The sequence below is a fragment of the Streptomyces sp. NPDC037242 genome (genome assembly GCF_055604165.1).
This window is the reverse complement of record NZ_JBVJUY010000001.1, coordinates 572314-626616: the sequence shown is the minus strand read 5'-3', so window position 1 is coordinate 626616 and position 54303 is coordinate 572314. Positions and strand designations below refer to the sequence as shown.

The 54303-nt window shown below is 72.0% G+C and carries 58 protein-coding genes, 1 tRNA gene and 1 pseudogene (2 of these 60 cut by a window edge); 33 read left to right on the top strand and 27 right to left on the bottom strand.

Annotated elements, in window-relative coordinates; translation table 11 throughout:
* A protein-coding gene (locus ACZ7GJ_RS02765; RefSeq protein ID WP_470748689.1) for a TetR/AcrR family transcriptional regulator crosses the window boundary here: on the top strand, nt 1-104 show its 3' end. It extends 697 nt beyond the left edge of the window; 104 of the gene's 801 nt are visible here — the last part of the coding sequence; the start codon falls outside the window, past its left edge; it ends in the stop codon at nt 102-104.
* A 172-nt stretch (nt 105-276) separates the two neighbouring features.
* Here the strand turns inward: ACZ7GJ_RS02765 and ACZ7GJ_RS02760 are convergent, their stop codons facing one another.
* Entirely contained in the window at nt 277-1602 is a 1326-nt protein-coding gene (locus ACZ7GJ_RS02760; protein ID WP_470748687.1) for a cytochrome P450, read from the bottom strand.
* Between the two features lie 229 nt (nt 1603-1831).
* Here ACZ7GJ_RS02760 and ACZ7GJ_RS02755 point away from each other — a divergent pair, with 229 nt between their 5' ends.
* The 3 genes from ACZ7GJ_RS02755 to ACZ7GJ_RS02745 all read left to right on the top strand — a co-directional run bounded on the left by ACZ7GJ_RS02755 (nt 1832) and on the right by ACZ7GJ_RS02745 (nt 5660).
* The gene (locus ACZ7GJ_RS02755) at nt 1832-3898 is read left to right on the top strand and encodes a phosphocholine-specific phospholipase C (RefSeq protein WP_470748686.1); all 2067 of its coding nucleotides are present in this window, start codon (nt 1832-1834) and stop codon (nt 3896-3898) included.
* A gap of 120 nt (nt 3899-4018) precedes the next feature.
* Nucleotides 4019-4621 carry a hypothetical protein gene (locus ACZ7GJ_RS02750; protein WP_470748684.1) on the top strand — a complete coding sequence of 201 codons (603 nt, stop codon included), beginning with the start codon at nt 4019-4021 and terminating at the stop codon, nt 4619-4621.
* A complete protein-coding gene (locus tag ACZ7GJ_RS02745) occupies nt 4608-5660 on the top strand; it encodes a tyrosinase family protein (protein ID WP_470748682.1) in 1053 nt (350 codons plus the stop codon). The genes ACZ7GJ_RS02750 and ACZ7GJ_RS02745 overlap by 14 nt, the downstream gene beginning before the upstream one ends.
* A gap of 48 nt (nt 5661-5708) precedes the next feature.
* Here ACZ7GJ_RS02745 and ACZ7GJ_RS02740 read toward each other — a convergent pair whose 3' ends face one another.
* Entirely contained in the window at nt 5709-6416 is a 708-nt protein-coding gene (locus ACZ7GJ_RS02740; protein ID WP_470748680.1) for a substrate-binding domain-containing protein, read from the bottom strand.
* A 75-nt stretch (nt 6417-6491) separates the two neighbouring features.
* On the opposite strand from ACZ7GJ_RS02740, the gene ACZ7GJ_RS02735 reads away from it, so the two are divergent.
* The 7 genes from ACZ7GJ_RS02735 to ACZ7GJ_RS02705 all read left to right on the top strand — a co-directional run bounded on the left by ACZ7GJ_RS02735 (nt 6492) and on the right by ACZ7GJ_RS02705 (nt 13584).
* Entirely contained in the window at nt 6492-7259 is a 768-nt protein-coding gene (locus ACZ7GJ_RS02735) for an IclR family transcriptional regulator (protein WP_470748678.1), read from the top strand.
* Between the two features lie 104 nt (nt 7260-7363).
* Nucleotides 7364-8575, top strand: coding sequence for a 4-hydroxybenzoate 3-monooxygenase (locus ACZ7GJ_RS02730; RefSeq protein ID WP_470748677.1), 1212 nt, complete (start codon nt 7364-7366; stop codon nt 8573-8575).
* Between the two features lie 25 nt (nt 8576-8600).
* On the top strand, nt 8601-9638 hold the full coding sequence (locus tag ACZ7GJ_RS02725; protein ID WP_470748675.1) for an amidohydrolase family protein: 1038 nt from the start codon (nt 8601-8603) through the stop codon (nt 9636-9638).
* A gap of 16 nt (nt 9639-9654) precedes the next feature.
* On the top strand, nt 9655-10344 hold the full coding sequence (gene ligK / locus ACZ7GJ_RS02720; RefSeq protein WP_470748673.1) for a 4-carboxy-4-hydroxy-2-oxoadipate aldolase/oxaloacetate decarboxylase: 690 nt from the start codon (nt 9655-9657) through the stop codon (nt 10342-10344).
* 2 nt (nt 10345-10346) lie between these two features.
* Nucleotides 10347-11267, top strand: a complete 921-nt coding sequence (locus ACZ7GJ_RS02715; protein ID WP_470748751.1) for an amidohydrolase family protein — start codon at nt 10347-10349, stop codon at nt 11265-11267.
* A 42-nt stretch (nt 11268-11309) separates the two neighbouring features.
* Nucleotides 11310-12620 carry a protocatechuate 4,5-dioxygenase subunit alpha gene (ligA, locus tag ACZ7GJ_RS02710; protein WP_470748671.1) on the top strand — a complete coding sequence of 437 codons (1311 nt, stop codon included), beginning with the start codon at nt 11310-11312 and terminating at the stop codon, nt 12618-12620.
* 1 nt (nt 12621) lies between these two features.
* Nucleotides 12622-13584 carry a Gfo/Idh/MocA family oxidoreductase gene (locus ACZ7GJ_RS02705; RefSeq protein ID WP_470748669.1) on the top strand — a complete coding sequence of 321 codons (963 nt, stop codon included), beginning with the start codon at nt 12622-12624 and terminating at the stop codon, nt 13582-13584.
* A 69-nt stretch (nt 13585-13653) separates the two neighbouring features.
* Here ACZ7GJ_RS02705 and ACZ7GJ_RS02700 read toward each other — a convergent pair whose 3' ends face one another.
* From ACZ7GJ_RS02700 to ACZ7GJ_RS02685, 4 genes are all read right to left on the bottom strand, one after another.
* Entirely contained in the window at nt 13654-14115 is a 462-nt protein-coding gene (locus tag ACZ7GJ_RS02700) for a MaoC family dehydratase (RefSeq protein ID WP_470748667.1), read from the bottom strand.
* A 93-nt stretch (nt 14116-14208) separates the two neighbouring features.
* The gene (locus ACZ7GJ_RS02695) at nt 14209-15768 is read right to left on the bottom strand and encodes an acyl-CoA synthetase (protein WP_470748665.1); all 1560 of its coding nucleotides are present in this window, start codon (nt 15766-15768) and stop codon (nt 14209-14211) included.
* Between the two features lie 11 nt (nt 15769-15779).
* A complete protein-coding gene (locus ACZ7GJ_RS02690; protein WP_470748663.1) occupies nt 15780-16679 on the bottom strand; it encodes an amidohydrolase family protein in 900 nt (299 codons plus the stop codon).
* Between the two features lies 1 nt (nt 16680).
* The gene (locus ACZ7GJ_RS02685) at nt 16681-17592 is read right to left on the bottom strand and encodes an SDR family NAD(P)-dependent oxidoreductase (RefSeq protein WP_470748661.1); all 912 of its coding nucleotides are present in this window, start codon (nt 17590-17592) and stop codon (nt 16681-16683) included.
* Between the two features lie 181 nt (nt 17593-17773).
* Here ACZ7GJ_RS02685 and ACZ7GJ_RS02680 point away from each other — a divergent pair, with 181 nt between their 5' ends.
* Nucleotides 17774-18187, top strand: coding sequence for a MarR family winged helix-turn-helix transcriptional regulator (locus ACZ7GJ_RS02680; protein WP_470748659.1), 414 nt, complete (start codon nt 17774-17776; stop codon nt 18185-18187).
* Between the two features lie 54 nt (nt 18188-18241).
* Here ACZ7GJ_RS02680 and ACZ7GJ_RS02675 read toward each other — a convergent pair whose 3' ends face one another.
* Nucleotides 18242-18955 carry a TetR/AcrR family transcriptional regulator gene (locus ACZ7GJ_RS02675; protein ID WP_470748657.1) on the bottom strand — a complete coding sequence of 238 codons (714 nt, stop codon included), beginning with the start codon at nt 18953-18955 and terminating at the stop codon, nt 18242-18244.
* A 94-nt stretch (nt 18956-19049) separates the two neighbouring features.
* On the opposite strand from ACZ7GJ_RS02675, the gene ACZ7GJ_RS02670 reads away from it, so the two are divergent.
* Nucleotides 19050-20684 (top strand): amidohydrolase, encoded by a 1635-nt coding sequence (locus ACZ7GJ_RS02670; RefSeq protein ID WP_470748655.1) that lies wholly within the window; start codon nt 19050-19052, stop codon nt 20682-20684.
* Here the strand turns inward: ACZ7GJ_RS02670 and ACZ7GJ_RS02665 are convergent.
* Nucleotides 20651-21778, bottom strand: coding sequence for a LacI family DNA-binding transcriptional regulator (locus ACZ7GJ_RS02665; RefSeq protein WP_470748653.1), 1128 nt, complete (start codon nt 21776-21778; stop codon nt 20651-20653). The genes ACZ7GJ_RS02670 and ACZ7GJ_RS02665 overlap by 34 nt on opposite strands.
* 131 nt (nt 21779-21909) lie before the next feature.
* Here ACZ7GJ_RS02665 and ACZ7GJ_RS02660 point away from each other — a divergent pair, with 131 nt between their 5' ends.
* Genes ACZ7GJ_RS02660 through ACZ7GJ_RS02640 form a run of 5 tightly spaced genes read left to right on the top strand, consistent with a single transcriptional unit; the run spans nt 21910 to nt 27218 of the window.
* Nucleotides 21910-23544: an ABC transporter substrate-binding protein gene (locus ACZ7GJ_RS02660; RefSeq protein WP_470748652.1), complete on the top strand. Its 1635-nt coding sequence runs from the start codon at nt 21910-21912 to the stop codon at nt 23542-23544.
* Entirely contained in the window at nt 23541-24494 is a 954-nt protein-coding gene (locus ACZ7GJ_RS02655) for an ABC transporter permease (protein WP_470748650.1), read from the top strand. The genes ACZ7GJ_RS02660 and ACZ7GJ_RS02655 overlap by 4 nt, the downstream gene beginning before the upstream one ends.
* Nucleotides 24491-25369 (top strand): ABC transporter permease, encoded by an 879-nt coding sequence (locus ACZ7GJ_RS02650; protein WP_470748649.1) that lies wholly within the window; start codon nt 24491-24493, stop codon nt 25367-25369. The genes ACZ7GJ_RS02655 and ACZ7GJ_RS02650 overlap by 4 nt, the downstream gene beginning before the upstream one ends.
* A 5-nt stretch (nt 25370-25374) precedes the next feature.
* On the top strand, nt 25375-26400 hold the full coding sequence (locus tag ACZ7GJ_RS02645) for an ABC transporter ATP-binding protein (protein WP_470748749.1): 1026 nt from the start codon (nt 25375-25377) through the stop codon (nt 26398-26400).
* A complete protein-coding gene (locus ACZ7GJ_RS02640) occupies nt 26397-27218 on the top strand; it encodes an ABC transporter ATP-binding protein (RefSeq protein ID WP_470748647.1) in 822 nt (273 codons plus the stop codon). The genes ACZ7GJ_RS02645 and ACZ7GJ_RS02640 overlap by 4 nt, the downstream gene beginning before the upstream one ends.
* A 38-nt stretch (nt 27219-27256) precedes the next feature.
* Here ACZ7GJ_RS02640 and ACZ7GJ_RS02635 read toward each other — a convergent pair whose 3' ends face one another.
* Nucleotides 27257-29785, bottom strand: coding sequence for a discoidin domain-containing protein (locus ACZ7GJ_RS02635; protein ID WP_470748645.1), 2529 nt, complete (start codon nt 29783-29785; stop codon nt 27257-27259).
* Nucleotides 29786-30130: 345 nt separating this feature from the next.
* Between ACZ7GJ_RS02635 and ACZ7GJ_RS02630 the strand changes: the two genes are divergently transcribed.
* Complete coding sequence (locus tag ACZ7GJ_RS02630) at nt 30131-30409, top strand: hypothetical protein (RefSeq protein WP_470748643.1); 279 nt, start codon at nt 30131-30133, stop codon at nt 30407-30409.
* 102 nt (nt 30410-30511) lie between these two features.
* Here ACZ7GJ_RS02630 and ACZ7GJ_RS02625 read toward each other — a convergent pair whose 3' ends face one another.
* Together ACZ7GJ_RS02625 and ACZ7GJ_RS02620 are read right to left on the bottom strand one after the other, a co-directional pair.
* Nucleotides 30512-30838, bottom strand: coding sequence for a nuclear transport factor 2 family protein (locus ACZ7GJ_RS02625; RefSeq protein ID WP_470748641.1), 327 nt, complete (start codon nt 30836-30838; stop codon nt 30512-30514).
* A gap of 219 nt (nt 30839-31057) precedes the next feature.
* A tRNA-Pro gene (locus ACZ7GJ_RS02620) sits at nt 31058-31134 on the bottom strand.
* A 108-nt stretch (nt 31135-31242) separates the two neighbouring features.
* On the opposite strand from ACZ7GJ_RS02620, the gene ACZ7GJ_RS02615 reads away from it, so the two are divergent.
* Nucleotides 31243-31713, top strand: coding sequence for a DUF309 domain-containing protein (locus ACZ7GJ_RS02615; protein WP_470748639.1), 471 nt, complete (start codon nt 31243-31245; stop codon nt 31711-31713).
* A gap of 164 nt (nt 31714-31877) precedes the next feature.
* Here ACZ7GJ_RS02615 and ACZ7GJ_RS02610 read toward each other — a convergent pair whose 3' ends face one another.
* Genes ACZ7GJ_RS02610 through ACZ7GJ_RS02595 form a run of 4 tightly spaced genes read right to left on the bottom strand, consistent with a single transcriptional unit; the run spans nt 31878 to nt 35182 of the window.
* Complete coding sequence (locus tag ACZ7GJ_RS02610) at nt 31878-32276, bottom strand: VOC family protein (RefSeq protein ID WP_470748637.1); 399 nt, start codon at nt 32274-32276, stop codon at nt 31878-31880.
* 4 nt (nt 32277-32280) lie between these two features.
* Complete coding sequence (locus ACZ7GJ_RS02605) at nt 32281-32961, bottom strand: LutC/YkgG family protein (protein WP_470748635.1); 681 nt, start codon at nt 32959-32961, stop codon at nt 32281-32283.
* Nucleotides 32958-34430, bottom strand: a complete 1473-nt coding sequence (locus ACZ7GJ_RS02600; RefSeq protein WP_470748633.1) for a lactate utilization protein B — start codon at nt 34428-34430, stop codon at nt 32958-32960. The genes ACZ7GJ_RS02605 and ACZ7GJ_RS02600 overlap by 4 nt, the downstream gene beginning before the upstream one ends.
* Entirely contained in the window at nt 34427-35182 is a 756-nt protein-coding gene (locus ACZ7GJ_RS02595; protein ID WP_470748631.1) for a (Fe-S)-binding protein, read from the bottom strand. Before ACZ7GJ_RS02595 ends, ACZ7GJ_RS02600 begins: the two co-directional genes overlap by 4 nt.
* An 18-nt stretch (nt 35183-35200) precedes the next feature.
* Between ACZ7GJ_RS02595 and cobF the strand changes: the two genes are divergently transcribed.
* Nucleotides 35201-35953: a precorrin-6A synthase (deacetylating) gene (gene cobF / locus ACZ7GJ_RS02590; RefSeq protein ID WP_470748629.1), complete on the top strand. Its 753-nt coding sequence runs from the start codon at nt 35201-35203 to the stop codon at nt 35951-35953.
* On the opposite strand, the gene ACZ7GJ_RS02585 is transcribed toward cobF, so the two are convergent.
* Complete coding sequence (locus tag ACZ7GJ_RS02585; RefSeq protein WP_470748627.1) at nt 35940-37112, bottom strand: aminotransferase class V-fold PLP-dependent enzyme; 1173 nt, start codon at nt 37110-37112, stop codon at nt 35940-35942. The two genes, cobF and ACZ7GJ_RS02585, sit on opposite strands and share 14 nt — an antisense overlap.
* Before the next feature lie 184 nt (nt 37113-37296).
* Nucleotides 37297-38967, bottom strand: coding sequence for a glycoside hydrolase family 71 protein (locus tag ACZ7GJ_RS02580; RefSeq protein ID WP_470748625.1), 1671 nt, complete (start codon nt 38965-38967; stop codon nt 37297-37299).
* 161 nt (nt 38968-39128) lie between these two features.
* On the opposite strand from ACZ7GJ_RS02580, the gene ACZ7GJ_RS02575 reads away from it, so the two are divergent.
* Both ACZ7GJ_RS02575 and ACZ7GJ_RS02570 read left to right on the top strand, forming a co-directional pair.
* Nucleotides 39129-39959: a DUF2254 family protein gene (locus ACZ7GJ_RS02575; RefSeq protein WP_470748623.1), complete on the top strand. Its 831-nt coding sequence runs from the start codon at nt 39129-39131 to the stop codon at nt 39957-39959.
* Nucleotides 39960-40035: 76 nt separating this feature from the next.
* Nucleotides 40036-40701, top strand: coding sequence for an HAD family hydrolase (locus ACZ7GJ_RS02570; protein WP_470748621.1), 666 nt, complete (start codon nt 40036-40038; stop codon nt 40699-40701).
* Here ACZ7GJ_RS02570 and ACZ7GJ_RS02565 read toward each other — a convergent pair.
* Nucleotides 40682-41905 carry a transcriptional regulator gene (locus ACZ7GJ_RS02565; protein WP_470748619.1) on the bottom strand — a complete coding sequence of 408 codons (1224 nt, stop codon included), beginning with the start codon at nt 41903-41905 and terminating at the stop codon, nt 40682-40684. The genes ACZ7GJ_RS02570 and ACZ7GJ_RS02565 overlap by 20 nt on opposite strands.
* 193 nt (nt 41906-42098) lie before the next feature.
* Between ACZ7GJ_RS02565 and ACZ7GJ_RS02560 the strand changes: the two genes are divergently transcribed.
* From ACZ7GJ_RS02560 to ACZ7GJ_RS02540, 5 genes are all read left to right on the top strand, one after another.
* Entirely contained in the window at nt 42099-42263 is a 165-nt protein-coding gene (locus ACZ7GJ_RS02560) for a hypothetical protein (protein ID WP_470748617.1), read from the top strand.
* On the top strand, nt 42256-42468 hold the full coding sequence (locus ACZ7GJ_RS02555; protein ID WP_470748616.1) for a hypothetical protein: 213 nt from the start codon (nt 42256-42258) through the stop codon (nt 42466-42468). The genes ACZ7GJ_RS02560 and ACZ7GJ_RS02555 overlap by 8 nt, the downstream gene beginning before the upstream one ends.
* Nucleotides 42465-42785, top strand: coding sequence for a hypothetical protein (locus ACZ7GJ_RS02550; protein ID WP_470748614.1), 321 nt, complete (start codon nt 42465-42467; stop codon nt 42783-42785). The genes ACZ7GJ_RS02555 and ACZ7GJ_RS02550 overlap by 4 nt, the downstream gene beginning before the upstream one ends.
* 168 nt (nt 42786-42953) lie before the next feature.
* Nucleotides 42954-43472 (top strand): glycine-rich domain-containing protein, encoded by a 519-nt coding sequence (locus tag ACZ7GJ_RS02545; protein ID WP_470748612.1) that lies wholly within the window; start codon nt 42954-42956, stop codon nt 43470-43472.
* 89 nt (nt 43473-43561) lie between these two features.
* The gene (locus ACZ7GJ_RS02540; RefSeq protein WP_470748757.1) at nt 43562-43720 is read left to right on the top strand and encodes a hypothetical protein; all 159 of its coding nucleotides are present in this window, start codon (nt 43562-43564) and stop codon (nt 43718-43720) included.
* A 92-nt stretch (nt 43721-43812) separates the two neighbouring features.
* On the opposite strand, the pseudogene ACZ7GJ_RS02535 reads toward ACZ7GJ_RS02540, so the two are convergent.
* A pseudogene (locus tag ACZ7GJ_RS02535) lies at nt 43813-43941 on the bottom strand (helix-turn-helix transcriptional regulator); the annotation flags it as partial.
* Nucleotides 43942-44062: 121 nt separating this feature from the next.
* Between ACZ7GJ_RS02535 and ACZ7GJ_RS02530 the strand changes: the two are divergent.
* From ACZ7GJ_RS02530 to ACZ7GJ_RS02515, 4 genes are all read left to right on the top strand, one after another.
* Nucleotides 44063-44191 carry a hypothetical protein gene (locus tag ACZ7GJ_RS02530; RefSeq protein ID WP_470748610.1) on the top strand — a complete coding sequence of 43 codons (129 nt, stop codon included), beginning with the start codon at nt 44063-44065 and terminating at the stop codon, nt 44189-44191.
* A gap of 65 nt (nt 44192-44256) precedes the next feature.
* A complete protein-coding gene (locus tag ACZ7GJ_RS02525) occupies nt 44257-45012 on the top strand; it encodes a DUF2254 family protein (protein WP_470748608.1) in 756 nt (251 codons plus the stop codon).
* Between the two features lie 12 nt (nt 45013-45024).
* Complete coding sequence (locus tag ACZ7GJ_RS02520) at nt 45025-45204, top strand: hypothetical protein (RefSeq protein WP_470748606.1); 180 nt, start codon at nt 45025-45027, stop codon at nt 45202-45204.
* 197 nt (nt 45205-45401) lie between these two features.
* Nucleotides 45402-45878 (top strand): hypothetical protein, encoded by a 477-nt coding sequence (locus ACZ7GJ_RS02515; RefSeq protein WP_470748605.1) that lies wholly within the window; start codon nt 45402-45404, stop codon nt 45876-45878.
* Between the two features lie 7 nt (nt 45879-45885).
* Here the strand turns inward: ACZ7GJ_RS02515 and ACZ7GJ_RS02510 are convergent, their stop codons facing one another.
* From ACZ7GJ_RS02510 to corA, 6 genes are all read right to left on the bottom strand, one after another.
* The gene (locus tag ACZ7GJ_RS02510) at nt 45886-46419 is read right to left on the bottom strand and encodes a GNAT family N-acetyltransferase (protein ID WP_470748604.1); all 534 of its coding nucleotides are present in this window, start codon (nt 46417-46419) and stop codon (nt 45886-45888) included.
* A gap of 128 nt (nt 46420-46547) precedes the next feature.
* Nucleotides 46548-48767 carry an NADP-dependent isocitrate dehydrogenase gene (locus ACZ7GJ_RS02505; protein ID WP_470748603.1) on the bottom strand — a complete coding sequence of 740 codons (2220 nt, stop codon included), beginning with the start codon at nt 48765-48767 and terminating at the stop codon, nt 46548-46550.
* A gap of 213 nt (nt 48768-48980) precedes the next feature.
* The gene (locus tag ACZ7GJ_RS02500) at nt 48981-49334 is read right to left on the bottom strand and encodes a DUF805 domain-containing protein (RefSeq protein WP_365927534.1); all 354 of its coding nucleotides are present in this window, start codon (nt 49332-49334) and stop codon (nt 48981-48983) included.
* Between the two features lie 426 nt (nt 49335-49760).
* Nucleotides 49761-50585 carry a chitosanase gene (locus ACZ7GJ_RS02495; RefSeq protein WP_470748747.1) on the bottom strand — a complete coding sequence of 275 codons (825 nt, stop codon included), beginning with the start codon at nt 50583-50585 and terminating at the stop codon, nt 49761-49763.
* Nucleotides 50586-50768: 183 nt separating this feature from the next.
* Nucleotides 50769-51371 carry a GNAT family N-acetyltransferase gene (locus ACZ7GJ_RS02490; RefSeq protein ID WP_470748602.1) on the bottom strand — a complete coding sequence of 201 codons (603 nt, stop codon included), beginning with the start codon at nt 51369-51371 and terminating at the stop codon, nt 50769-50771.
* A 56-nt stretch (nt 51372-51427) separates the two neighbouring features.
* Complete coding sequence (gene corA / locus ACZ7GJ_RS02485) at nt 51428-52510, bottom strand: magnesium/cobalt transporter CorA (protein WP_470748600.1); 1083 nt, start codon at nt 52508-52510, stop codon at nt 51428-51430.
* A 150-nt stretch (nt 52511-52660) separates the two neighbouring features.
* Between corA and ACZ7GJ_RS02480 the strand changes: the two genes are divergently transcribed.
* Nucleotides 52661-53263 (top strand): hypothetical protein, encoded by a 603-nt coding sequence (locus ACZ7GJ_RS02480; RefSeq protein ID WP_470748598.1) that lies wholly within the window; start codon nt 52661-52663, stop codon nt 53261-53263.
* 12 nt (nt 53264-53275) lie between these two features.
* Here the strand turns inward: ACZ7GJ_RS02480 and ACZ7GJ_RS02475 are convergent, their stop codons facing one another.
* Both ACZ7GJ_RS02475 and ACZ7GJ_RS02470 read right to left on the bottom strand, forming a co-directional pair.
* Nucleotides 53276-53668 (bottom strand): TOBE domain-containing protein, encoded by a 393-nt coding sequence (locus ACZ7GJ_RS02475; protein ID WP_470748596.1) that lies wholly within the window; start codon nt 53666-53668, stop codon nt 53276-53278.
* Between the two features lie 186 nt (nt 53669-53854).
* A protein-coding gene (locus ACZ7GJ_RS02470) for a LysR family transcriptional regulator ArgP (RefSeq protein ID WP_470748594.1) crosses the window boundary here: on the bottom strand, nt 53855-54303 show its 3' portion. It continues 448 nt past the right edge of the window; 449 of the gene's 897 nt are visible here — the last part of the coding sequence; its start codon lies off the right edge, out of view; it ends in the stop codon at nt 53855-53857.

Here is a 54303-nt window from a genome sequence, read left to right as displayed (position 1 = left end):
CCGGCTCGGGCGAGCCGGACTTCCAGTTCCGCTTCGGGCTCGACCGGATCCTGGACGGGCTCGCACCGCTGGTCGCCGAGCGGAGCGCGCCGCCGGCCAGCTGAACGCGCGGCTAGGGGATGTCTGACGGATCTCCGCGGCGTCGCGACGCCCGGCACGCACTCTCGCCGCACCGACCGAAAGCCCAAGTACATCCAGTGCACGGACTTCCGGTCGGCACGCCGAGAGCACGCACCGGACGCCGCTCCTTCCCCACGGACATCCATCAGACACCCCCTAGCCGGCGGCCAGCACCGCGGGTGTGGGGCCGTCCGGGCGGACCGTGATGCTGTACGCGGCCTTCGCCGGGACGGAGCGGAAGCGCGGGGTGTGGGCGGGCAGCAGGTGCTCCAGGAGCACGCTCGTCTCACGCAGGGCGAACTGCAGGCCGAGGCAGGCCCGGGGCCCGATGCCGAACGGCAGGTAGCTCCCCGGGTGGCCGGGGCGTCCCCCCGGGGTGGTGAAGCGCCCCGGATCGAACCGCCCCGGGTCCTCCCAGAGTTCCGGGTCCCGGTGCGTGAGGTAGGGGCAGACCAGTACGTCGGTGCCGGCCTCGACGTCGTATCCGGCGAGGTTGTCGTCCTGCGCCGCGCAGCGCGGCAGTATCCAGGCGGACGGGTAGAAGCGCAGCGTTTCGTGGACGAGCGCCTGGACGGCTTGGCGCCGCTCGGGTGAGCCCTCGGCGCCCGCGGCGAGGGCCCGCTCCCGCGCCTGCGGATTTCGGTCCAGCAGCAGGTAGAGCCAGGTCAGGGTGGTGGCGGTGGTCTCGTGGCCGGCGACCATCAGGGTGACCAGCTCGTCGCGGATCAGCCGGTCGGTGTACTCGGGACGGGTCCCGGCCGCCTCGATCAGGACGTGCAGCAGCCCCGGGCCGTCGGGCCCGGCCCCGCCGCCGCGGGCGGCGGCGATGGCGAGGCCCGCCACGGCGTCGATCCGGGCCAGTTCGGCGGCGACGGCGCCCCGGGCGGCGGTGCCGTCGGCGGGGAGGCTGGGCAGCGCGGCCACCACCGTCGGCAGGGCCGCCAGTTCGTGCTCCGTCGCGGGATCGAGGGGGTGCCCGGTCAGGGACCGCCAGATGGCGTCCAGGGCGAAGCGGCGCATCTCCTCGCCGACGTCGAGGACCTGCCCGGTGCGGGCGTACCCGGCCCAGCGCGCCGCGGTGGTCCGGGCGGCGCCTGTGATCCGCTGCTCGTATCGGCGCATGCCACGGCCGGTGAACTGGGTCTGGAGCAGGCGGCGTTGCCGCTGCCAGGCCTCGCCCGTCGCGGCGAGGACCCCGTCGCCGATCAGGAGCCTGGCGCGGTGCGAGCGCTTCACGTACCGGTCGGGGTGGAGCGCGAGCACGTGCTGCACGGCCTGCGGAGCGGTGATCAGGACGGTCGGGCGCGGACCGAGCCGCAACGCGGCCACGCCGCCGAGCCGTTCGTGCGCCTGGGTGAAGAGCTCGATGAGCTCCCCTCCCCCGGCCTGCCACTGCGCGATCAGGGCCGGATCCAGCTCGGGCACCCGGCGACCCGCCGGGGACGGACTCGCGAGGGGGCCGGGGCGGGCGTGGGTGGCCACGGATCTGCTCCTGTACGTCGGCACGGGCGGGCGCGAACATCACGCACTGTAGTCGACCGGGAGCAACGGGCAACAGTCCGCCCCCTGCGGTGGCCGAACTCCCTCGAAATCCGGCTGACGTTCATCTGGCCTACCCGCCCGGGTCACGCGAGGCTCCCTCTCCGGTACCCCGGGCGCGCTCTGCTGAGGGCGCTCAACCACCCCTCAACCCCCAGAGGTCGATCCCCACATGGCAGAACTCAACCGCCGCCGCTTCCTGCAGCTCGCCGGCGGCGCCGCCGCCCTGACGATGCTCAACGAGAGCATCGCGCGCGCCGCCGCCATCCCCGCGCAGGGCAGCACCGGCACCATCGCCGACGTCGAGCACATCGTTGTCCTCATGCAGGAGAACCGGTCCTTCGACCACTACTTCGGCGCGCTGCGCGGCGTCCGCGGCTTCGGCGACCCGCGCCCGGTGACCCTGCCCAGCGGCAAGTCCGTCTGGCACCAGTCCGACGGCGCCAAGGAGACGCTGCCCTTCCGACCGCCGTCCGAGGACCTCGGCATGGAGTTCCTCCAGGGCCTCAACCACGACTGGGCCGGCGGCCAGAGCGCCTTCAACAAGGGCAAGTACGACAACTGGGTGCCCGCCAAGACGCCCACCACCATGGCCTACCTGACGCGCGACGACATCCCCTTCCACTACGCCCTCGCCGACGCCTTCACGATCTGCGACGCGTACCACTGCTCGTTCATAGGCTCCACCGACCCGAACCGCTACTACCTCTGGTCGGGTCACACCGGCAACGACGGCAAGGGCGGGGGCCCGGTCCTCAACAACGCCGAGGCGGGGTACGGCTGGACCACCTACCCAGAGCGGCTGGAGGCGGCCGGGATCTCCTGGAAGGTCTACCAGGACATCGGCGACGGCCTCGACGCCGCCGGCTCCTGGGGCTGGATCAACGACGCCTACCGCGGGAACTACGGCGACAACTCCCTCCTCTACTTCAACAACTACCGCGGCGCCCAGCCCGGCGACCCGCTCTACGAAAAGGCCCGCACCGGCACCGACGCCAAGGCCGGCGAAGGCTACTTCGACAAGCTGCGCGCCGACGTGGCCGCCGGCACCCTGCCGAAGGTCTCCTGGATCGCGTCGCCCGAGGCGTTCAGCGAACACTCCAACTGGCCCTCCAACTACGGCGCCTGGTACATCTCGCAGGTGCTGGACGCCCTCACCTCCAACCCCGACGTGTGGGCCCGTACCGCACTGTTCATCACCTACGACGAGAACGACGGCTTCTTCGACCACCTCGTTCCGCCGTACGCCCCCGCGAGCGCCGCGCAGGGCCTGTCGACCACGCCCACCGCCCTGGACGTCTTCCCCGGCGCGGCCGGGTACGTCGCCGGGCCGTACGGCCTGGGCCCGCGCGTGCCCATGCTCGTGGTCTCTCCCTGGAGCACCGGCGGCTACTCCTGCTCCGAGACCTTCGACCACACCTCCGTGATCCGCTTCATGGAGCAGCGCTTCGGTGTGGAGGAGCCCAACATCTCGCCGTGGCGGCGCGCCGTCTGCGGCGACCTGACCTCCGCCTTCGACTTCGCCCGCAAGGACACCAGCGCGGTCGACCTGCCCGACACGGGCGCCTGGGAGCCGCAGGACCGGGAGCGCCACCCCGACTTCAGGGCCCCCGCCCCGGCCGTGGGCTCCATGCCGCGCCAGGAGAAGGGCCTGCGTCCCACGCGTGCTCTGAAGTACGCCCCGTACGTGGACGGCGCGGCGCTCACCGCCGAGGGCAAGTTCCGGCTGACGTTCAGCGGCGGCCAGGCCCTGGGCGCGCAGTTCTACGTCACCTCCGGCAACCGCACCGACGCGCCCTGGACGTACACCACCGAGGCTGGCAAGTCGATCGCGGACACCTGGAACACCCGGTACTCGGCCGGGGTCACCGACCTGACCGTGCACGGCCCCAACGGCTTCCTGCGCGCCTTCCGCAACCCGGGCACCACCCCCGGCCCCGAGGCCACCGCCCGCCACAACGCCGCCACCGGGAACCTGGACCTCACCCTCACCAACGCCGGCGGGTCGACCGCCACCCTCACGGTCACCAACTCCTACGCCGGCGGGCCGAAGCGCCTCACGGTCGCCCCGGGCGCCACGGTCACGTACAGCGTGCCCCTGAAGAACACGCGCCGCTGGTACGACGTGACGGTCACCGCGTCCGGTGCCCCGGACTTCCGCCGCCGCTTCGCGGGCAAGGTGGAGACGGGCGCGGCCGGCCTGTCGGACCCGGCGATCCTGACGGACCAGTCCTCCTGACCCGAAGGCCCGAAGGCCGTGCCCCTGCCCCTTGGGCGGGGGCACGGCGGTGGGCCGTTCGGGGTGGGGAGTGCGCGCCACGCACGGCTTCGCACCGGTGTGATGGTCACATGGATGCCCATGACCTCCGTTTCCCCGACCACGGCCTGCGCCGTCCTCTTCAAGGGCGGACCGACCTTCATCGACCTGCTCGTCGACACCCCGGAATTCCGCATCACCGTCACCGGGCCTGGCATGCTCTTCGAGCGCCTGGACCTGGTCACGACCCTCACCCCGTTCGAGGGCTGCACCGCCCAGCGCCTGGGTGAGCTCGCCGCCGCGCTGGAGGGCACCATCCGCTGCGGCCTGATCGGCCTGGAGGAGGCGCCGATCACGGTGGTCAGCAACCGTGCCGGCGCCGTCCTGAAGATCGGGCTCGGGCCGGCCTCCATGTACCAGAGCGAACTGGTCGTGCGGACCCGTACCGGCGAGACGCTGCGCGCGCTGCTGCACCGGCTGCTGTCCGACGACCCGGACCGCGCGTTCGCCGTCGGCCTGCACCCCGTACCGGCCACCGGGCACCTGGAACACCAGCACGGCCCGGGCGGCCCGGGGAACGGCAATGACCACGGGGACCACGGGGACCACGGGGACCACGGCGACCACGGCGACCACGGCGACCACGGCCCGGGCGATACCCCGCACGAGCACGACCATGGAGGTACCGGCCATGGACATCCGTAAGAACGCGATCCGCCTCACCACCCAGGAGCGCGACCGGTTCCTGAAGGCGCTCATCCTGCTGAAGCAGCGCCAGGCACCCGGCGCTCCGCCCGGCGTGAGCGTCTACGACCGGTTCGTATCCCTGCACAGCGCCGTGATGGCGGTGCTCGCCCCGGGGCTGCCGTCCGGCGAGACCGTCAACTTCGGGCACTGGAACATCGGGTTCTGCGCCTGGCACCGCAAGTACCTGCGCGAGTTCGAGAAGGCCCTGCAGGCCGAGGTGCCCGGCGTCACCGTTCCGTACTGGGACTGGGCGGACCACGTCGGAGCCGTCGGCAAGCTGTTCCACCGGGACTTCCTCGGCTCGCTGCGCACCGGCGCGCCCGCGGCGCTGACCGACAGCGTGCTGCGGCGCAAGGTGCCGGCGGCCGAGCGGCCGGCCTGGTGGCCCGTCAACGCGACCGGGTTCCCGATCCATCCGCTGCTGACGGAAGGCTTCGGCACGTCACTGTCCCGTGGCAGCGTGCAGGTGAGCTGGCCGCCACCCCAGGCGGCGATCACGCAGCTGGAACAGCTGGTGGTGCTCCAGCCGGGGGCGCACCCCTTCTGGTTCTTCTGGCTGGTCCTGGAACAGGGCATCGGGGCCCTCCCCGCCACCCACAACACGGGCCACAACTTCATCGGCGGCCACATGTCCCAGGCGTTCTCCCCGAACGATCCGGTGTTCTGGCTGCACCACTCCAACGTCGACCGGATCTGGGCCAACTGGCAGGCCAACCGGCTGGCCGCGGTGGTCGGTTCGAAGCCCTCCGACCACTACCCGCCGGCCGGCCAGTTGTCGCCGTTCGACGGCAAGCCGGCGCCGCTCGGGCACCGGCTGGGCGACGTGATGTGGCCGTGGGTGAGCAGCGCCACCGGGTACGACGTGATTCTCGACGCTCAGATCAAGCCCTTCCTGCCGGACTTCTCCGCGCAGCCCCCGGTGACGGTGGATCAGATGCTGGACACCGAGTCCGTCGACTCCACCGGCTACCGCTACGAGCCGCCCGGCGGCCCGTGACGGGAGCCTGACGGCGACCCGCCCTGCATGCCGTGCCATGCCGCGCCGTCATGCGCCCCGGACGGCCCCCGCGGCCCGCATGCCCCTGGCGCGGGCGGCCCCGGACCCCGTAGCGGAGCCGAAGAGGCCGAGGACCTCAAGGGCGAGCTCCGGCTCGCGGGCCGAGGCCAGTACGCCCCCGCTGAAGGTCGAGCTGATGGCGGTGTCACCCGGCAGCGGTCCGGCGATGACGACTCCCGGCAGGTCCATCAGCTCGCTGTGCTGCTGGAATGCCACGTCGGCCAGGCCGGAGGAGAGCAGGCTGCCGGCCGGTACGCCCGGCGGTGCCTGGACGAGCCGGCCGGCGAGCGCGTCGGCAAGGCCCAGCCGGCCGATCAGCTCGACCAGGCCCGTCCCGCTGGGACCGGTGGAGTAGGCGATCTTCTTCGCGGACCGCAGAACGGCCCGCAGGTCGGATTCCGAATCGAGCACCGGAACCGGTGATCCCGCCGGTACGGCGGCCACGACCTGCGAGGTCCACAGCGGTCGGGCCGTGCCTGCCAGGAGGTGGCCCTCCTCCTCCAGCGCGGTGAGCGCTCCGTCGGCGAGCACGAGCAGATCGGCCTTCGCGCCCTCGCGCACCCGCCGGGCGATCTCGACCCCGCCGGCGGACTCGAAACGCACGGGAAGCCCGCGCACGAGTCCGATCCGCTCGGACAGCTCGGCCAGCAGCGGCCGTGTCGCCATCGAGGACAGCCCGGAGATCACTCTGTTCACGTCGCCTCCTTGGTGTGCGGCAGATGGTACGGCGCTCGGCGGGGCCGCTCAACGCGGGTCTGCGAAACTGACCGCGTGAGCGCAACCCGGAGCACAGCGGCTGGAAAAGTCCTCGAAGTCCTCGCGGCCTTCGACCGCGAGCACCCGTCGCAGACCCTGTCGGAGATCGCCCAGCGCACCGGCCTGGCCCTGAGCACGGCGCACCGGGTGGTCGCCGAACTGGCCGGGTGGGGAGCGCTGGAGCGCGGCGAGGACGGGTCGTGGCACGTCGGGTTGAGGCTCTGGGAGATCGCCTCGGGATGCCCGCGCACCCAGATCCTGCGTGATGTGGCGCTGCCTTTCATGCAGGACCTCTACGAGGCGACCCACGAGAACATCCAGCTCGCGGTGCGCGAGGGCACGGAGCTGGTGTTCGTCGAGCGGATCGCCGGGCACCGGTCGGTGGAGCTGGTGACGATGGTGGGAGCCCGGTTCCCGATCGGCTCCACCGGGATGGGGCGGGTGCTGCTGGCCCACGCGCCGGCGGACATCCAGGAGGAGGTCCTCCAGTCTCCGCTTCGGGCCTGGACCCCGCACACCGTCACCGACCCGAGGACCCTGCGCAGGCAGCTGGACCGGATCCGTCGCGAACAGGTCTTCGTCAGCGACCGGCAGCTCTCGGAGAGCACCGTCGCGGTGTCCGCGCCCGTACGGATCGGCCGGAACGGGGCTGTGAGCGCCGCTCTGGGGATCGTGATCACGGCAAGCGGGGCGAGCCGCGCCCGCGGGCTGCGCGAACCGCTGCTGAGGGCCGCGTACGGGATCTCCGACGAGCTGGGCCGGCGTACCCGCCCCACTGCCTGATCTCCGAGCGGGCTTCCGCCTGACGGAAACGCCGGAGACCGGCCGCGGCCCCGGGTGTCAACGTTCGACGTGTTCGGAACGTTCACAACTGCCCAGGAGATGCCATGGCCGACGCCGTCGTCGACACAGTTGCCTCGGTTCCCGTCGCAGTCATCGGCGCCGGCCCGGCCGGCCTGATGCTCGCCCACCGGCTGGGGCGGGCCGGAGTCGACACGATCGTGGTCGACACCCGCACCCGGCACGAGATCGCGACGACGCAGCGGGCCGGCATCCTGGAGGCCGACGCCGCCCGCGACCTGGTCGAGACCGGCGTCAGCGACCGGATCCTGCGCGACGGCCACGAACACGAAGGCACCGGGCTTCGGTTCGGCGGCCGGGCGCACCGGATCCACTTCAAGGCGCTGGTCGGCGAGTCGGTGTGGCTCTACCCGCAGACCGACGTGTTCGTCGACCTGGCCGACGCGCGGGACCGCGACGGCGGCACGGTCCACTTCGGGGTCGCGGACACCGAAGTCCTCGACATCACCACCACCGCTCCGCGGGTCCGGTACACCGCGGCCGACGGATCCCGGCACGAGATCCGCGCACGGTACGTGGTCGGCGCGGACGGGTCCCGCAGCATGTGCCGCAACCTGGTCCCCGAGGACCGGCGGGCGCGGTACGGCAAGGAGTACCCCTTCGCATGGTTCGGCATCATGGCCGAGGCGCCGCCGAGCGCACCCGAGCTGGTCTACGCCCATTCCGAGCACGGCTTCGCGCTGATCAGCCAACGGACCGCGACCGTACAGCGGATGTACTTCCAGTGCTCCCCCGACGAGCCCGTCGACGCCTGGCCGGACGACCGCGTCTGGGAGACGCTCCAGGCCCGGGTGGCCGGCGAGGACGGCTTCCGCCTCAAGGAGGGCCCGATCCTGGAGAAGACGGTGCTGCGGTTCCGCTCGTTCGTGCAGGAGCCGATGCGCTGGGGCTCGATGGTGCTCGCCGGGGACGCCGCGCACACCGTGCCGCCGACCGGAGCCCGCGGACTCAACCTCGCACTGCACGACGTGAAGGTCCTGGCCGACGTCCTCCTGCGGGCGCTCGGCAGCGCGGGCGAGGCCGCGCTGGAGGAGTACCAGCCGCGCGCGCTGCAACGGATCTGGCGGGCACAGAACTTCTCCCACTGGATGACCCGGCTGCTGCACACCCCGCCCGGCGCCACCCCGTTCGACCTGCGGCGCCAACTCGGCGAACTCGACAACGTGGCCGGCACGCTCTCCGGCCGCACCTACTTCGCCGAGCAGTACACGGGCTGGCCCGTCGGCTGCCGGGACTGACCCCGACGACCCCAGGAGACAACCCATGATCATCGACTGTCACGGTCACTTCACCACGGCGCCGCCCCAGCTGGCCCGGTGGCGCGAGCGGCAGGTCGCGGCGGTCGGCTCCCCCGCGGACGCGCCCGATCCCGACGACCTCGTCATCACCGACGACGACCTCCGCGAGGCCATCGAGGGCAACCAGCTGCGCCTCATGGACGAGCGGGGCAGCGACCTCACCATCTTCTCCCCGCGGGCCAGCTTCATGGCCCACCACATCGGCGACTTCCGGGTCTCGGCGACGTGGGCACGGATCTGCAACGACCTGGTCCACCGCGTCAGCGGGCTCTACCCCGACCGCTTCGCGATGGGCGCCATGCTGCCGCAGTCGCCGGGCGTCGACCCGGCCACCTGCCTGCCCGAGCTGCGCCGCGCGGTCGAGGAACTCGGCGCGGTGACGGTCAACCTCAACCCCGACCCGTCGGGCGGCAGTTGGACCGCGCCGCCGCTGACGGACCGCAGCTGGTACCCGCTCTACGAGGCCATGGTCGAGTACGACATCCCCGCGATGATCCACGTCAGCACCTCGTGCAACCCGGCCTTCCACACGACCGGTGCCCACTACCTGAACGCGGACACCACGGCGTTCATGCAGCTGGTCCAGGGCGATCTGTTCGCCGACTTCCCGTCGCTGCGGTTCGTGATCCCCCACGGCGGCGGCGCGGTGCCCTACCACTGGGGACGGTTCCGCGGTCTGGCGATGGCCCTGGGGCGGCCGGACCCCGAAACGCTGCTGGACAACGTCTTCTTCGACACCTGCGTGTACCACCAGCCCGGCATCGACCTGCTCACCCAGGTCGTCCCCAGCCGGTCCGTGCTGTTCGCCAGCGAGATGATCGGCGCCGTCCGCGACATCGACCCGCACACCGGCCACCACTTCGACGACACGAAGCGGTACGTCGAGGCCACCGCGAACCTCACCGACCAGGAACGGGCGGCCGTCTACAGCGGCAACGCCCTGCGCGTCCACCCACGACTCGCCGCCCGACTCGCCGCCCGGTCCACCGCCGCCGGCCACTGACGCAGGAGAAGGACACATGGAACACACCCGGCTCGGTGTCGTCCACACCGAGATCACCCGCGCCGACCCGAAGGACGTCGCCGCACTGTCGGCGTTCGGGGTCGCGACCGTCCACGAGGCGATGGGCCGGGTGGGGCTGATGCGCCCGTACCTGCGCCCTGCCTACACCCGGGCCCGGATGTGCGGCACGGCGGTGACCGTACTGCTGCAGCCGGGAGACAACTGGATGCTGCACGTCGCCGCCGAGCAGATCGAGGAGGGCGACGTGGTGGTCGCGGCCTGCACGACGGAGAGCGAGGACGGCTTCTTCGGCGAACTGCTCGCCACCTCGTTTCGCGCCCGTGGCGGCCGGGGCCTGGTCATCGACGGAGGCGTACGCGACGTGGCCGAGCTGGAGGAGATGGACTTCCCGGTCTTCGCCCGGGCGGTCAACGCCAAGGGCACGGTCAAGGCCACCCTCGGTTCGGTCAACATACCGGTGGTCTGCGCCAACGCCCTGGTCAGGCCGGGCGATGTCGTCGTGGCGGACCGCGACGGCGTCGTGGTGGTGCCGCGCGAGCGGGCCGGCGAGGTCGCCGCGGCGGCTGCCCGGCGCGAGGCGGCCGAGGAGGGCAAGCGGGTGCGCTTCCGCGCGGGCGAGCTCGGCCTGGACCTGTACGGCATGCGCGGCCCCCTGGCCGGGCTCGGCCTGCGCTACGAGGACTGATGATGACGACGAGCTACGAGAAGACTCCCGGCTGGCTGGACTGGTACGCCGAGCCGAGCCGGCCGCGGTTGCGCATGCCCGAGGGGGCCGTCGACGCGCACTGCCACGTGTTCGGCCCGGGAGCCGTGTTCCCGTTCGCGCCCGAACGGAAGTACACCCCGTGCGACGCCTCCAAGGACCAGCTCTTCGACCTGCGCGACCGCTTGGGCTTCACCCGCAGCGTCGTGGTCCAGGCGACCTGCCACGGCGCCGACAACAGCGCCATGATCGATGCCCTGCGGGCCTCGGGGGGTCTGGCCCGGGGCGTGGCGACGGTACGGCCGGGCGTCTCGGACGCCGAGCTGCGGGAGCTGCACGAGGCCGGGGTGCGCGGTGTGCGGTTCAACTTCGTCAAGCGGCTCGTCGACGCGGCGCCGCCGCAGGACCTGCTGGACGTGGCCGAGCGGATCGCCCCGTACGGGTGGCACGTCGTCGTCTACTTCGAGGCGGCCGACCTCGCCGGCCTGCGCGAGTTCCTGCTGTCGATACCGGTCGCGCTGGTCGTCGACCACATGGGCCGGCCCGATGTCGCCAAGGACCCGTACGGCCCGGATTTCGGGGCCTTCCTGGACTTCATGCGGGCCAGGCCGGACATCTGGTGCAAGGTGACCTGCCCGGAGCGGCTGTCCGTGAGCGGCCCGCCGGCCCGGGGCGGCGAGCGGTCGGCGTACCGCGACGTGGTCCCGTTCGCCCGCCGCGTGGTCGAGGAGTTCCCCGACCGGGTGCTGTGGGGCACGGACTGGCCGCACCCCAACCTCACCGCCCACATGCCCGACGACGGTCTGCTCGTCGACTTCATCCCGAGCATCGCACCGACGCCGGAGCTGCGGCAGCGGCTCCTGGTCGACAACCCGATGCGCCTGTACTGGCCGGAATCCGGCTGACCCGTCCCACCAGTTGACCCGTCTCACGATCGGAGCCCGACCTTGTCACTGGACAAGACCTACAAACTGGTGCCGGGGACCACCGTCTTCGACGCCGAGCAGTCCGCCAGGGGCTACCACCTCAACCAGTTCTGCATGTCGCTGATGACGGCGGAGAACCGCGAGCGCTACCTCGCCGACGAGCGTGCCTACCTGGACGCGTGGCCGCTGCGCGAGGAGCAGAAGCGGGCGCTGCTCGACCGTGACCTCAACGCCGCGATGGACGAGGGCGGCAACATCTACTTCCTCGCCAAGTGGGGTGCGACGCTGGGGTTCTCGTTCCAGCAGATGGCCGGCTCGATGACCGGTATGACCGAGGAGGAGTACCGGGCGATGATGGTCGGCGGCGGCCGCTCCGTCGAGGGCAACCGCATCGACCACGCGGTCCTGGAGGCGGCGCACGCCGATCCGGCGCCCCCGGCCGAACACGCCGTGATCACCGGCGCGGTCTTCACCTCGCACGTGCCGGCGATCGGCGCGGCGATGGACCACGGCAAGACCGGGGAGCCCTATTGGAGGCCGGTCTTCGAGGGGTACGAGTTCTCCAGGGACTGGGAGCAGGAGAACCTCCCGGACGTGGTCTTCCTGGTCTACAACGACCACGCGTCCGCGTTCGACCTGTCCTTGATCCCGACGTTCGTGCTCGGCACCGGCGCGGCCTATGCCACCGCCGACGAGGGGTACGGCCCCCGTCCGGTCCCCGGCATCGAGGGCGATCCCGACCTGGCCGCGCACATCGCGCACTCGCTGATCAGGGACGACTTCGACCTCACCCTCGCCAACGAGATGACCGTCGACCACGGCCTGACCGTCCCGCTGTCGCTGATGTTCGGCAACGTCGAGAAGTGGCCGTGCAAGGTGATCCCGTTCCACGTCAACGTGGTGCAGTACCCGGTGCCCTCGGGCGCCCGCTGCTTCGACCTCGGCCGCGCACTGCGGAGGGCGGTCGAGTCGTACGACAGGCCGCTCAAGGTCCAGGTGTGGGGCACCGGTGGCATGAGCCACCAGTTGCAGGGTCCGCGCGCCGGGCTCATCAACCGGGAGTGGGACCAGGCCTTCCTCGACCGGCTGGTCGAGGATCCGGTCGGACTGTCGCAGGTGCCGCACCTGGAGTACGTCGAGGAGGCCGGCTCGGAAGGCATCGAGCTGGTCATGTGGCTGATCGCCCGCGGGGCGATGGGCGACGTCGACGGGTCCGGACGGGTCGAGGTCAAACACCGCTTCTACCACGTGCCGGCGTCCAACACCGCCGTCGGCCACCTGATCCTCGAAAACCACCCCCGGGCCCAGGAGCCCGCCGAAGGAGCCAACTGACATGACCTACGACCGAACCCTCCGGGTCGCCCTGGCCGGCGGCGGTGCCTTCGGCGCCAAGCACGCCGCCGCACTCAAGCGGATCGAGGGCGTCGAGGTGTCCGCCGTGGTGAGCAGCACTCTCGAAAGCGCCCAGAAGTTCGCCGCGGAGCAGGGGGTCGGCCGCGCCGTGGCGTCCCTCGACGAGGTGCTGGCGATGGACGACGTAGACGCCGTCGTCCTCGCCACCCCCACCCCGATGCACGCCGCTCAGACGCTGGCCTGCCTCGACGCGGGCAAGCACGTCCAGGTCGAGATCCCCCTGGCCTCCTCCCTCGCCGACGCCGAGGCCTGCCTGGAGGCGCAGGAGCGCACCGGGCTGGTGGCCATGGTGGGGCACACCCGGCGGTTCAACCCGAGCCATCAGTGGGTGCGTCGGCAGATCCGGGCCGGCGCGTTCAACATCCAGCAGATGGACGTGCAGACGTACTTCTTCCGCCGCACGAACCTCAACGCGCTGGGCGCGCCGCGCTCGTGGACCGACCACCTCCTGTGGCACCACGCGGCGCACACCGTCGATCTGTTCGCCTACCAGACCGGCTCGCCGATCGTGCAGGCCAACGCCGTCCAGGGCCCGATCCACCCCGAGCTGGGCATCGCGATGGACATGTCGGTCCAGCTGCGCGCGGCGAACGGCGCCATCTGCACCCTGTCGCTCTCGTTCAACAACGACGGCCCGCTCGGCACGTTCTTCCGCTACATCGGCGACACGGGCACGTACATCGCCCGCTACGACGACCTCGTCACCGGCAAGGACGAGCCGATCGACGTCAGCGGGGTCGACGTGTCGATGGACGGCATCGAGCTGCAGGACCGCGAGTTCGTCGCCGCCATCCGCGAGGGCCGCGAGCCGAACTCCTCCATCGCCCAGGTCCTGCCCTGCTACCGGACGCTGGCGGCCCTGGAGAAGCAGCTCAGGGGCTGAAAGCAGCACGAACGCGGGCGGGGCCGTCGTGGCCCCGCCCGCGTTCGTGCCTCACGGCCCCGGCGCTGGTCAGGCGTAGTGGCGGTAGACGGCCTCGGCGACGCAGGCCGGCCTTTCGCTGCCCTCGACCTCGACGGTGAAGGTGATCGGCATCTGCACGCCGTTGCCCTTGACCTCCTCCACCGTGCCGACGGCGCCGTGGAGCCGGATCCTGGCGCCGACGCGGACCGGGCTGGGGAATCGGACCTTGTCCAGGCCGTAGTTGACGCTCATCCGGGTGCCGGTGATGCCGAGCAGCTCGCCGAAGAGCGGGATGATCAGCGAGAGGGTGAGGTAGCCGTGGGCGATGGGGCCGCCGAAGGGCCCGTCCGCGGCCTTCTGCGGGTCGGTGTGGATCCACTGGTGGTCGTCGGTGGCGTCGGCGAAGGTGTTCACCCGGTCCTGGGTGATCTCCAGCCACTCGGTGCGGCCGAGGTCGGCTCCGCTGAGGGAGGTGAGGGCGTCGAGTCCGTCGGCGATGGCGATGGGCATGAGGAAGCCTTTCGATGGGGCGGGCAGCACGGAGCGCGCCCTAGGGGGTGTCTGACGGATGTCCGCGGCGTCGCGGCGTCCGCCAGACACCCCCTAGGGGCGTTCGGCGGGAGGGGTGGCGAAGGTGTCGCGTACGGCGGACTTGAGGATCTTTCCGGAGGCCGTACGGGGCAGGCCGTGCGCGAGGACGACCGACTTCGGGATCTTGTACTTGGCGAGCCTGCCCGCGAGGTGGCCGAGGATGTCTTCCTCGCCGGCGCGGGCCCCGGGCCTGAGGACGACGACGGCGCGGCCGACCTCGCCCCAGACCGGGTCGGGGATGCCGACGACCGCGCATTCGGCGACGTCGGGGTGGTCGAGGAGCGCGTCCTCGACCTCGGCCGGGTAGACGTTCTCGCCGCCGGAGACGTACATGTCCTTGACCCGGTCGACGATGTAGGCGTAGCCGTCGGCGTCGGTGCGGGCGATGTCGCCGGTGCGCAGCCAGTCGCCGTCGGTGAAGGCGGCGGCGGTGTCCTCGGGCCGGTTCCAGTAGCCGGTCATGACGTGGGGGCCCTGGACGAGGATCTCGCCGCGTTCGCCGGGTGCGGTGTCGGTGCCGTCGGGCCGGACGATGCGGGTGTCGGTGAAGAAGTGCGGGACGCCCGCGGAGCCGGCCTTGACGGCTGTCTGCTCCCGGTCGAGGAAGAGGACGCCGGGGGCCGCCTCGGTCATGCCGTAGCCCTGGCTGAAGGCGAGGCCGCGGTCGGTGTACGCGGCGATGGTGCGGGCCGGGACCGGTGCGCCGCCGCAGTTGAGGGTGCGCAGGCTGGAGAGGTCGGTGCTCGCCCAGCGCGGCCGGGCGGCCATGGCGTCGTACATCGTGGGGACGCCGAACAGGTACGTGACGCGCAGGCGCTCGACGGTGTCGAGGACCAGGTCGGCGTCGAAGGCGGAGAGCAGGACCACCCGGCCGCCCTTGAGGAGGGTGGGCAGGCAGGTCATGTTCAGGGCGCCGGTGTGGAACAGCGGGGCCACGACCAGGGTGACCTCGTCGGCGGTGAGGTCGGTGTCGACGAGGACGTTGACGCTGTTCCAGACGATGTTGCCGTGGGAGAGGACCGCTCCCTTGGGACGGCCCGTGGTCCCGGAGGTGTACATGATCATGCACGGGTCCTCGGGGCGCACGGCCACGTCCATGGTTTCGGACGGGGTCCCGTCCGTGGCGCCGGCCGCCAGCTCCTCGTACGCGAGGGCGCCGTCGCCCGGTCCGCCCGGCCCTTCGAGTGCGATCCGGAGGCGCACCCCGGCCTCGTCGGCGGCGGCGCGTGCGGCCTCGGCCTGCCCGGGGGCGTGGACGAGGACGACGCTGCCCGAGTCGGAGAGGTTGTACGCCAACTCCGGGGCGGCCAGGCGGGTGTTGAGCGGGACGAAGACCGCGCCGAGCGCCCCGGCGGCGAACAGCGTCTCCAGGAAGGCGGGGTGGTTGGGGCCCAGGTAGGCGATCCGGTCGCCGCTCGCCACGCCCAGGGCGCGCAGGCCGTGGGCCAGCCGCAGCACGCGCCGGTGGAGTTCCCCGTAGGTCAGGGTGTGCTCCCCGTGGACGACGGCGGTCCGGTCGGGCGTCTTGCGGGCCCGGCGCGCCGGCCAGGAGCCGATGCCTTGGTTCAGCACGAGCGTTTCCTTCAGTCGGTGGACAGGCCGAGCAGGCGGGCGGCGTTCTCCTTGAGGATCTTCGGCCGGACCTCGGGCTTGATGTCGAGTGCGGCGAAGTCGGCGAGCCACCGGTCGGGGGTGATGACCGGGTAGTCGGAGCCGAAGAGGACCTTGTCCTTGAGCAGGGTGTTGGCGTAGCGCACGAGCTGCGGCGGGAAGTACTTCGGCGACCAGCCGGACAGGTCGATGTAGACGTGCGGCTTGTGGGTGGCGACCGCGAGCGCCTCGTCCTGCCAGGGGAAGGACGGGTGCGCGAGGACGATCCGCAGCTCGGGGAAGTCGACGGCGACGTCGTCGACCGCCATCGGGTTCGAGTACTTCAGCCGGATGCCGCCGCCGCCCGGGACGCCGGCGCCGATCCCGGTCTGGCCGGTGTGGAAGAGGGCCGGTACGCCGAGTTCCTCGATGGCTTCGTACAGCGGGTAGGCGAGGCGGTCGTCCGGGGAGAAGGCCTGGATGCTGGGGTGGAACTTGAACCCGCGCACCCCGTACTCCTCTACCAGGCGCCGGGCCTCGCGGACCCCCGCGCGGCCCTTGTGCGGGTCGACGCTGGCGAACGGGATCAGGGCGTCGGCGTGGGCGGCGCAGCTCTCGGCGATCTCCTCGTTGGAGATCCGCGGGTGGCCGGTGGCGTGTTCGGCGTCGACGGTGAAGACGACGGCCGCCATGCGGCGTTCGCGGTAGTGCGCGGCCATCTCGTCGATGGTGGGCTGCCGGTGGCCGTGGGCCTTGAAGTAGGCCTCGGAGGCGCCGAACAGCTCGGGGCTCAGCGCCCCGTGGCCGTCCTTGGAGACCTCGGCGTGGGTGTGCACGTCGATGGCGGTCAGCGCGTCGAGGTCGAGGGCGAGCTCGTGGCGGCGGTCGGCCATCTCACGCCTCCGGGGCCTGGGGCGCGGGGATTCCGTAGGTCTCGGGCTCGGCGCCGACGCCGTCCGGCCACGCGGCGGCGATCGCGTCGCCGCTCCAGCCCCCGTCGGCGAAGGCGACCGTCTTCTCCTTCGGGTGGGCCCACAGGGCGAGGCGGTCGCCGCCGATGCCGATGGCCTGCCCGGTGACTCCGTCGGAGGCGTCCGAGGCCAGGAAGGTGATCAGGCCGGCGACGTCCTCGACGGTGCCGAGGCCCTCGTCCTTGCGCAGCCAGTCGGGCAGCGGTGCGCCGGTGCGCTCGGACTCCTCGATGACCGGGGCGAACGCCGGGATGGTCCTGGTCATCTCGGTGGCGGCGACGGGCACGACGGCGTTGACGGTGATGCCGGCGCGGCCCAGCTCCATGGCCCAGGTGCGGGCCATGGCGACGATGCCGGCCTTGGCGGCGGCGTAGTTGGTCTGGCCGAAGTTGCCGCGCTGTCCGGCGGGCGAGGAGATCAGCACGAGCCGACCGCCGGTGCCCTGCTCGCGCATGCGGACGGCGGCGGCGCGGGCGCAGGTGAACGTGCCGCGCAGGTGGACCCGTACGACGTCGTCGAAGTCCTCGTCGGTCATCTTCCACAGCACGCGGTCGCGCAGGATGCCGGCGTTGGTGACGAGCACGTCCAGGCGCCCGAACTCCGCCACCGCCGTGTCCACGAGCCGCTGGGCGGCCTCGCTGTCGCCCACGGCCGCGGCGACGCCGGCCGCCCGGCCTCCCTGGGAGGTGATCGAGGCGACGGCGGCGGCCACCGCGTCCTCGTCCATGTCGTTGACGACGACGGAGGCGCCCGCGGAGGCGAGGGCCTGGGCGTATGCGAGTCCGAGGCCGCGTCCGCTGCCGGTGACGACGGCGACCTTGCCCTGAAGATCCATGAGAGGTGCCTCTCGAAAGTGAGGGAGGGAGATTGCCAGGAGGGGAATTGCCGAGAGCGCCGGCCGAGCCGGGATCGACAGGAATCCTGATGAACGCAGTCTGGGCAATCAGCAGGATTCCTGTCAATGCCCTAGGGTGGGACGGCCGCCCCCTGCGGGCCGTCACGACGGGAGGACGAACGTGAGCACGTCACTGCTCTACCTGGTCAAGAGAACGGAACTGGTGGTGCGCGCCCGCCTGGAGGAGCTGCTCAAGCCCGCCGGGGTCACGGCGCTGCAGTACACCGCCCTGACGGTGCTGGAGCGGCACGACGGCATCTCCGCGGCGCAGCTCGCCCGCGACTCCTTCGTCACCGCTCAGTCGATGGCCGACATGGTCCGCGCACTGGAGGGCCGCGGCCTGATCCGCCGCGAGCCCAATCCGGCCAACCGCCGCGAACGCCTCATCCTCCTCGCCGACCCCGGGCGGCGACTGCTCGCCGAGTACGCCGGGCCGGCCCGCCGCATCGAGGAGCGCATGACCGCCGGCATGAGCCCCGAGGAGACCGACGCGTTGCGGACGGCACTGAACGAGGCCTGGCGGGCCCTGTCCTGACCCGGCGCGCCCGCGGGGTGCGGGCTGCTCAGTCGGGCGGCTCAGTCGGGCGGCTCAGTCCTGGGCGGCCGCCGCCGGGCGGAGCGCCGCCATCGCGCTGAGCATCAGCTCCAGGGCGAAGGGGTAGCCGCTGTCGCGCATGTCGGCGGCGAGCAGCGGGAAGGCCGCGGCGATGTTCGGGTGGGTGTCGGCCGACAGTCTGCCGTAGACCGAGTTCCAGACGGCCTCGTCCGCCTCCCGGGCGGCCTTCGGCAGCGCGAGCGCGGCGGCGTCCTGGGCGGCGAAGGCCAGGGCCTGATCGACGAACGCGTGGTAGGCGCGCACGGCGAAGGGGTCCGGGAAGCCCGCCGAGCGCAGGATGCCGAGGATCCGCTCGACGGCCCGGGTCTCGTGGAGGCGTCCCGTCGTGCGGTACGCGCCGAGGACGGCCGCTTGCGGGTGGGACAGGTAGCAGGCGTGGATCCGCAGGCCCATCGAGCGCAGGTCCTCCCGCCAGTCCCCGGTCGCCCGCCAGCCCTCCTGCGCCCTGCCGATCAGTTCGTCCGCGAGGGCGAGCAGGAGGGCGTCGGTGTTGTGGAAGTAGCGGTAGAGCGCGCTCGGGTCGGCGCCGAGTGCGGCGCCCAGCCTCCGCACGGAGAGCGCTTCGGCGCCGTGCTGGGCGACCAGCCGCAGCGCCGTCTCGACGATGAGCTGCTCCGAGAGGACGGCGCCCTGCTTGGTGGGCCTGCGGCGCTGGCGCCCGCCCTCGGGGATGACACGTTCGGACATGGCCGGGACCTTACGTCAACACCATTGACGTGTAAACGGGCTTACCGCTTCCATGGCGCCCATCCCCCGTCGCCTCACGCTCTGGAGCTTTCGAATGGCCAAGGCCGATCTGGTCTTCACCCGCGGCCCCGTCTTCACGGCGGATCCGGCCCGCACCCGGGCGACCTCGCTCGCCGTCATCGGCGACAGGATCGCGGCCGTCGGCCACGACGAGGTGCGCGAGCTCGTGGGGCCCGGTACCGAGGTGGTCGACCTGACGGGGAAGCTGCTGCTCCCCGGCTTCCAGGACGCCCACATGCACCCGGTCTTCGCCGGGATGGAACTGGCCGAGTGCGATCTGACCGAGACCATCGGCGTGGACGACTACCTGGCCCGGATCCGCGCCTACGCCGACGCGCACCCCGACCGCGAGTGGATCACGGGTGGCGGCTGGTCGATGGAGAGCTTCGAGGGCGGACTGCCGACCCGGCAGCTGCTCGACTCCGTCGTCCCGGACCGCCCGGTCCTGCTGTCCAACCGCGACCACCACGGCGCCTGGGCCAACACCCGGGCACTGGAACTCGCCGGGGTCACCGCCGCCACCCCCGACCCCGCCGACGGCCGGATCGAGCGCGAGCCGGACGGTACCCCCAGCGGCATGCTCCAGGAGGGCGCCACCTCGCTGGTCGGCCGGCTGCTGCCGACCAGCACGCCGGCGGAACTCCTCGCCGGGCTGCTGCGGGCCCAGAAGCTGCTCCACTCCCTCGGCATCACGGGCTGGCAGGACGCGATGCTCGGTGAGCTCGACGGCCGGCCCGACCCCTCGGACGCGTACGTGACCGCGGCGGGGGACGGCTCGCTCACGGCCCGGGTGACCGGGGCGCTGTGGTGGGACCGGGCACGGGGCGCCGAGCAGATACCCGAACTCGTGGCCCGGCGCGAGAAGCTGCGGGCCGGACGGTTCCGCGCGACCTCGGTGAAGATCATGCAGGACGGCGTCGCGGAGAACTTCACCGCCGCCATGACCTCCCCCTACCTGGACGGCTGCGGCTGCGCCACCGCCAACAGCGGCCTGAGCTTCGTCGAGCCGGGGGCACTGCGCGGATACGTGACGGAGCTCGACGCGCTCGGCTTCCAGGTGCACTTCCACGCCCTGGGCGACCGGGCCGTGCGCGAGGCCCTCGACGCGATCGAGTCGGCGGTGGCGGCCAACGGACACCGCGGCAACCGCCACCACCTCGCCCATCTCCAGGTCGTCCACCCCGAGGACCTCACCCGCTTCGCCGCGCTCGGCGCCCTGGCCAACATCCAGCCCCTGTGGGCGGCCCACGAACCCCAGATGGATGACCTGACCATCCCGTTCCTGGGTCCGGAGCGGGCCGCCTGGCAGTACCCGTTCGGCGACCTGGTGCGCGCGGGCGCGACCCTCGTCGCGGGCAGCGACTGGCCGGTGAGCAGCCCCGATCCGCTGGCGGGCCTCCACGTGGCCGTGAACCGCCGGGATCCCGAAGCCGACCACGACCGGATCTTCTATCCCGAGCAGCGGCTGGACCTGCCGACCGCGCTGGCCGCCTACACCGCCGGCGCCGCCCACGTGAACGGCCACGACGACGCGGGCAGCCTGCGGGCCGGCAACCTCGCCGACCTGGTCGTCCTGGACCGCGACATCCTCACGGCGCCCCCGGAGGAGATCGCGGCGGCGAGGGTGGAGCGGACCTACGTCGGCGGCCGGCTCGTCCACTCGGGCTGAGCGGACCGCACCGATGACGCCCGTACGTCGAGCCGGGTCGGGACGAGCACCCCCGCCGTCTCGCGGTCCCCGTGCTCCAGGACCGCCACCAGGTTCTCGATGCCCGCCTCCGCGATCGCCTCGGGCCGCAGGCTCAGGGTGGTCACGGGCGGCTCGGTGTGCTCGGCGGTGATGTCCTCGCTCACGCAGACGAGGAGCAGGTCGCCGGGGACGTCGTAGCCGAGCCGGCGCGCCGCGTCCAGGACGAGGGGCGGACTCGCCTCGGCCACGACGAGCAGGGCGTCGGGTCGTGCCCGGTCACCGGCCGGATCGCCAGCCGAGTCCCCCGCCGGATCGCCCGCCGGATCGCCCGCGAGGGCGGTCTCGACGGCGCGGATGACGGGTCCGTTGCCCGGCGCCGCGACACGTACGACCAGCTCCGGCAGGCCGTGCGCCGCGCACCACTCGCGGTGTGCGGCGAACACCTCGGTGTGGAAGCGGGTGGTGCTGTCCGGTACCAGGAGGACGGGTCGGCGGGCGCCCTGCTCGCGGACGTGGTCGAGGGCCTCGCGCACGGCGGCGCCGGCGTCCACGTCCACCCAGTACGCCCCGGGCCGCCCCTCGACGGAGCGGTCGCTGAACACGGGGATGCGGGCGGCGAGGAGGTCCTCGACGATCGGGTCGTCGGCGACGGGGTCGGCAACGATCACCGCGTCGAGCGAGAGGTCGGCCCACTCGCTCTGCAGGGACCCGGCGGGCAGCAGCACCACGGCGTAGCCGCGTCGCAGCGACGTCGCCGCGGTGGCCGCGGTCAACCGGGCGAAGTACGGCGACTCCAGGAAGGTCCAGGGGGCGTCCGCGAACTCACCGACCACGTATCCGATCAATCTGGCCCGTCCCGCGCGCAGCCGGCGCGCGGCGGCGTTGGGCCGGTAGCCCATTCTGCGCGCGGTCTCGCGGGCCTTCTCCCGAACCTCGGGAGAGAGCCTCCCGGTGCCGTTCAGTGCCGCCGAGACGGTCGTCTTGGAGAGGCCCGCCTCGCGGGCCACGTCGACGAGGCGGACGCGCGGGAGGGGCGGCGAGGGCTGTCCGCCATGCGGTGAGGCTTCGGTCATGCGACTGATGCTGCCACCCTCGTGACCTTTGCAAAACCGTTCCCGCACAGCCTTGTGCGGGAACGTTCCCGCATCAATACTCGCTCCATCCCCCAGCGCCCGTCACTACACCCGTAAAGGGGTGGGTCTGCATGCGCATGTCCCGAGCCATCGCGTTTCTCCTCTGCACCGCCGCCCTCGCGGCGACCACCAGCGCCTGTTCCGGCGCCACCACGCCCAAGACCGCCGACGGCGCGGACTTCAAGGTCGCTCCGCTCTCGCCGCCCGCCCAGGGCCCCCTGGACTCCTTCACCTGGTCCCTGTACGCCGAGCCCTACACGCTCGACTACGCCCTGGCGTACGACTACCCGCCGAACACCGTGCTCGCCAACGTGTGCGAGCAGCTCATGCGGGTCACGCCCGACATGAGGATCGAGCCCGGCCTCGCGGTGAAGTTCGACCGCCCCGACCCGCTCACGCTGGTCTACACCCTGCGCCCCGGGGTGAAGTTCCACGACGGCACGACCATGACCGCCGACGACGTGGTCGCCTCCCTCCAGCGCCAGATGGACCCGGCGACCGGCTCCCCCTGGGGCTCGGCGTTCAAGAACGTCGACGCCGTGGAGAAGACCGGTCCGCTGGAGGTGACGCTCCGGCTCACCAAGCCCGACGTCCTGCTCCACGAGCTGATGGCCGCCTCCCCCGGCACCATCGAGAGCGCCGCCACCCTCGCCAAGGCCGGCAAGGACTACGGCACCCCCGCGGGCAAGGTCAACTGCACCGGTCCGTACGCCCTCGACACCTGGTCCCAGGGCGCCGAGATCACCCTGAAGAAGCACGACGCGTACTGGGACCCCCAGCTCGCCCCCAAGACCGCCGCCGTGAAGTTCACCTTCGTCGAGGACGTGGCGGCCCGCACCAACGCCTTCCTGTCCGGCACCGCCGACGGCGGATACCTGGTGGCCCCCGCCACGGTCGGACAGCTGCGTTCCGGCGGCAAGGGCAGCATCCTCTTCGGCCCCAACACCGCAGCCTCCAACCTCGCCGTGCTCGACTTCGGCGGGCCCCTCGGCGACGAGAAGGTGCGCAAGGCCCTCTCCCTCGCGCTCGACCGCAAGAACATCATCAAGGCCGCGGCCGGCGGCATCGGCGTCCCCGCCAAGGCCCCCGCCGCGCGCGGCGCGTGGGCGCTGGCCCCGGAGAAGACCGCCGCGCTCTACGACACCCTGCCCGAGCCCGGTTACGACACCGCCGCCGCGAAGAAGCTCATACAGGAGGCCGGCGCCGCCGGCCGCAAGATCACCCTGGCCACCAGCACGCTCGCCCCCGAGATCAGCGTCGTCGCCAACGCCGTGCAGGCCGCAGGCCGGGAGATCGGCCTGGACGTCGAGCTGAAGCCCGTGCCCCCGGAGGCGTACAGCAGCATCTTCGTCGACCCGAGCGCACGCGCCGGCCTGGACCTGGTCATCACCAACGGGTACGACAACACGCCCGACCCGCTGGAGTTCTACCAGTACCTGCGCACCGGCGACTTCGGGAACTACGGCAACTGGTCGAACGCCGAGTACGACGCCGCCTTCGACCGGGCCAACGCCGAACCCGACGCCGGCAAGCGCGCGGAACTGACGGCCGAACTCCAGAAGATCGCGATGCGCGAGCTGCCGATCATCCCCCTCTACGAGGCGCCCTACCTGGTCTTCCTCGGCAAGCGCGTCACCGGCGCCCCGACCGGGATCGCCCAGCTCTACTACCCGTGGGCCGCGACGATCGGGGCCGCGGCGAAATGACGCGCTACCTCATCGGACGCATCCTCGGCCTGGTGGCGGTGCTGTTCGTGACCTCCGTCGTGGTCTTCGGCAGCGTCCACCTGGCTCCCGGCGACCCGGTGTCGTTCCTGCTCCACGGCCGCCCCGCGACTCCCGGGGCCGTGGCCGCCCTGCGCGACCAGTACCACCTGGACGACCCGCTGGCCGTGCAGTACGCGAAGTGGCTCGGCGGCGTCTTCCGGGGCGACTTCGGCAGCTCCGCCCAGTTCCACCAGGACGTCTCCGCGCTCATCGGCTCCCGGCTGCCCGGCACGGCCCTGCTCGTCGGGTACGCGGCGCTGCTCGTCGCCGTCGTCGGCGTGGCGGCCGGGATCCTCGCCGCGCTGCGGCCCGGACCGCTGGACCGGGCGGTGCTCCTCGGCAGCGGCGTCGCCACCGCCACCCCGTCCTTCGTGACCGCGATCGCGCTCGTATCCCTGTTCTCCGTGCGCCTGGGCTGGTTCCCCGGCCCGGGCGGAGCGCCCGCCGGATTCTCCGAACGGCTGTACCACCTGACCCTGCCGGCCTTCGCCCTGGCGCTCACTTTCGCGGGCCTGCTCGCCAGGGTGACCCGCTCGGCGATGCTCGACGAACTCGGCCGGGAGCACGTGGAGGTGGCACGCGCCCGCGGCGTCCCGGGGCGGACGGTGGTCCGCCGGCACGTCCTGCGCAACGCGCTCGGCCCGGTCGTCACCGTCGGCGGCACGATGCTCGCCGGACTCCTCATCAGCACCTCGATCGTCGAGACCGCCTTCGACGTGCCCGGCCTCGGCTCCCTGCTCGTGCAGTCGGTCACCGCCAAGGACTTCGCCGTCGTGCAGGCGATCACCCTGCTCAGCGTGGGCGCCTTCGTCCTGGTCAACCTCGCGGTCGACCTGCTGGCACCCCTCATCGACCCCCGGCTGTCGCTCCACGGGGAAGGCTCCTCATGACCACCACCGCACCTCCGGAGCCCGCCGTCCTGCGCCGCAGGCCCGGGCTGCGCCCCCTGCGCCTCTTCGCCCAGGGGCCGCTCTTCACCGCTTCGGTCGCGGTGCTCGCCGTTCTCCTCCTGATCGCCGTGCTCGCCCCCGTCCTCGCCCCGTACGACCCCGAGGCCCTCGACCTCTCGGCGAGCCTGGCCGGGACCACCGGCGAACACCTGCTCGGCACCGACCAGTCCGGGCGGGACGTCCTGTCGCGGCTGATGTACGGGGCCCGCACCGGACTGCTCGGGCCGCTGCTCGTCGTCGGCGTCTCCACCCTGCTCGGTACCCTGCTCGGCGTGGTGGCGGCCTGGCGCGGCGGTTGGGCGGACTCCGTGCTGTCCCGCTCCATGGACATGGTCTTCGCGATCCCCGGACTCCTGCTCGCGATCCTGCTCGTCTCCGTCGTCGGCTCGGGGATGACCGCGCCCGTGATCGCGATGGCCGTGGCCTACACCCCGTACGTGGGCCGGCTGGTGCGCGGCATCGCGCGCCAGGAGAAGGCCCGCCCGTACATCGAGTCCTACCGGGTGCAGGGCTGGTCCGGCTGGAACGTCTGCCTGCGCCACCTGCTGCCCAACATCGCGCCCACCGTCTTCGCCCAGTCCGCGATGAACTTCGGGTACGCGCTGATGGACCTGGCGGCGCTCTCCTACCTCGGCTTCGGCGTGCAGCCGCCGACCGCCGACTGGGGCGCCATGATCAACGAAGGCCAGTCGGCCGTCCAGCAGGGGGCGATGCTGCCCGCCCTCGCGCCCTCCGCGTGCATCGTGCTCGCCGTGGTGGCGTTCGGCATCGTCGGCGAGGGCCTCGCCGACCGGATCGCGAGGCGGAAGCGGTGAACCGCATGAAGGAACAGCGGGGCCAGGAAGACGCGGCCGCGGCCGCGGCGGCGGCGGGCGACGGGCGCGCGGTCCTGGAGATCGACGGGCTCGGCATCCGGCTGCCCGACGACCGGGCCGGGCGGCCGATCCTGGACGGCGTCGGCCTGCGGGTGCGCCGTGGGGAGAGCGTCGGCCTCGTCGGCGAGTCCGGGTCCGGGAAGTCGGTGGCGTGCCGCAGCGTCCTCGGGCTGCTGCCCGCGGGCGCACGCACCAGCGGCGAGGTCCGGGTCGCCGGCCGGGACGTGCTCACCATGAACCGGGTCGAGCTCGCCGAGCTGCGGGCCCGGCAGGTCGCGATGGTCTTCCAGGATCCGCGCGCCTCCGTGAACCCGCTCCGCCGGGTCGGCGACTTCCTCACGGAAGGGCTGCGCGCGGCCGGGACCCCGGCAGCCGCGGCGGACGCCCGGGCCCTCGAACTCCTCGACGCGGTCGGCATCCGCGACCCGCGCGGCGCCCTGCGCCGCCGACCCCACGAGTTCTCCGGCGGCATGCTCCAGCGGGTGGTCATCGCCGCGGCCCTCGCGGCCGAACCCGCGCTGATCGTCGCCGACGAGCCGACCACCGCCCTGGACGTCACGACCCAGGCGGAGATCGTCCAACTCCTCGCCCGGCTGCGGGCCGAGCGCGGCACGGGCCTGCTCTTCGTCACCCACGACCTCGAACTGGCCGCCACCGTCTGCGACCGGGTGTACGTGATGTACGCGGGCCGGATCGTGGAGACCCGCGGTACCGACGACCTGTTCGACCGGCCCCGGCACCCGTACACCGCGGGGCTGCTCGCCTGCACGCCGAGCATCGAGGCGGGTGCGTCCGCGCCCCGCCCCATCCCCGGGCGTCCCCTATCCCTGGCCGAGGCGCCGCCGGGCTGCGCCTTCGCCGCGCGCTGCGCCCACGCGGTGGCGCGCTGCTCCGAGGAGAGGCCCGCACTCACCCGGCACGGCGACGGATTCGCCGCCTGCCACCGCGCCGACGAAGGGATCACGCTGTGAGCGCCTCAGCGAGGGAGGTTCCGGCCGCCGAGGTTCCGGCCGCCGAGGGACTGGTCGTAGCGGGACTGCGGAAGCGGTACGGGGACCACACCGCGGTCGACGACGTGTCCTTCTCCCTGGCGCCGGGGGCCTGCCTCGCGATCGTCGGCGAGTCCGGCAGCGGCAAGACCACCACGGTCCGGATGCTCGTCGGCCTGGAGCGCCCCGACGGCGGAACCGTCCGCCTGGACGGCCGGGACCGCTCCACGCTGCCCCGGCGGCGGGCGGAGCGGCTGGCACGGGCCCGGGAGATCCAGATGGTCTTCCAGGACCCGTACCTCTCGCTCGATCCCCGGGTGACCGTCTCCGGATGCCTGGACGAGGTGCTGCGCCTCCACACGGATCTCGACGCGGCCGGCCGGGGCACCCGGGTCGCCCGACTCCTGGACCAGGTCGGCCTCGGCGCGCGCGAGGCCGCCGCCCTCCCCCGCGACCTTTCGGGCGGACAGCGGCAGCGCGTGGCGATCGCCCGGGCCCTCGCCGTGGAGCCCCGGGTCCTCGTCCTCGACGAGGCCGTCGCCGCGCTCGACGTGTCGATCCAGGCGCAGATCCTCGAACTCCTCGGTGAGATCCGCAGCGCGTCGGGGATCGGCTACCTGTTCGTCACGCACGACCTGGCGGTGGTCCGGCACATCGCGGACGAGGTCCTCGTGCTCAAGTCCGGTCACGTCGTGGAGACGGGCCCGGTCTCGCGGGTCCTGGAGGCCCCGGAACACCCGTACACCCGGCTCCTCCTGGACTCGGTCCCCCGGCGCAGGCGGTCCCCCGCGGGCCACTGACCACGACCATGCGGCCCGCGGGGCCGGGCGCCCTGCCGTCAGGAGACGGTGATGAACCGGGCTGTGCTCGGCACCCCCTGGGCGTCCAGGGCGAAGAGCATGTAGGTGCCCGGCAGGACCACGCCCTTGTCGGCCGGGATCGACACCGTGTACGTGCCGTTCCCCGCGGCCGTGGATACGAGCGGGACCCGGCGCTGGTCGTTGTCCGTGGAGTGGGTCGCGGCCGCGGCCCGCATCAGGACGAAGGAGGTCACCGACCCCTGGGTTGCGACGGTGAGCGAGGTGCCGGCGGCGGCCCGGGGCGGAACGCCGCCGGTGATGACGGGACGCGGCTTGGGCGAGCCGTCCGCGTTGAGCAGGTACGGCGGTGTGAACACGGATCCGTCGGCGTGGTTGGTCGCGCAGTCCCCGCACAGGCCGCCGCCGCCGGAGAAGATCCGTCCGTCGGGCAGCAGGTTCGCCACGCTGTGGTAGTTGCGCGGGACGGCCATGGTGGCGAGCGGGGTGAAGCTCCCGGTCGCCGGGTCCCACAGCTCGGGGGTCAGTACGGACGTGGCGTCGCTGAACGGCACGGGGTACGCCTGCCCGCCGAACACGGCGACCTTGCCGTCGGGCAGGACGACGCTGTTGCCGAAGGCGCGGGCGTAACCCATGTCGCCCGTGCGCGCGGCCTGGACCTGACTGCCGTCGAAGCTGACGGTGTACGCGCGGCGGGTGGCGGGCGTCTTCTCGTACGCGGGCGAGCCGCCCAGGGTGAGCAGCTTGCCGATGTCGTACGCGACGGCGTTGCCGGTCATGGCGTCCTGGCTGTCGGCCCGGGTGCCGGCGGAGGTGATGCTCCCGTTGCCGCCGGTCGTGATCCAGTTCATCTGCTTGCTCGGGCCCAGCTGGAGGACCTTGCCGCCCGGGGCGGCGTGCAGCCACATGTGGTTGTCCGCGCGGTAGGCGCCTGCCGGGTCGGCCGTCAGCGCCGGGGCGGCGGGAACGCCGGGGAGCCGGCGCCAGGTGTTGGTGTCCGGGGACCAGACCTCGCCGGCCTTGTCGCCCGTGGCTCCGCTCCAGGATCCGCCGAGGACGAAGGCCTCGCCGGTGGAGAGCAGGGTCATGGCCTGGTAGCCGCGGGCGATGTTCATGCTGGTGGTCGCGGACCAGGCATCGGTGGCCGGGTCGTAGATGCTCGCCCTCTCCGCGTTGCTGCCGCCGGTGACCAGGACCCGGCCGTCGGCGAGCATCGCTATGCCCGGGCAGAACATGTCGTGGCCGGTGTTGTCGATGCGGCGCTGGGTGACCTTGCCCGTCTTCAGGTCCAGGATCGCGGTCTGGGTGTAGCCGTTGCTGCCGCCGAAGCGGTCGACCGCGTACGCCGACCAGGCCAGGAGTTTGTCGCCCGGCAGGACGGCGGTGGCCACCGGCACCAGGGGGAAGCCGGTGATCCGGTCCCAGGAGCCGTGGGCGGCCGGGCTGGCCGGTCCGCTCAGGCGTATCTCGGCGGCGGAGGTCCAGGGCCCGCGGTTGCCGGCCTCGCCCGTCACGGTCAGGCGTACGTAGCGGGCGTTCTCGGTGCGGGTGAAGGTGGCGGTCTTGACGGTGTCGTCGTCGCGCCAGGCGCCCGCGGAGACCGGCGCACCGAAGGTGGTGCCGTCAGTGCTGGTGGTGACGGTGTACGCGCCTGCGCGCCCGTTGGGGCCGTTGTTGCGGGGCTGGTAGACGAGGGCGGAGACGGCCGTGGTGCGGTGCATGTCGACGGTGATGCTGTGCGGCAGCGGGGCCGGGGTGCCCGTCCACTTGCTGTGCCACAGGGTGGCCGCGTCGCCGTCGAGGACGTTGGCCGCGCGGCCGTTCTCCCCGACGGTCTCCTCGTCGCTCGCCGTGGCCGTCCATCCGGTACGGGGCAGGTCGACGGTGGCGGCCGGGGTTCCGGGGTCGCCGAGCAGGTTGAGCTCCGCGGCGGAGGTCCACGGGCCGCGGTTCCCGGCCTCGGTGACGGCGGTGAGCCGGACGAACCGGGCGCCCTGCGGGGCGAATCCGAGGGTCTTGGCGCCGGCATCGTCCGCGAGGGTGCCGCTGGCGACCGGGCTGCCCCAGTTCTGGCCGTCGGCGCTCACGCTGATGCTGTACTCACCGACGCGCCCGTTGGGGCCGTTGTTGCGGGGCAGGTAGACGAGCGCCGAGACCACGGTCGTGCGGTGCATGTCGACGGTGATGCTGTGCGGCAACGGGGCCGGGGTGCCCGTCCACTTGCTGTGCCACAGGGTGGCCGCGTCACCGTCGAGGACGTTGGCCGCGCGGCCGTTCTCCCCGACGGTCTCCTCGTCGCTCGCCGTGGCCGTCCATCCGGTCCGGTCGAGCACGGGGGCCGTCGGCTCCATGGCGTTGGCCGGGGCCACGCCGTGGTGCGGCGACAGGTTCGCCGTCGGGCCGCGGCCGCCCGGCGACGTGCTCGCCACGCCGAGCCAGGGGGTGAACCCGACGAGCAGCGAGCCGAGGGCGAAGGCGATGAGCAGATGGGGGCGACGTAACGCTCGGGCAAGGGCGCGGGTGCGGGTGCGGGTGCGTTGGGGGTGCAATCGGACCTCCTGGGCGACCGTGAACCGTGAACCACTACAGGCCCCATGGAACATATGTCAGTACATATCAACTCGACTGCACAACGGAGGAGTTGACTCGATCCCGCACCCCCGCAGAGGATCCGCCCCCACCTTGGAGTGGTGTCGCCCACACCCGGCATACGCGGTTTCCAAGGCGCCTACGGGAGGCGGCACTTCGATCCCCAGGACGAAACGGGATGCCTGCCTTGAGGCCTCAAGGAGAGCCGCCTCAGCACGAGTTGCCGGGCACGCAATCCACGGGCCGCAGTCGGAGGCGGGTGGCACGATCTGGGCCGGTGGTCCCATCAGCTACAGGGGGTAGGCATGGAGAGCACGACCACGCACGCATGGCCGCGCGCGGCGGAGGCGGCGGACGTCGAGTCGCTGGAGCGCTGGCTGGCCGGCCACGGCTGGGAGGTCGACCCGATGGTGTTCATGGCCGGCGGCCTGGGCCCGGCGGTCCAGGTCCGCCGGATCGGCTCCGGCCCGGACGGCGAGGCCGGTCTACTGATCCTGCCGGGCGAGACGGTGGAGTTCACCGAAGCCCGCATGCGGATCGCCCACCACCCCCTATCAGCCACCCCGGCCCGGGCCTGCGTCTAGCGCTGCGCCGCCAGGGCTGGTCGATCTCAGTGCCACCCGATGCCTGGGGCACGACCGCAGGACGCTGCGCTCAAGGGCGGCTGGTCAGGGAGGTCCGGCAGGTCAGCCGAGGAAGTCGACGCGGTCGATCAGGCCGCCGCGGACCCGGTAGGCGACCAGCACGCGGAGGGGTTCGTCCGTGATGCCGTGGGCGATCTCGTGGTCCACCACCCAGTCGCCCTCGGTGAGTCGGCCGACGATCTCGGCCCGGCAGCGGCCCGCGGCGAACTGGTCGGCGTACGCCTCCCGCACGGCGTCGCGCCCGAGCAGGCGGTCGCTGCCGCGGCGGTTGATGCAGACGTCGGGGGCGTACGTCGCCGCGAAGGCTTCGAGGTCATGGCTGTTGTAGGCGGCGAGCTGGCGTTCGACGATGGTCTCCGGGGTGATCACCAGTTGATCATGCAGAGTGTTCCCTCGCTCGTCCAGGGAAATCCGGGACCACCAAAAACAGCACCTCGAACGCGCGGCGATCCTGACGACCCGTTCACCGGAGCCGAGAGGGCCAGCCCCGAAACGGGCCACATGGCGTGGCTGCGACCGCCATGGCCCGGACGCACGAAAGGCCGCCCTCCCATTTCTGAGAAGACGGCCTCCGACCTGCTAAAAGCATGGTCGGGACGACAGGATTTGAACCTGCGACCCCTTGACCCCCAGTCAAGTGCGCTACCAAGCTGCGCCACGTCCCGATGTGCTCTCGGCCTGGGCTATCGCCCCGCCCGGCGGCACATGCAGAACATTACCCCACGCAGAGGGGTGTGCATGCACCCGTAATCGGGGCCGGGCAGGATGGGGGTGTGAACGCACGGGATCGGGACGGTGAGGGGCGGGCGCGCAGTGCGCGGCCCCGCGATGGGCTGGGGCGGCCGCTGCCGTACGGGGCGACCGGGGTGGAGCGGCAGCCCGAGGGGGTGGTGCGGACGCCCGGGGAGACCGTCGCGGAGGCGCAGCGGCTGCTGGACGCCGGGATGCCGTTCCACGCGCACGAGGTGTTCGAGGACGCCTGGAAGTCCGGGCCCGCGGAAGCGGCCCCGCTCTGGCGCGCCCTCGCGCAGCTCGCGGTCGGGCTGACCCACGCCGCGCGCGGGAACGCGGTCGGCGGGGCCCGGCTGTTGCGGCGCGGGGCCGACGCGCTGGCCGGGGTGGATGCGTCCGCGTACGGGATCGACGTACCGGGGCTGGTCCGCTGGGCCGGGGAGCTGGCCCCGCGGGTGGCGGACGGTGCGCCCGTGGACGCGGCGGCCGAGGCCCCGGACCTGGCGGGCTAGCTAGGGGGTGTCTGGCGGGTGTCCGTGGGGAAGGAGCGGCGTCCGGTGCGTGCTCTCGGTGTGCCGACCGGAAGCCCGCGTACTGGACGTACTCGGGCTTCCGGTCGGTGCGGCGAGAGCGCGTGCCGGGCGCCGCGACGCCACGGACACCCGCCAGACACCCCCTAGCCGGCCGTGGCCGGCTGGAGGAGGTCCCAGCGGTTGCCGTACAGGTCCTCGAAGACGGCGACCGAGCCGTACGTCTCGTGGCGCGGCTCCTCCAGGAAGCGGACGCCCTCGGCGGTCATCCGGGCGTGGTCGGCCGCGAAGTCGTCGGTGTGGAGGAAGAAGCCGACCCGGCCGCCGGTCTGGTCGCCCACGCGGGCGCGCTGGGCGTCGTCCTTGGCCCGGGCCAGGAGGAGCGCGGTCTCCTTGGCGCCCGGCGGGCGGACCACGACCCAGCGGGAGCCGTCGGGGCGGGCGGTGTCCTCGGCGAGGTCGAAGCCGAGGGCGCGCGTGTAGAAGCCGATGGCCTCGTCGTAGTCGTCGACGACCAGGGTGGTGAGGGCGATGTGGGAGGGCATGGCCCTATTGTGCTGGGGCAGGCGACTGCGCTGGTGCTCCGAGGAGTACGACTTCCAGGGTGCGCGGGCCGTGTACGCCCTCCACCCGGTCGAGTTCGATGTCGCTGGTGGCGGAGGGGCCCGAGATCCAGGTCAGCGGGCGTGTCGGGTCGAGCAGCGGCAGGGCCAGCGGCACCGAGTCCACCACCTGGTCCGGGACGCGGACCACGCAGACGTGGTGATCGGGGACCAGCGTGATCCGGCGGCGGCCCTGGGCGGGGCCGCCGTCCAGGACGATGGTGCCGGTCTCCGCGATGGCCAGGGCGCAGCCGGTCACGACGCTGGCGACCCGGTCCAGTTCGCTCGCGGTGGACGCGGCGCGGTCGGGGATACGGGTCTGGTCGGCCGCCGAGAGCCAGTACGGGGGCAGGCCGGGCGGGACGAGGACCGTCTCGGCGCCGCGTGCGGCGAGCAGGCGCGCCAGCAGCGGCGCGAGGCCGTCCTCGTCGGTGCGGTGGACCTGCGCGCGGTACTCGGCCAGGTTGGCGGCGAGCAGGTCCACGTTCTCGGCCGGGGTGCGGTTCCCGTGGACCCGGAGGTAGTCCCGGGGGATCTCCGCCCCGGGTACAGCCTCACGTCCCGCTCCCGGTCCCGCCTCGGGCACGGCGCGGCGGATGCGGGCCAGGATGCGGTCCTTGCTGCTCACTGCGGGGTCTCCCGTTCTCGGGCCGCCCACCAGTCGCGGAAGGACTGCGCGGGGACGGGCGGCAGTTCGCGGGCGTCGGTCCAGGCCCGGCCCGGGCCCGGGAGCCTGCGGGGCGCGAGCCGGCGGGCCCGGGCCAGCAGGCGTTCGCCGGCGCGCAGCGCTCCGGGGCGGTCCAGGAGCAGCCGGGCGGCGCGCATCGCGGCCCGTTCGGCGGTGTGGCCGTGCGCGGGGCGGATCCGTACGCGGACGCCTTCGCGGGTCACCGGGCCGCCCTGGGCCACCCGTTCGCGCAGGTGGAGCAGGACCTGCGGGATGTCGATGGCGACCGGGCAGACCTCGTAGCAGGCTCCGCACAGGGTGGAGGCGTAGGGCAGGGTGGCGTCGATCTCGCTGCCGGTGCCCCGGAGTTGGGGGCTGAGGATGGCTCCGATGGGGCCCGGGTAGACGGAGCCGTAGGCGTGGCCGCCGGCGCGTTCGTAGACCGGGCAGACGTTGAGGCAGGCGGAGCAGCGGATGCAGCGCAGGGCCTGGCGTCCGGTCTCGTCGGCGAGGGTGTCGGTGCGGCCGTTGTCGAGGAGGACGAGGTGGAAGGCACGGGGCCCGTCGCCGTCAGTCGTGCCGGTCCACATGGTCGTGTACGGGTTCATCCGCTCGGCCGTGGAGGAGCGCGGCAGCGTCTGGAGGAAGATCTCCAGGTCCCGGAAGGTGGGGACGACCTTCTCGATGCCGACGACGGAGATCAGGGTCTCGGGCAGGGTGAGGCACATGCGGCCGTTGCCCTCGGACTCGAAGACGACCATCGTGCCGGTCTCGGCGACCATGAAGTTGGCGCCGGACACGGCGACTTTGGCCCGTAGGAACTTCTCGCGCAGGTGCAGGCGGGCGGCTTCGGCGAGTTCCCTCGGGTCGTCGCCGAGTCCTTCGGGTGCGGGGCGGCCCCAACCGGCCATCTCGGAGCGGAAGATGTCGCGGATCTCGCCCCTGTTGCGGTGGATGGCCGGGACCAGGATGTGCGAGGGCCTGTCGTGGCCCAGTTGCACGATGAGCTCGGCGAGGTCCGTCTCGTAGGCGGCGATCCCGGCCGCCTCCAGGGCCTCGTTGAGTCCGATCTCCTGGGTGGCCATCGACTTGACCTTGACGACCTCCCGCTCTCCGGTGGCCAGCACCAGCCCGGTCACGATGCGGTTGGCCTCGTCGGCGTCGACCGCCCAGTGGACGGTTCCGCCCGCGGCGGTGACGGACGCCTCCAGTTGCAGCAGGTACCGGTCGAGGTGGCGCAGGGTGTGGTCCTTGACGGCCTTGCCGGCGGCGCGCAGCCGGTCCCAGTCCTCCAGTTCTGCGACGGCCCGGGCCCGTTTGTCGCGGATGGTGTGCGTGGCGTGCCGGAGGTTGGCGCGCAGCACGTCGTCGCGTACGGCCTCCCGCGCCGCGGCGGGGAAGGCCGGCATGCCCAGATGCGTGCCCGTCATGACGGGGGTTCCTCCTCGGTCGCGGCCAGGATCTCCGCGAGGTGCAGGGCCCGGACCGGGGAATCGGCGCGGCGCAGGAGGCCGTCTAGGTGGGCGAGGCAGGAGTTGTCGGCCCCGCACAGCACCCGGGCGCCGGTCGCGGCCGCGTTGGCGATCTTGTCGGCGCCCATGGCCGCGGAGACCTCCGGGTTCTTGACGGCGAAGGTGCCGCCGAAGCCGCAGCACTCCTCGGCGCCGGGCAGCTCGATCAGCTCCAGGCCCTTCACGGCGGCCAGGAGCCTTCTGGGCCGGTCCCCCAGCCCGAGGCTCCGCAGTCCGTGGCACGAGGGGTGGTAGGTGACGGTGTGCGGGAAGTACGCGCCGACGTCGACGACCCCGAGCACGTCGACGAGGAACTCGGTCAGCTCGTACACCCGCGGCGCGAGCTCCCCGGCCAGCTCGGCCAGTGCGCCGCCCCGCCCTTCGGCCTCGGCCAGGCGCCCCATCCGCGGGTAGTGCTCGCGGATCATCGCCGCGCAGGAGCCGGAGGGCGTGACCACGTATTCGTACCCGGCGAAGGCCTCGGCGGTGCGCCGCAGCAGCGGTTCCGCCTCGTGCCGGTAACCCGTGTTGTACTGCGGCTGGCCGCAGCAGCTCTGGGCGGCCGGGAAGTCCACGGCCACTCCGAGGCGCTCCAGCAGACGTACGACGGCGATGCCGGTCCGCGGGTAGAGCGCGTCGTTGACGCAGGTGACGAACAGAGCGGCGCGCATGACGGGCAGAATAGCCGGGTGAAGAAGTTCTCAGTGATCGGCATAGGCGCAGGCGACCCGGACCACCTGACCCTCCAGGCGGTCAAGGCGATCGGCGCGGCGGACGCGTTCCTCATCCTGGAGAAGGGCGAGGAGAAGGCGGATCTGACCGGGCTGCGGCGCGCGATGCTCGACGCGCACGCCCGCCCCGGCCACCGGCTGGTGGAGGGCCGGGACCCGGACCGCGACCGGACCCCGGCCGACTACACCCCGACCGTGGACGGCTGGCGCAGTGCGCGGGCCGAGATCTTCGAGCGGTTCATCGCCGAGGACCTGTCCGAGGGCGAGACCGGGGCGTTCCTGGTCTGGGGCGACCCCTCCCTCTACGACTCCACGCTCGCGATCCTCGACGAGGTGCTGGAGCACGGCCGCGTGGCCTTCGAGCACGAGGTCGTGCCCGGCATCAGCAGCATCTCCTCGCTGCTCGCCCGGCACCGGACGAACCTGAACCGGGTCGGACGCCCGGTCCAGATCACCACCGGCCGGCGCCTCGCGGCGGGCTGGCCGCAGGACGTGGACGACGTGGTGGTGATGCTGGACGCCCGGCACGCCTTCACCGCCCACCTCGACCAGGACCTCTTCATCTACTGGGGGGCCTACGTCGGCACCCCGGACGAGATCCTGGTCTCGGGGAAGCTGGCGGAGGTCGCCGGCCGCATCGAGGAACTGCGTACCGAGGCCCGTGCCCGCAAGGGTTGGATCATGGACACGTACCTGCTCAGGCGCGGCTGACGTACTCGCCGAGGGCCGCGGCGAGGCGCTCGTACTCCTCGGCGCGGTTGTAGACCTGTCCGCAGACCCGGATCCCGCCGCCGCCCGGCCAGGGCCAGATCAGCACCCGGATCCGCAGCCGCGCCGCGATCTCCTCGCGCAGGTCGCGGGCGGCCTCATGGGTCGCGGCGACGCCGGCCGGCAGCTTCAGCGTGCGCATGGCGAGGCCGTCGGTGTGCGGGAGCGCGGTGATGCCGGGGAGCTCGGCGAGCACGGCCGCGCCGTGGGCGGCCAGTGCGCTGTTGTGGGCCCGGACCTCGGCGGCGCCGAGCCGGTCGAGCAGGTCCAGGCCGTCGGGGGCGGCGAGCCAGCCGGTGTAGTCGACGGTGGCGCGGTTCTCGACGGAGCGCGGGTACCCGTGCTCGTGCTCCCACGAGGGTACGAGCGGCCGGACGCGGTCGCGGTGCTCGGGGGCGACGGCCAGGATCGCGCTGCCGGACGGGGCGTAGCCCCACTTGTGGAGGTTGCCGAACCAGAAGTCGGCGCCGCCGGCGAGCGGGTCGGCGATCATGCCGGGGGCGTGGGCGCCGTCGACGACGGTGGTGACGCCCCGGTCGGCGAGCTCGGCGAGGAGCCTGGGCGAGGCGATGACCCGGGCGGTGGGCGAGCTGATGTGGTCGAGTACGGCGACCCGGGTCCTCGGGGTGAGGCCGGCGAGGACCGCTTGGCGTACGGCGTCCTCGTCGGGCAGCTCCGGGTCCAGGGCGACGGTGGTGACGGGGGCGCGGCGGGCGCAGGCCGCGACGACGGTGCCGTAGCCGTGGTCGGTGACCAGGATCTCGTCGCCGTCGGCGAGGGGGATGGCGTCGAGGGCGAGGTTGGCGCCCTCGGTGGCGTTGGAGATGAACGCGAGGCCGTCCGGGTCGGCCCCCAGCCGTACGGCGATCCGGCCGCGGGCGGCGGCGAGCCGCTCGGGCATGCCGATGAAGAAGCTGTCGGGGTCGGCGTGCGCCTCCGCGCGCAGTGCGGCCTGGCGCTCCTGCACGGGGATCGGTACGGCGCCGAAGGAGCCGTGGTTGAGGTGGGCGATCCCGGGGTCGAGGCGGAACAGGTCCCGCCCGCCCGGGAACTCGCCCGGCGGGTCGGCGGGCTTGCGGACCGGGCTTATGGGCTCGCTCAATTGGGCCTCCGTGGGTGCGGCGCGCAGGTGTCGATTGGATCATCCCCCATCGCCGGGCGCGAGGGCGAGATCGGGCCGCGGTCCGCCGCCGCCCCGGCGGCGCGCCCTAGGGGGTGTCGTCAAAGTGGCGTCGGCCGCCCGAAGGGCGGGCCCCGCTGGCCAGACGGGACTTTGACGACACGACCTAGTTCCGACCGCTGGTCGCCGCGTGGTACTGGAGGTCCTGGACCTCCACCGTGCGGTCCGCCGGGTACGGCAGCTCCACGCCCGCGCCCGGCTTTCCGTCGCGCACCACCGTCGCCGAGCTGATGCCAGGGCCCAGCGGCAGCAGTTCGGAGTGGAGGCCGGCCGGGGCCTCGTACGTCCCCTTGGCCGCTCCGACGGCGGTGCGCACGCTCGCCGGGCCGGTGAGGAAGCTGAGCACCTCGACCGTGTCCCGGGCCGGGGCGCTGCCCCTGCGCAGGGCCATCACCAGGGACTGCCCGCCGGTCGGTCCGGCGCCGGCGAACTGCGTGCGCGCGGTGAGGTAGACGGTGTCCCGGACGATCTTCGGCCAGGCGCCCGTCTTGAACTTCGTGAGGTAGTACGAGCTCAGGTCCAGGTACGCGTGGCCGTTGTGCAGGGAGGGTGCGAACTGGCTGCCCTCGGAGTAGTCGTTCCAGGTGGTCAGCTGCACCCAGTCGGCGCCGTCCTCGATGGCGCGCGTCCATGTGGTGCGCAGGGTCGCGGTGTTGCCCGCCTCGTCGTAGATGCCCTGGTTGGGGCGGGCGTCCTGGACCGACACGGGCTGCATCCAGATCTTGCCCATGCCATGCGTCCGCCGCACGTCGGCCGCGGCGCCCTCCTGGCCGACGTAGCTGCGGCTGCCCCACTCGGAGAACCCGTAACTGATGGGCGCGAAGGCCGCGTTGTTCGCACCGAACTCCAGGAAGAGCGGGACCAGTGCCGTGCGGATGCCGTGCCGGGACTGGAGCACGTCCATGACCCGGCTCCACCAGTCCGGCTTCTGCTGCTCCGCCTTGAACGGGGAGACGACGAGCCGGCCGTCGGCGAGCCGGTGCGCGGCCGGGGCCTTGCCGAGCTCGGCGATGGCGTCGGCGAGCACGGCCGGATCGTCGGTCTTCAGCGAGGTCATGTCCGGCATCAGCATGATCCTGAAGGCCGGGTCCACCGAACGGGCCGCTTCCATCAGGAGGTTGGACCGGTCCCGGTTCTGGCCGGAGAGGGAGAGCATGTCCAGGGTGAACCCGTCGATGCCCGCGGCGCGGGCGGTGCGCACCTCCTGCTGGAGGTTGGCCAGTTCCCAGGCACCGCTCTTGGGCGGCACGGGCAGCGGCCGGTCGCGCAGCAGGCCGCCGTAGCGCGCGTGCTTTCCGTTCTCGCCGCCGGGGTTGAGGTAGTTGCGGGTGTAGTAGTCGCCGTCCGCGCTCGCGTTGTCGAGCGAGAGCGGGTACGGGGTGAAGTAGTGGGCGAACACCAGCTTCTTGCCGGCGCTGCCCGAGCGCAGGGCGGCCGGCTGCGGCATGTCGAAGGGCAGCGCGCCCTCGGGACGGGCGGCGCCGGTGTCCGGCCCGGCCTTCGGGGCGGCCTCGCCGGTCTGCTCGCCGCTCCGGCTCTCCTGCGGTACGGGGCTTGCGCTGCCGGAGGGGGCGGGGCCGGCGGACCAGGGCTCGCCGATGCGGGGGCCGGAGTCGGCCGAGCCGGCCTGCCCGTTGGCGGCCGTGAAGGGGTCCCAGGCGATGCCGGTGGCCGCGCAGACACCGACCAGGAGGAAGGCGGTGATGAGGAGCGTCAGCAGCGGTCTGCGCCCCCGGAAGCGTGCGCGCCGCCTGTGCGACGGCCGGTCCGGCGTCATCCTGGTTCCCCTCCCGGAATATGCCCGCGTGTGGGCTGCACAGCAGTAGAGCCGATTACCGGGCTGCGGACAACCGTTCGCCTCCGGTCGAGCCGCGGCACGTACGTCACGTGGACCACAGGAACTACGCCGACCGCTTTGCCCGGGCTAACTTGACCTCCATGGCGATGACCGTGGTGCGGCGCGACCGGGGCCTGTTCCCGAGGCTGCGCAAACGCATGCGCAACTCCTTCCTCTTCGTACCGTTCACAGGGCTGCTGCTCGGCTGGTTCCTCGCGACGACCGTGGTGCAGGTGGACACCTTCATCCACGACCTCGACGCGCGCTGGTCCGATGTGGACCTCGCCGACCTGTGGTTCCTGCGTTCCGCGAAGGACTTCGGGGCGGCTGCGAAGAGCGCGGTCGCAGCGATGAGTTCCGCGATGCTGACCTTCATCGGCGTGGTCTTCTCGATCACCCTGGTCGCGCTCCAGATGGCGGCCGGGCAGTTCTCCCCGCGGGTGCTGCGCATCTATGTGGAGAGCCGGGTCACCAAACTCACCCTGGAGGGCAAGGTCGTCAGCGCGACGAAGACAGCCGACGAGTCCGTCACCAGCAGCACTTCACTCCAGGACGATGACCACCTGTTCGTGACCGTCGCCGCGAACGGCTGGTACTCGGTCGAGACTTACCTTGACGTCGAGGCGGACCCGGCGGGTGACCTGCTGATGGGCTGGTCGGCCCCGGCGTCCGCGGTGATGTCGTGGACGGAGGGCGGGATCAGCGCGGGCAACACCAACAACATCGGGTCGATCAAACTCGCGCGCAACGACATCGCGACGTCGTCCGGCGTCGGCATCATCGCGGCCGGATCGGCGGTTCGGCCCGGCGGGGTGCTGCGCGTCGCCGGCACGGGTGGCACGTTCCGGTTCCGGTGGGCCCAGTCGGCCTCTTCGGGTACGGCCACCATCATCAAGACAGGGTCCTGGCTCCGGCTGACCCGCATCGCCTGAACGACAGCGCCCCCTCTCCGCCTTCGGGCTGGGAGGGGGCACTTTCGTGCGTCCGGGGGGTCGTAGGCTTGCCCGTATGACGATTCGCGCTGTGGTGTTCGACGTCGGCGAGTGCTTGGTCGACGAAACCCGGGAATACGGCACTTGGGCCGACTGGCTGGGCATCCCGCGGCACACATTCGCCGCAATGTTCGGCGCTGTCATCGCGCAGGGCCGCGACTACCGGGACGTGTTCCAGGAGTTCCAGCCCAACTTCGATCTCACCAAGCAGCGCGAGGCCCGCGCGGCCGCCGGGAAGCCAGAATGGTTCGGTGAGGACGACCTCTACCCGGACGTACGGCCCGCGCTCGGGCAGCTCCGCGCTGACGGACTATGGCTCGGTATCGCCGGTAACCAGACCGTGAGGGCGGGCGGCCTGCTGCGCGAGCTGTTCACGAAGGAAGTCGACCTCATCGGCACCTCGGACGACTGGGGCGCCTCGAAGCCGCACCCGGAGTTCTTCGAGCGGGTCGCTGCCGTCGTCCCGGCCGAGCCGTCGGAGATCCTGTATGTCGGGGACCGCGTCGACAACGACCTCCGCCCCGGCGCCGCCGCGGGCATGCACACCGCGCTCGTTCGCCGGGGCCCGTGGGCCACAATCCAGTGGAACACCCCCGAGGCCATCGAGCTGCCGACGTTCCGCATCGAGAGCCTCGCCGAGCTGTCCCCCCGGATCGCCGAGTTCAACAGGCGAGAGCGCTGACCACCGCCCCCCAGCCGTAGAGCCGGTCGTCGAGGTCGCGGACGTACTGCTCGTGCTCCCACGGGCCGAGCGCGCGCCGCACCTCGCGGACCCGCTCCAGCCCGGTCGCGTACCAGTGCGTCTCCAACAGCTCCAACGCGCGGAGGGCGTAGCGCGCTGCGTCCTCCGGCTGTCCGGCGGCGGCCTCGACCGCGCCGAGGTCGCCGAGGATGACGGTCCGCTGCTTGTCGGCATCGGCGGGAAGTTCGTCGAGCACAAGGAGCAGCGTCTCCCGTGCCTGCGGCAGGTGCCCGGCGGTGAGCTGGGTGTTGCCCTTGAAGGCGGCCAGCCGGGTCGGGCTGAACCAGTCCATCCACTCGGGGGTGGGCTGACTCGCGGTGTCCTCGACGACGGTCTCACCGTGGGTGATCAGGTTGAGGGCCGCGCGAGTGTCTCCGCACCGGGTTGCGCACTCAGCCTCGACCGCATCGAGCCACGCAATGAAGTGCCCGCTGGCCTGCCCCCTCCGGGCGTAGGTTCGGGCGGCGACCATGCGCTCTGTCGCGGCGGGCCGCTGTCCGGCCCATCCGGGGATGAACGCCATGTGGGCGAGAACGGCGCTGCCGAGGAGCGCGTCATCTGCTTCTCCGGCAGCCTGGAGCGCGCGGACCCAGGTGTCTCCGGCTCGGTCGGGTTCGCGAAGGTCGAAGAACTCCACCCGCCCAGCGAGGAGCCAACTCTCCGCGAGGGCGGCGGCAAGGGCCTGGCGGGTGCGACCGGTGGTCGCGTCGAGCAGTTGGCCGCCGAGGGTGGCGTGCGCGGCAACGGCGGGGTGCAGTATGGCCGGCGCGACGGTCCAGTACAGCCGGCGGTGGGCGCGGGTGACGGCAAGGAAGTCGGCTGCCGCAGTTGCAGGCTGCGGGGCACTGGGGGTGCGAAGCGGGCCGCGGTTCGCGGGGGCGATGAGGCTTCGGGTCGCCTGGGGGCCTGAGCCGGGTGGGACGTTGAAGCCAAGTTCGTCGAGGGGGCGGCCGAGGAGGTTGACGAGGGCTTGCCGCACATCCGGCTGAGGTAGGGGCGGGTTCTCGGCTTCGTATCGGCGAGCCTGCCGGAGTCCGATGTGGAGGCCGCGTGCTGCGAGGGCGTCCACGAGTTCCTGTTGGGTCCGGTATCCGGCTGCTTGGCGGGCCGCTTTGAACCGGGCGTTGCCTGTGCTTCGAGTCATTCCAACTCCCATGGGCCGTAAAGGTTCTGACCTACTGTCTCAGGACGTCCTCTTGACTTCCATGGTTCACCAGGACGGGGGCCACAAAGCCCTGTTTTAGGGCCCGGAAAGGCCGCCTAAAAGTCCTCGCAATGGGACTTCTCCGGGTCCATGGTGTCTCTCACCACCCGCTGACGACGGTAGGGAGTGACCCGTGACCAGCGAGAGCTGTGCCCGCAGCGTACTGAGCGCAGATACCCCGGACGGATACCCCGCGGAGTGGGGCACCCAAGGCTTGGGCTTGCCCAGCGCGGACCTCCTCGAACGGGCCCGTGTCGGCTGGGAGCACTTCACCGGCGAGGAGCCGGCCGATGTCTGAGGCGTACAAGTACGTTCCGCACCGCCTGCTCCGCAAGCCGGTACGCGACATCGCGTCCGGTACCGAGGGTGAGCTGATGGCCGTCATCCACGAGGACGTGTCCGACGACATCGTCTACGAGCGGTGGGTTGACGTGGCGTACATCCGGACCGGGTCCGGCCGGGAGATCACCACCCATGTCGGCAACGTGGAGGCCACTTCATGAGCAGCTCGGTGACCCCTGAGGAACTGATCGCGCGGACCCTCGTGCCGCACGAGGAGCACCCCGGCCCCCTTGAGGCCACGCGCCTCGTCAACCAGCTGCTGGCCGCCGGGCAGCGGGTCGGCTTCCGGCGGCACCGCATCCCGCTGGAGCAGCAGTACCCGGTGCTCGACGTAGCGATCCGGGAGTGGATCCGGCTGGTGAAGACGCCCCCGCAGTCCAGAACCCCTGACGCCACTTGGGCCTACGCGCAGTCCCTCGGTAAGGCTCTTCAGTCCATGGTCATGGCGATGGCCAAGTGCCAGGCTCCGCCCGCGTGAGCGAGTGGCAGCGCCAAGCCCTGTACGTGCTGATCGTCCTCGGCCTCTTGGCCGTCATCGTCGTCGGCACCCACTGAACTCCCGCCCCGGCGCCCGGATCGTTCCCCTTCGAGCGGCCGGGGCGGGTCACCCATCACCGCACAATCGGATCTCGCTGAGGAGCACATCGTGACCGCTGCATGCCAGACCGGCCCGCAGAAGCCGCCCCCGCCCCGCGCTCTCCTCTCCGACGCACAGTTCAACGACGTCCGGGCGACCGTCCTCGACAACAACCCCGGCATGGAGCCGGAGATGGCCGGCCGCCTCGTCGTCGAGACCCTCAAGTTCGTCGCCGCCGCCAGCCTGTTCCCGACGGTGCGGATCGCTCCGACCCGCGAGGTCGACGAGGGCTGGCACGCGCTCATCCTGCACACGCACCTGTACGCGACCCTGTGCAGCCGCCTGGGCCGCACCGTCCACCACTACCCGGAGCGGCCCGATCAGTCCCGCCACGACCCGGACGTCCTGACGCGGACCGTGGCCCTGATCGAGCAGGCCGGGTACACGCCGGACGCCGAGCTGTGGACCGGCCCCGAGAGGTCCCTGGTCACCGTCGCAGCGTCCTGCTCGCACACCCCGGTTCCGGGCGGGTGCGGCCCGATCAACCCCGGGAACTGTGCAACGCACGGCGGCGGCGAAGGGGAATAGGCTCCACGCACCCGACGAGAGGCGAGGACATGGACGGCAGCGAGGCTTGGCACGTGCACAACGCCATGAGGCGGCATGGAATCTCCGGGGTGGTAGCACCTGAGACCCCGCGGGACCCGGCCGGTAGCTGGCGGGTGTACGACGAGGCCGACCCCAGTACGCGTCGAGACATCACGGCGTACGTCCTCGCCCGGGTCGCTGAGGCGCGCGAGCGGCAGCCCGAGCGCGGCTTCGTCTTCGCGCGCTGAGTCTCATCCAGCCCCGGCCGGGCCCCCTTCCGGCCGGGGCTACTCGCGGACCAGGTCGGCGAGCGGCACGCCGATGGCGATGCGTCGGCGATGCGGAGCAGGACCGACAGCCGTGGGTCGCTGGTGCCGTACTCGATTCGGTGAACCGTCTTGTGGTCGACGCCGACGCGTTCGCCCAGCTCAATCTGGGTTAGGTCGGCGTCGAGGCGGCCGGTTCTCACTCAGGCGCCGATGCCCCGGCGGCGGGCGCTTACCCAGGCCGGGGGGTCGTCGGTCGGCATCCCCCAAAACTGGAATGATCATGCCGTTTTGCCTTTACCTGTCCAGGTAAATTCGGTGATCATGGCTCGAACTTTCTATCGCGTGGCCGACCTTGCCGCGATGCCGATCGCCGCGCTCATCCTCCAGTTCGAGCGGCTCCGTGGCCGGCTGGACGACATGATCCGCTTGGTTGACGAGACCCACCGGTAAAACGCCAGTTCAGGAGCACTCCAAGCTCAACTCAACCTATATGCCGAGCAAACTTTTCGCCGGCCGTGTTTCTGTGCACCTTCCTCTACACCCTGCGGGTCCAGAAGGAGTACACCGGAGCCACCGATTCCAGCGACGCGGTCGTGCCCTACCTGGGCGCTTCGCTCGCCATGGGCTTCGTGGTGCTGAGCCTGGTCCTGTTCGTCGTCTACGTCCACTCCACCATTCGGCTCATGCGCGTCACGTACGTCATGGACCGCGTCACGCAGGAGAGCCTGCGGCTCATCCGCTCCAGCGCCGGACCCGCCGCCCGCAGCGGCCCTGACCCCGACCCGCAGCCCGAGCCGGGCGGAACGCTGGTGCCGCACACCTGGCGGCCCGGCGTGCTCCAGACGGTGGACGTGCCCCGGCTGGTCGCGGCGGCCGAACGGGACGGTCTCGTGCTGCACCTGATCCCGCGCATCGGGGACTACCTGGTGCCGCACACCCCGCTGTTCCGCGTCTCCGGCGGGCCCACGCCGCCCGACTCCGAGCTCCAGGCCGCGCTGGACATCGGCGTGGAGCGGACCACCGAGCAGGACCTCGCCTTCGGCATCCGCCAGCTCGCGGACATCGCCGCCCGCGCCCTGTCGCCCGCGGTCAACGACCCCACCACCGCCGTGCAGTCCCTGGACCGGATCCAGGTGCTGCTGACCGCCTTCACCGGGCAGCCGCTGGGCCGGGCGTACCACCGCGGCGCGGGGGGCGGCGTACGGCTGGTGGAGACGCTGCCGAGCTGGCCGGAGCTGCTGGACCTCGCGCTGACCGAGATCCGGGACTAGGGGGTCGGCTCGGTGCAGATCACCCGGCGGATCGCGGCGTGCCTCGACGATCTGGAGCGGGTCGCACCGGCCGACCGCCGTGAACCCGTACGCCGGCACCGGGATCTGCTGGAGGAGGCGGTACGGACCACCGCTCCGACACCGCAGCGCGCCGCCTTCGCCCTCCAGCCTGACCGGCAGGGCATCGGCTGAGCGGGACGGGAGCGGGCAGGAGCGGGACGGAAGCCGGAGTGGGAGCGGGCCTTTCGGCGGAATGCGACATTCCCCTGGTCTTGCTCCGGAACTGGCGCATAATCGACCGCATGCGGCTTGAACCAACCCTCTGGCCGCGCCTGGTCACGCATGCAATGGGGGGCATCGTGCCGATGAGGGAATCCCGACCGACCGTCATGAGCGCGAGAACGGGAAGAGGCGGCACCACCGACGGCACCACCGACGTCCTGCCGACCACGTTCACCGAGCTGTCCCTGCTGCTCGCCGCCGTGCGCCGCAGCCGCGTGCTGACCGTGACCGGCCCGCTCAGCGAGCCGCGCAGCCTGCTCGTACGGGACGTCGCGCAGCGGCTCGCGTCCAACTTCTACGACGGGGCGGCCGTGGTCACCGTCCAACAGCAGGGTGGCGTGCGCGAACTGGTGGCCGCGCTGGGCTGCGTACCCGGCATGCCCTTCCTGCCCTGCGGGACGACGAACGCCGCCTCGTGGCTCGCGGAGCGGGACATGCTGCTCGTGATGGACGGCTGCGACCACCTGACCACCGCCGCGCTGGACTGGCTGCGCACCCTTCTGGCCGACGCACCGGGCCTGTGCATCCTGGCCTCCGGCCGCCATCCCCTGGCCGTCGGCCAGGGCCGGATCCACCGCCTCTGACGTCACCTCACGCGTCCTGCCAGTCCTCCGCGAGGAGGCCCAGCACCACCTCGTCCAGGAACTCCCCGCACACCCACGCCGCCCCGCGCAGGGTTCCCTCCAGGGTGAAGCCGGAAGCGGTCGCGGCGCGGATCATGGCGGTGTTGTCGGCCAGCGTGTCGACCTGGAGCCGGTGCATCCCGCGCACGGAGAAGCCGTAGCGGCAGAGCAGCCGGACGACCTCCGCGCCGAACCCGCGGCCCCGGCTGCCCGGGAGCAGCGAGATGCCGAGGTGGGCGGAACGGTTGTGGGGGTCGATGGACCAGAGCAGGGCCTCGCCCGCGAGCTCGCCGGAGGCCAGGTCCACCACGGAGAAGACGGCGACCGTGTCGGAGGGCGGGGAGGGCTCGTACGGGGAGTGGCCGCTCTTCGCGCCGACCGGCCGCCAGGGCCGGGTGTCGGCGCGCGAGCGGGTCGCCACGTCCTCGTACAGGGCCGCGTGGAGCACGGGTACGTCATCGGTGTGCCGGGCCCGCAGCCCGGTCAGCCTTCCCTGGATCATGGCGTCTTACTAGCTCCCGCGGGGGCCGGACCACAAGCGGGTTTCCCGATGCGGGTTGATACGGGTCCGCCCCGGTCGGCTGCTGCCGACCGGGGCGGAACACGTGTGGCTCACAGGAGCCGCGGGCCTCAGCCGAGGAGCGCGAGCGCCTTGTTGAGGGTCGCGGACGGCCGCATGACCGTCGACGCCTTGGCGGGGTCGGGCTGGTAGTAGCCGCCGATCTCGACCGGGGAGCCCTGCACCGCGATCAGCTCGTCGACGATGACCTGCTCGGACTCGCCCAGCGCCTTGGCGAGCGGCTCGAAGGCGGCCGCCAGCTTCGGGTCGTCGGTCTGGCGGGACAGCTCCTGCGCCCAGTACAGGGCCAGGTAGAAGTGGCTGCCGCGGTTGTCGATGCCGCCCAGCTTGCGGCTCGGCGACTTGTCCTCGTTGAGGAAGGTGCCGGTCGCGCGGTCCAGCGTGTCGGCCAGCACCTGGGCGCGGGCGTTGCCGGTGGTGGCGGCGAGGTGCTCGAAGGAGACGGCCAGCGCGAGGAACTCGCCGAGCGAGTCCCAGCGGAGGTAGTTCTCCTTGACGAGCTGCTGGACGTGCTTCGGGGCGGAGCCGCCGGCGCCGGTCTCGAAGAGGCCGCCGCCGTTCATCAGCGGGACGACCGACAGCATCTTGGCGCTGGTGCCCAGCTCCAGGATCGGGAAGAGGTCGGTCAGGTAGTCGCGCAGCACGTTGCCGGTCACCGAGATGGTGTCCTCGCCGCGGCGGATGCGCTCCAGGGAGAAGGCGGTGGCCTCGACCGGGGAGAGGATCTTGATGGTCAGACCCTCGGTGTCGTGGTCGGCGAGGTACGTCTTGACCTTGGCGATCAGCTGCGCGTCGTGCGCGCGGCCCTCGTCCAGCCAGAAGACGGCCGGGACGCCGGTGGCGCGGGCGCGGGTGACGGCGAGCTTGACCCAGTCCTGGATCGGCAGGTCCTTGGTCTGGCAGGCGCGGAAGATGTCGCCGGCGGCGACCTCCTGCTCCAGGACCGTGTTGCCCGCGGCGTCGACGACGCGGACGGTGCCCGCGGCGGCGATCTCGAAGGTCTTGTCGTGGCTGCCGTACTCCTCGGCCTTCTGGGCCATGAGGCCGACGTTCGGCACCGAGCCCATCGTGGCCGGGTCGAAGGCGCCGTGCGCGCGGCAGTCGTCGATGACGACCTGGTAGACGCCCGCGTAGCTGCTGTCCGGGAGGACGGCGAGGGTGTCGGCCTCGGCGCCGTCCGGGCCCCACATGTGGCCGGAGGTGCGGATCATGGCCGGCATGGAGGCGTCGACGATGACGTCGCTCGGGACGTGCAGGTTGGTGATGCCCTTGTCCGAGTCGACCATGGCGAGGGCCGGGCCCTCGGCGATCTCGGCCTCGAAGGAGGCCTTGATCGCGTCGCCGTCGGGCAGCGCGCCCAGGCCGTTCAGGATGGTGCCGAGGCCGTCGTTCGGGGACAGGCCGGCGGCGGCCAGGGTCTCGCCGTAGCGGGCGAAGGTCTTCGGGAAGAAGGCGCGGACCACGTGGCCGAAGATGATCGGGTCGGAGACCTTCATCATCGTGGCCTTGAGGTGCACGGAGAAGAGCACGCCCTCGGCCTTGGCCCGCTCGATCTGGGCGTTCAGGAAGGTGCGCAGCGCGTCGACGTGCAGGACGGACGCGTCCACGACCTCACCGGCGAGGACCGGTACGGACTCGCGCAGGACGGTGGTGGCGCCGTCGGCGGCCACGTGCTCGATGCGGAGCGTGCCGGCCTCGGCGATCACGGTGGACTTCTCGGTGGAGGCGAAGTCGTTCACACCCATGGTGGCGACGTTCGTCTTCGACTCGGGGGTCCAGGCGCCCATGCGGTGCGGGTGCGCCTTGGCGTAGTTCTTGACCGAGGCGGGGGCGCGGCGGTCGGAGTTGCCCTCGCGCAGGACCGGGTTGACGGCGCTGCCCTTGATCTTGTCGTAGCGGGCGCGGATCTCGCGCTCCTCGTCGGTCTTCGGGTCGTCCGGGTAGTCCGGGAGCGCGTAGCCCTGGCCCTGGAGCTCGGCGACCGCGGCCTTCAGCTGCGGGATCGAGGCCGAGACGTTGGGCAGCTTGATGATGTTCGCGCCGGGGGTCTTGGCCAGCTCGCCGAGCTCGGCGAGGGCGTCGGCGATCCGCTGGCTCTCCTCGAGGTGCTCGGGGAAGCTGGCGATGATCCGACCGGCGAGGGAGATGTCACGGGTCTCGACATTCACACCGGCCGTCGACGCGTATGCCTGGATCACAGGCAGGAACGAATACGTCGCGAGGGCCGGGGCCTCGTCAGTGTGCGTGTAGATGATGGTCGAGTCAGTCACCGGATGCTCCGCTCCACAGTCTGCGTCTCTCGTCTGCAACATTGCTCGACATCAAGATATCTCGTGATCGGGCCGGTCTGGACAGCCCCCTGCCGCAAGCCCTGCGAGACGCGCGTCACCTCCGGCCCCGGAGCCGCAAACGGCGAGAGCGCCGCCACCGGCTGTTTCCAGCCGGTGGCGGCGCTCAGGCCTTGCCTGCGCGTGCAGGTTCGATCAGGCGTGGACGGCCTTCGGGCTCGGGCCGTACTCGTTCGGCTGGGCCTGGCCCTCGGTCGCCGTCAGGACCAGCAGCCAGATGCCGCCGATGAACGGGACCAGGCTGATGAAGTACCACCAGCCGGACTTGCCGAGGTCGTGGAGCCGGCGGACGGTGACCGCCAGGCTCGGCAGGAACGTGGCGAGGAAGTACAGACCCACGAACAGCGGGTAGGTCTCCAGCGCGAAGTCGATGATCGCGAGGACGATGACGATGCCCACCGTGAAGAGGGTGTACATCCAGTACTCCTGGCGGCGCGCGCGGCCGGAGAAGTCCACGTACTTCTTCAGAACGTCGGTGTAGTAGTGCATTTTTGTCCCCCCAGAGGACGGTTCTTGGGCCCGTCCTGCTGGAGCAAGCCGGGGCAGAACTTATGCCCCGCTTATGGCTCGGTCAAGCCAGTTCACAGGACCTCTGGAGGCGCGATCTTCGTTGCTTCCGGCACTCAAAACACGTGCATCACACACCCGCTGGAACCCACAGGCCTCAAGAGGTCACAAGGAGTGACCAAACGGGGGTGGCAGAAGTCCTGGGGCGGGGCGTGGGAGCACTCGTGGGGTACCGAGACTGCGCAGCGTCAAGGGCACACGCGTTCTCGTCACCGGCGCAGGGGGTGCCTCGGCTCCCACATCGTTATCGCACTGCGACAACGGGCGCGGCCCGGCCACCCCGGACCGGCCTCTTCCGGCCGGTCCGCCCCGGGGCGGGGGAGATGGCCGCCCCGGGGCTGCGGGGGCTCAGCCGATGTGGAACGGGTCGCCGTAGACCTTCCAGTCGAGCGGGGTGTTGAGGTTGAGGTTGCCCTTCTTGAGCCACACCCGCTGCGCCGTGTCGACGCGGCTGGTGTCGCTGTGCGCCTCCTCCTGCTTCATCGCCCACACGCGGGCGTCGAGGAAGGCGTTCAGCCAGGTGGTCTCGTTGCCGCCCTGGGACGGGGGCTTGGCCTTGGACAGGGCCCGCTTACGGATGTTGCGGAAGCTGGTGGAGTCGGTGCCGTCCCCGTGCATGACGATGGCGTCGTAGTACGTGAACTGGCCGAGCACGCCGACCCCGTCGGCCTTGCCCTGCTTGACGGCGGGGTTGAAGTAGACCCGGTCGCGCTCGTGGTCCTGGGCCTTGCGGAACTCGGAGTCCTGGGCGGCCTTCGCCCAGTCCCTGGTGAAGTTCGGGTCGAGGCCGGCGTGCGAGTCGGTGCCGTCGACCTTGCGCAGCGCCGGCAGGTACTTGGCCAGGATGTTGCCGGGCTTGACCTGCGTGTAGTGCTCGACGAGGTCGAGCATGTCGCCGGTGCCGGAACAGAAACCGATGATTCCGGCCGTGTAGCCGCGGCCGTCGTCTATGTCCTCGATGTACTTGTACTGCGCCTTCCAGTCCAGCGAGGAGTTCTCCGCGCTGGAGACGATCTTCATGGCGATTTCCTTCTTCACCGGATCGTCGAGCCCGACGGCGGCCGCGGCCGGCGCCTGCGCGGCGGACGCGGCCGCGGCCTCGGGGGCGGCAGTCGCGTGGGCGGCGGCCGGTGCCGCGAGGAGTGCCGCACCGAGCACGGCACTGATCGCCAGACTCTTGCGGTGGGGGGTGAACACAGGGCCTCCATGGGGGAGTTGAGGCTGGGCGTCTTCGTTAGGAAACTTTACTACCAGCCTTCGAGGCATCTCAAGACCCGTGAACCCACGCTTCGTTCGGCCTCTCCCCTCCCGGCTGCACCGTCCGCCCTGTCCACCCCCTCAGCCCAGGCCGCCCCCTCAGTCGCGGGCTGCCGCCGCGGCCAGGCGCGCCCGGAGGTTCTCCTTCACGACGGGCCATTCCGGGCGCGTGATGCTGTACACGGCCGTGTCGCGGATCCAGCCGTCCCGCATGACCATGTGGTGGCGCAGCACGCCTTCATGGGTGGCGCCGATGCGCGAAATCGCGGCCCGCGACGCGCTGTTGCGCACGTCGGTCAGCAACTCGACCCGGTTCATGTCCATCACCTCGAAGGCATGGGTCAGCATCAGGAGCTTGGCCTCGGCGTTCGCACCGGTCCGCTGCCAGGCCCGGGCGAGGAAGGTCCAGCCGATCTCCAGCCGCCGGTTCGCGGTGTTGATGACCATCAGCCGGGTCGAGCCGATGACCCGCCCCGTCGCGGCGTCGACCGTCGCGTACGGGATCTGGACGCCCTGCTCGCGCGCCAGGGCGGCCTCGTCTATGAAGGCGCGCACATCGTCCGGGTGCGGGACGAGCGTCACCGCGAGCTCCCACAGCTTCCCGTCCCGGACGGCCTCGCACAGGCCGTCGTGGTGCCGCTGCTCCAGGGGTTCCAGTCGTACCCGCTCGCCGACCAGCTCCGCCGCCACCGTCTGTTCCATTGTCCGACCCACCCGTTCCCGTATTCGATCTTCCGACCGCGGGACCCTATCCGGCGTCAGAGCCAGCCGTTGCGGCGGAACCCCCGGTGGATGACGAAGCAGGCGACGGCCATGATCCCGAGGACCAGGGGGTAGCCGTAAGTCCAGTGCAGTTCCGGCATGTTGTCGAAGTTCATGCCGTAGACCCCGCAGACCATCGTCGGCACGGCGACGATCGCCGCCCAGGCCGTGATCTTGCGCATGTCCTCGTTCTGCGCGACGGTGACCTGCGCGAGGTGCGCCTGGAGGATGGAGTCGAGGAGACCGTCGTAGGCGCTGATCTGCTCGGTGGCGCGGGTCAGATGGTCGGCCACGTCGCGGAAGTACGCGCGGACCTCCGGCGGGATGACCGGTATCGGCTGCGTGGCCAGCTGCTGGAGCGGGCGGCCGAGGGGGGCCACCGCCCGGCGCAGCTCCAGCAGTTCGCGCTTGAGCTGGTAGATCCGCCCGGCGTCGCCGCGGCCGCCGTGCTCGCTGAACACCATGGTCTCCACGGCGTCTATGTCGTTCTGCACCGCGTCCGTGACGGCCACGTAGTCGTCGACGACGTGGTCGGCGATGGCGTGCAGCACCGCGGCCGGCCCCTTCGCCAACTGCTCCGGATCGGCCTCCAGGGCCTCGCGGACCGGGCCGAGCGTGCCGCGGCCGCCGTGCCGGATGGTGATGACGAAGTCTTCGCCGGCGAAGGCCATCAGCTCGCCGGTCTCCACGACCTCGCTGGTCGCGGTCAGCTCCTCGTGCTCGACGTAGCGCACGGTCTTGAAGACGGAGAAGAGGGTCTCGTCGTAGCGCTCGATCTTGGGGCGCTGGTGGGCGTGCACGGCGTCCTCGACGGCGAGGGGGTGCAGGCCGAACAGCTCGGCGAGGCCGGTGAGCTCGGCCTGCGCCGGCTCGTGCAGGCCGATCCAGACGAAGCCGTCGCCCGTCTTGCGGACCCGGCGCAGCGCCTCCTCGACCTCCGAGCAGCCGTCCTGGCGTACGCCGTCGCGGTAGACCACACAGTTGACCACCGCGCTGCCGAGCGGGGAGCGGGCCGGGTGGCTGAGGTCGACCGCTCGTCGGTAGCCGCGGCGCACGGCCCGGCGCAGGTTGCTGAACATGGACAACGGCGTACTCCCCTTCGGCGGAACACCGGCCAGTCTGCCACCGCCGCGCCACCGCTCCGCCGCAGCCCCTCCGAGGCAGCCCCTCCGGCGTCCGCCCGGCGCCGGGCCGAAGTCACCGCCGCGGCCTGGCCCTATGCTGCGGCGGTGACCATACCCCCCGCCGCCTCACCGGCCCCCCGCCCGCCCCGTCCGCTCGGCCGTCTCGCCACGCTGCTCGTGCTCGGCCTGGCCGTCCTGGCCGCCGCGGGCTTCGGCGGGTGGCGGGCCTGGGAGCGGGCGCATCCGGGCGAGTTCACGGCCGATCCCGCGTTCTGCGAACTGCTGACCCCCCAGACCGTGCACCGCCTGGTGCCCAGCTCCTACGGCGGCCGCGCCGACGTGTCGGGCTGCAACTGGTCCGCCCCGCGCGAGGAAGGGCCGAACCGGGCCGGCATCCACCTGTTCGCCGTCCGGCTCACCGAGGAACTCGCCCGCAAGGACCTGCGCGAGGAGCGCGGCGACGAGTTGCTGTGGGATGCGGGCTCGGTGGCGGACGTGCCCGGCATCGGCGACGAGGCGTTCATCCGGTTCCGGTCGTCCTCGTCCCAGCCGGCCGCGGGCATCACGGCCCAGGTCACCTTCCGGCGCAGCAACATGGTCGTCTCCGTGGCGTACGCCCGTCCCGACGGCGACCGCGAGGCCGCCCGGGCCGGCGCCGTGGACGCGGCCCGCGAGGCGGCGGACCGGCTGGCGGCGTCCGTACGGTGAACGGGGCGCGGGTCAGGCCCGGTCGATGAAGACGCTGGTCGACTTCACCCGGGCCGTGGCCCGCGCCCCCACCTCCAGGCCGAGTTCCTCGACGGCCTCGCGGGTCAGCAGCGAGACGATGCGGTGCGGCCCGGCCTGGATCTCCACCTGGGCGTCGACCGTGCCGAGCTTCACAGCGGTCACGATCCCGGGGAAGGCGTTGCGCGCCGAGGTGTACGGGGCCTCGTCGCCCTCGCCGCTCTCCTGCGCGGCCTCCACGCAGAACGCGGCCAGGTCCGGCCCGTCCACCATCCGCCGCGCGCCCTCGCGGCGGGTCGGGAACCGCTCGGCGTCGGCCCACCGCCGCGCCGTGTCGACGCTGACGCCGAGCATCCGCGCCGCCTGACCGATCGTGTAGGTCTCCATCCCCGCACCCTAGTGCCGTGACAGGCAACGTTTTGCCCGACACCGCACTAGGGGGTGTCTGGTGGTGCGTGCTCTCGGCGTGGCGACCGGAAGCCCGCGTACTGGACGTACTCGGGCTTCCGGTCGGTGCGGCGAGAGCACGTGCCGGACGCCGCTCCTTCCCCACGGACACCCGCCAGACACCCCCTAGCGGAGCGCCCCGGCCGCCGCTTCCGCGATCACCGCCGCCACCGCCGACAGGGCCGGCGAGTCCAGCTTCCACTGCTGCCAGTACAGCGGTACGTCCAGCGGCCGCCCCGGCACGACGACCTCCAACGCCCCCGAGCGCACGAGCGGCAGCGCCTGCGACTCCGGGACCAGGCCCCAGCCCAGCCCGGCGGCCACGGCGTCGCAGAACCCCTCCGAGGTGGGCACGTGGTGGCGTACCACCGAGGCCGCGGCGCCCGGGTCCCCCGTCAGCGACCGTACGAACACGTCCTGGAGGAGGTCCCGGCGGTCGAAGACGATCGCCGGAGCCTCGCGCAGGTCCCGCTCGGGCGGCCCCGCCAGGTGCCGGGCCGCGAAGTCCGGGTTCGCCACCGGCAGGTACCGCGCCAGGCCCAGCGGGCTCACCGTGCACCCGGCCACGGGCTCCG

Coding starts and splice junctions, on each gene's coding strand:
- ACZ7GJ_RS02755 (WP_470748686.1), top strand. CDS start 1,832: ATGGCAGAACTCAACCGCCGCCGCTTCCTGCAGCTCGCCGGCGGCGCC.
- ACZ7GJ_RS02750 (WP_470748684.1), top strand. CDS start 4,019: ATGACCTCCGTTTCCCCGACCACGGCCTGCGCCGTCCTCTTCAAGGGC.
- ACZ7GJ_RS02745 (WP_470748682.1), top strand. CDS start 4,608: ATGGACATCCGTAAGAACGCGATCCGCCTCACCACCCAGGAGCGCGAC.
- ACZ7GJ_RS02730 (WP_470748677.1), top strand. CDS start 7,364: ATGGCCGACGCCGTCGTCGACACAGTTGCCTCGGTTCCCGTCGCAGTC.
- ACZ7GJ_RS02725 (WP_470748675.1), top strand. CDS start 8,601: ATGATCATCGACTGTCACGGTCACTTCACCACGGCGCCGCCCCAGCTG.
- ligK (WP_470748673.1), top strand. CDS start 9,655: ATGGAACACACCCGGCTCGGTGTCGTCCACACCGAGATCACCCGCGCC.
- ACZ7GJ_RS02715 (WP_470748751.1), top strand. CDS start 10,347: ATGACGACGAGCTACGAGAAGACTCCCGGCTGGCTGGACTGGTACGCC.
- ACZ7GJ_RS02705 (WP_470748669.1), top strand. CDS start 12,622: ATGACCTACGACCGAACCCTCCGGGTCGCCCTGGCCGGCGGCGGTGCC.
- ACZ7GJ_RS02700 (WP_470748667.1), bottom strand. CDS start 14,115: ATGCCCATCGCCATCGCCGACGGACTCGACGCCCTCACCTCCCTCAGC.
- ACZ7GJ_RS02690 (WP_470748663.1), bottom strand. CDS start 16,679: ATGGCCGACCGCCGCCACGAGCTCGCCCTCGACCTCGACGCGCTGACC.
- ACZ7GJ_RS02685 (WP_470748661.1), bottom strand. CDS start 17,592: ATGGATCTTCAGGGCAAGGTCGCCGTCGTCACCGGCAGCGGACGCGGC.
- ACZ7GJ_RS02675 (WP_470748657.1), bottom strand. CDS start 18,955: ATGTCCGAACGTGTCATCCCCGAGGGCGGGCGCCAGCGCCGCAGGCCC.
- ACZ7GJ_RS02670 (WP_470748655.1), top strand. CDS start 19,050: ATGGCCAAGGCCGATCTGGTCTTCACCCGCGGCCCCGTCTTCACGGCG.
- ACZ7GJ_RS02665 (WP_470748653.1), bottom strand. CDS start 21,778: ATGACCGAAGCCTCACCGCATGGCGGACAGCCCTCGCCGCCCCTCCCG.
- ACZ7GJ_RS02660 (WP_470748652.1), top strand. CDS start 21,910: ATGCGCATGTCCCGAGCCATCGCGTTTCTCCTCTGCACCGCCGCCCTC.
- ACZ7GJ_RS02655 (WP_470748650.1), top strand. CDS start 23,541: ATGACGCGCTACCTCATCGGACGCATCCTCGGCCTGGTGGCGGTGCTG.
- ACZ7GJ_RS02650 (WP_470748649.1), top strand. CDS start 24,491: ATGACCACCACCGCACCTCCGGAGCCCGCCGTCCTGCGCCGCAGGCCC.
- ACZ7GJ_RS02645 (WP_470748749.1), top strand. CDS start 25,375: ATGAAGGAACAGCGGGGCCAGGAAGACGCGGCCGCGGCCGCGGCGGCG.
- ACZ7GJ_RS02630 (WP_470748643.1), top strand. CDS start 30,131: ATGGAGAGCACGACCACGCACGCATGGCCGCGCGCGGCGGAGGCGGCG.
- ACZ7GJ_RS02610 (WP_470748637.1), bottom strand. CDS start 32,276: ATGCCCTCCCACATCGCCCTCACCACCCTGGTCGTCGACGACTACGAC.
- ACZ7GJ_RS02600 (WP_470748633.1), bottom strand. CDS start 34,430: ATGACGGGCACGCATCTGGGCATGCCGGCCTTCCCCGCCGCGGCGCGG.
- ACZ7GJ_RS02595 (WP_470748631.1), bottom strand. CDS start 35,182: ATGCGCGCCGCTCTGTTCGTCACCTGCGTCAACGACGCGCTCTACCCG.
- ACZ7GJ_RS02580 (WP_470748625.1), bottom strand. CDS start 38,967: ATGACGCCGGACCGGCCGTCGCACAGGCGGCGCGCACGCTTCCGGGGG.
- ACZ7GJ_RS02575 (WP_470748623.1), top strand. CDS start 39,129: ATGGCGATGACCGTGGTGCGGCGCGACCGGGGCCTGTTCCCGAGGCTG.
- ACZ7GJ_RS02570 (WP_470748621.1), top strand. CDS start 40,036: ATGACGATTCGCGCTGTGGTGTTCGACGTCGGCGAGTGCTTGGTCGAC.
- ACZ7GJ_RS02565 (WP_470748619.1), bottom strand. CDS start 41,905: ATGACTCGAAGCACAGGCAACGCCCGGTTCAAAGCGGCCCGCCAAGCA.
- ACZ7GJ_RS02555 (WP_470748616.1), top strand. CDS start 42,256: ATGTCTGAGGCGTACAAGTACGTTCCGCACCGCCTGCTCCGCAAGCCG.
- ACZ7GJ_RS02550 (WP_470748614.1), top strand. CDS start 42,465: ATGAGCAGCTCGGTGACCCCTGAGGAACTGATCGCGCGGACCCTCGTG.
- ACZ7GJ_RS02530 (WP_470748610.1), top strand. CDS start 44,063: ATGGCTCGAACTTTCTATCGCGTGGCCGACCTTGCCGCGATGCCGATC.
- ACZ7GJ_RS02515 (WP_470748605.1), top strand. CDS start 45,402: ATGAGCGCGAGAACGGGAAGAGGCGGCACCACCGACGGCACCACCGAC.
- ACZ7GJ_RS02510 (WP_470748604.1), bottom strand. CDS start 46,419: ATGATCCAGGGAAGGCTGACCGGGCTGCGGGCCCGGCACACCGATGAC.
- ACZ7GJ_RS02500 (WP_365927534.1), bottom strand. CDS start 49,334: ATGCACTACTACACCGACGTTCTGAAGAAGTACGTGGACTTCTCCGGC.
- ACZ7GJ_RS02490 (WP_470748602.1), bottom strand. CDS start 51,371: ATGGAACAGACGGTGGCGGCGGAGCTGGTCGGCGAGCGGGTACGACTG.
- corA (WP_470748600.1), bottom strand. CDS start 52,510: ATGTTCAGCAACCTGCGCCGGGCCGTGCGCCGCGGCTACCGACGAGCG.
- ACZ7GJ_RS02475 (WP_470748596.1), bottom strand. CDS start 53,668: ATGGAGACCTACACGATCGGTCAGGCGGCGCGGATGCTCGGCGTCAGC.